Source organism: Pseudofrankia saprophytica (genome assembly GCF_000235425.2).
Lineage (GTDB): Bacteria > Actinomycetota > Actinomycetes > Frankiales > Frankiaceae > Pseudofrankia > Pseudofrankia saprophytica.
In genome coordinates, this window is the sequence record NZ_KI912266.1 from 1071886 (window position 1) to 1126332 (window position 54447).

The window sequence follows — 54447 nt, forward strand, 5'->3', positions numbered from 1 at the left end:
GGCCGCGGGAGCCGCCAAGGCCGGGGCGCCCGCGGCGGCCGGGACACCCGCGGCCAAGCCGCGCTCCAGCCGTTCCAGGCGGACGAGCATGGCGGCCTGGTCCGTCGCCGCGCCCGGCAGCAACGCCCTGGCCAGGACGAGCTCGAGGAGCAGCCGGGGACTCGCCGTCCCGCGCATCTCCGCCAGGCCGGCGTGCAGCACGTCGGCGGTCCGCGACAGCTCCGCCGGGCCGACCCTGCCAGCCTGGGCCTTCATCCGGTCGATCTGGTCGGACGAGAAGGCGTCGAGGAGGCCGCGCTCGACCGCGTCGGGCACCGCATTGATCAGAATGAGGTCGCGCAGCCGCTCCAGCAGGTCCGCGGTGAAGCGGCGCGGGTCGTGCCCCGACCCCACGACCTTGTCGACCACGGTGAACAGCGTCGCCCCGTCGCGGGCGGCGAGCGCGTCGACGGCCTCGTCGAGCAGCACCCCGTCGGTCATCCCGAGCAGCGCGACCGCCCGCTCGTAGCGCAGTCCCTCGGGACCGGCGCCCGCCAGCAGCTGATCGAGCACCGACAGCGAGTCGCGCACCGAGCCGGCGCCAGCGCGGACCACCAGCGGGAGCACCGACGGGTCGATCTCGGCGCCTTCCTGGGCGCATATCGAGGCCAGATGATCGCGCAGCACCCCAGGCGGCACCAGCCGGAAGGCGTAGTGATGCGTCCTGGACCGGATGGTGGCGATCACCTTGTCCGGCTCGGTCGTCGCGAAGATGAACTTCAGGTAGGGTGGCGGCTCCTCGACGACCTTGAGCAGCGCGTTGAACGCCGCGGCGGTCACCATGTGCGCCTCGTCCACCACGAAGACCTTGAACCGGGCCGAGGCCGGCGCGAAGAACGCGCGTTCCCGCAGGTCACGAGCGTCGTCCACGAGGCCGTGCGAGGCGGCGTCGATCTCGGTGACGTCCATCGACGAGCCGGTCCGGATGGACACGCACTGGTCGCACACGCCACACGGTTCAGGCGTCGGCCCCTGCTCGCAGTTGAGCGAGGCGGCGAGGATCCGCGCCGACGAGGTCTTCCCGCAGCCGCGCGGGCCGCTGAACAGATAGGCATGGTGCAGCCGGCCGGTCCGCAGCGCCTGCATCAGCGCCGACGTCACATGCTCCTGCCCGACGACCTGGCTGAACATCGCGGGCCGGTACCGGTTGTACAGCGCTGTGCTCACAGTGTCTCGAGCTCACTCCCGGGGTTCCTGCCGGATTGATGAAGCTTGCGTAGTCCGGGGTCCCTGCCGGATCGGCGAAGCCGATCCGGGAGGTCTGCTGGTAGGTCCGGCCGCACTCACTCCACCGCCTTCCTCGTCCCTCGGAAGGCGGCTCCGCGAGCTTGCTCCTGCGCTCGCCAACCCGCCCTCGCAGCCCGCGTCACTACCTGCCCCGATCCGGTGCCTGGACTGCCAGGGGAACGGGGCAGGCCCATTCTCCGCCTCCGCGCGCCCACCGATGCGGGGACCACTCCGCCCCCCAGGATCGCGCGAACCGCGACACCGGGAGTCCCCGGGTCACTCCAAAGCACAGCCCTCGCCAACCCGGGAAGCCATCCCAGGGACGGCGGCGGCGACGAAGACCACCCCGCCCTCGCCGGTCTCCGCCCGCGGAGCGGCGGAGCCGCGCCGCGGAGCCACCGCGTCACGCCTCAGAGTCGCGCGAAGCACGACACCGGGCGTCCGGGGGTCGCCCCCCAGGCAGACATCAGCAGAACCGCGCCTCAAAGTCGCGAAGCACGACATCGGGGGTCCGGGGGTCGCCCCCGGGGCAGACATCACGAGCCCGGGGAAGCCGTCCAAAGGACGGCGAACAAGAGGACCCCTCGCGCACCCGCCAGAGCCCGCTTATCCTTGCTGCCTTCCGGCCCTGGGGAGGTTCACGAGGATGACGCCACACGAGGGGTCTGCTCCGCAGTCTAGCCCCCTGGCGCCGATCTTGGCGCCTGGGGCACCCCGGGCTGAGACACCCCGGAGATCCTCGCTCGGGCCCCGCCCGCCGGCCCCGACACGCCCACGATCCGGTACTCTCGTCGACGGAGGACTCGCCTAGTGGCCTAGGGCGCACGCTTGGAAAGCGTGTTGGGCTTACACCCTCGCGGGTTCGAATCCCGCGTCCTCCGCTCGGCGGGCTGCTCGGTACGCAGCACCTTCGCTATCGCGGAGGACGCCATGCCTGCCGGGGGGCGACCCCCTGGAATCCTCGACGCCAGACTTCGCCCGCCTTCGCGGCTCTGTCGCAACTCTGCGCGAAACACCCCGCCCGCGGATCATCTGGTCTCAGTCTTGGTCTCGCTCAGCGGATTCGCTGGACGTCGGGCCTCCCATAGAAGCTGGTCGAGCCGGCCCGCCGCGTCCTTCAACACGGGATCGGTGAGGTGCTGGTAGCGGCGGCGCATGCCCGTCGACCGTCCCATGATCCTCATGGCAGCCCGGTCGGGCACGTCGCCGGCACCATCGGACTCAAGATCAGTCAGACGTTGCGCGTCACCGGCGGCGCGTAGCGTCTGACTGATCTTGAAAGGATCGTTCCGAAACGGGCGGACGTCCTCGGGAAGCCCCACGCGGTCGGAAGGTGGCGGCACGCCCTCACTGACCGTCGCCCATCGGATGGCCGACGCGCTGTCGTGACGGCCGGTGAGGTCGGCGAGCCCCACCGCCAGGGCTTCCCCGGCCTCCGCACCATCCGCATAGGCGGCGGCCCCTGGTGTGGGCACGGATACTCCTCGCGGCGGACGTAGGATCATGGTCATGTCGAATCCTGGGGAGCCGTTCGGCGGGCTCGGCGGCGACGCGGCCGGTGGCTTCGGGGCGCTCTTCGAGCAGGCGCAGAAGATGCAGGCCGCGATGGTCACCGCGCAGCGGGAGCTGGCGGAGGCCCGTGTCGAGGGCAGCGCGAGTGGCGGGCTGGTCACCGCGACCGTGAACGGCGGCGGCGAGCTGGTCGACCTGAAGATCAGCCCGCAGGCCGTGGACCCGGACGACACCGAGACCCTCGCCGACCTGGTGCTGGCCGCGGTGCGTGACGCCACGACGAACGCGCACAAGCTGGCCGAGCAGAAGATGGCGGCGGCCACCGGCGGCCTGGGCGACGTGCTCGGAGGCCTAGGCGGCCCCGGTGGCGGGCTGCCAGGGATGCCGGGCGGCTTTCCGCAGCTCGGCTGACGGCACAGCTCGGCTCACGACATCGTGGCCTGATGGGTTTCTGGACTGACGGCGCTGACGGCGCGGGACGGTAAGGCAAACGTGTATGAAGGCGTCGTCCAGGACCTGATCGACGAGCTCGGGATGCTTCCCGGGATCGGGCCGAAGAGCGCCCAGCGCATCGCGTTCCACGTTCTCGCCGCCGACCCGGCAGACGTCCGCCGGCTCGCCAAGGCGCTCCTCGAGGTCAAGGACAAGGTCCGGTTCTGCCGGATCTGCTTCAACGTGGCCCAGGCCGAGCTGTGCCGGATCTGCTCCGACCCGCGCCGCGACACGACGGTGATCTGTGTCGTCGAGGAGTCGAAGGACGTCGTCGCGGTCGAGCGCACCCGTGAGTTCCGCGGCCGGTACCACGTGCTGGGCGGGGCGATCAACCCGATCGGCGGCGTTGGCCCCGACGACCTGCACATCCGCGAGCTGATCGCGCGGCTGGCCGACGGCTCGGTGACCGAGCTGATCCTGGCAACCGACCCGAACACCGAGGGTGAGGTCACCGCGAGCTACCTCGCCCGCCAGATCGCCCCGATGGGCCTGACCGTTTCCCGGCTGGCGAGCGGGCTGCCGATGGGCGGCGACCTGGAATGGGCGGACGAGGTAACCCTGGGCCGCGCCTTCGAGGGCCGCCGCACCGTCTCCCCCTGACGGCCGCCGCTCCCCCTGACGGCCGCCAGCGAGGCTAGAAGCCGAGGACTGGCGCGTAGGTGGAGCTGGGAATCGCCGATAGCGTCAGCAGAACAACGCTGATGTCCAGCTCGTCCGCCTCCACGGAGAAGTGCCCGACCATGCCACGGGTCAGGTAGACCGGCTGGCCACCGCGGCTGACCCGCACCCCGAAGACACCCGCCGCTCGCAGCCACCAGACCCTGTCGGCCGCTCTGATGCGCACCTGCCGGTTGTCGCGGCGCAGGTCAGTCACGAGCCTGCGCAATGGCGGGTGGGCGGCCCGCGGTCGGCCAGGCTGATCGACCGTGCCGGCGATCTCCTGGCCGGAGGCGTGCACCACCAGGCGAGCCGACTCCGCTGTCAGCTCGATCAGCGAGCTTTCTCGGGAGATCTCCTGACCGGCGGGCCACATCGTCGCCGGCCAGATTCCCTCCCCGGCGAGGACTCGCGCACCCAGCGGGCCGCCGGTCGGGTGCCCCGGCGGCAGCAACGCGCCGACCACCTGGCCGGCTCCATCGAGCCGCCAGGCGACCGACACGACAGCACCGGGGGCCAGGCCGGGCAACACCGGAGCGCGGGGAGCCGCTCCGGTGAGGCTCGCGCGCACGGGCAGCATGCGGAGCATCCGAGTGGGAGTGACATTGTGGATGAGGATCCACGACTGGGTCAGGCCGATCACGCCCAGCGCCTCCTCCAGCCATCCGCCACCGCGGCCCTGGAACGGGCGATCAGTCCAGCCAGGCGGCCCGGGATGCCCGTGTCCAGCGTGAACCACGCTCCGTTTCCACCGGTGGACAGTCTGCCATCCGCCCCTTACGCATCGCAATACGAGTACATCTCGGGAGCTATCCCGACATTCGATAACCCGTCAGAGCCATGCCGAAACGTCGATCGGATGCCCACCCCCGGTCGTGGTGCGCCGGTGGCCGGATGGCAGCGTGGAACGTGGAACGTGGAACGCGAGCCGGACCCGACCGGTCCTGTCAGGAGCGGGTACACCAGATGATCATAAGTTCGCACGTCGGAGCGGGCGCTCTGGTCGGCATGGCCATCCGCCGGCCGGGGGCGGCGCTTGCCGCGGGCTTCGTGTCCCACCTCGTGATGGACGCGCTGCCGCATTGGGGCACGGGCCCGAACACCGAGTCGGAATGGCTGCCGATCGCGAAGAAGGACGGCGTCGCGGGGCTCGCCGCGATGGCGCTGTTGACCGCGTCGGCGCCGGCGGCCGTCCGGCTCGGCGTGCTTGCCGGGATGACGGGTGCCTGCCTGCCGGACACCGACAAGATCGGCCGCTTCTTCGTCGGCCGCAGCCCTTGGCCGGTTCGATTCGACCGTTTCCACGAGGCGATCCAGAACGAGGCCCGCCACCGCCTCCCCCGCGAGGTCGCCACCGCCGCCGCGCTCACGGCGATCGGCACGCTCACCCTGCGAACCTGGTCCACCCGCGCTCAACGGACCGACTGATGACGGCGACGGGGGCGAGGATCACGTGGGCGAGGATCAGAGGTCGGGGAAGAGGACCGCGGCGCCGGTGACGCGGTCGGCGGCGAGGTCCGCCAGGGCACGGTCGGCGACGGCGAGCGGGTAGGGCGTCACGGTCACCTCCAGCCGGTGACGGGCGGCGATCTCCAGGAACTCGGTGCCGTCGGCCCGGGTGTTCGCGGTGGTGCTGCGCATCGAGCGCTCTTGGAACAGGTGGCGCTGGTAGTTCAACGTCGGGACGTCCGAAAGGTGGATCCCGGCGGTCGACAGGGTGCCGCCGCGGTCGAGCGCCTCGAGCGCGACCGGCACCAGGTCGCCGACCGGCGCGAACAGCACCGCCGCGTCCAGCGGCTCGGGCGGGGCGTCGTAGGCGCCGGTGACGGAAGAGGCACCCAGCGCCACCGCCAGCCGTTGGGCGTCCGCCGAGCGCGTCATCACGTGCACAGTGGCGCCCTCGGCGAGCGCCACCTGGGCGGCAAGATGCGCGGAGGCGCCGAAGCCGTAGATGCCGAGCCGTCCGCCCGGCGGCAGCTCGGCGCGCCGCAACGCCCGGTAGCCGACGATCCCGGCGCACAGCAGGGGCGCGAGCTCACCGTCGTCATAGCCAGCCGGGAGCAGGTAGGCATAGTCAGCGTTCACGACGGCGTACTGCGCATAGCCGCCGTCGACGTCCCAGCCGGTGTAGGTGGACGCCGGGCAGAGGTTCTCCGCGCCACGGCGGCAGTAACCGCAGGTGCCGTCCGTGCCGGCCAGCCAGGCGATGCCCAGCCGCCCGTCCGGCCCCAGCCCCGGCCAGTGGGCCTCGACGTCGACGCCGGGCCCAACCGCGTCCAGCCGGCCGACGACCTCGTGACCCGGGATGGTGAACGGACGGCGAGGTGTCAGGTCACCCTCGGCCAGATGCAGGTCCGTCCGGCACACCCCACAGGCGAGCACGCGCAGCCGGACCTGACCATGGCCAGGCTCGGGCACCGGCAGTTCGACCTGACGCAGCGGCCCCGTGGCCGCCGGCCCCGGCTTCGCCACCTGCCAGCCCACCATCATGTTCGCGCCCGCGGCCATGCCCGAAGACTCCCACCGCCCCCGCTGCCTGTCCCGCCAAGCCTCGGTTCGCCGGTACAGCACCACGACACACCCGGCCGCCACCCAGGCCGACCGCGCGCCGAAACGCCACCGGCCACCAGCGGCGTGATCGCCGTTTGTGCTCTTCGATGGTCGTCAGCCGGCCCCGCGAACGACCGCGGGAGGACGGAAACGACGATCAACGCCTAGCGGCGACGCGGCCCGGGTCGGCCCAATGCCTCTGGACCGACCCGGAACGAGCGCAAAGGACGCCTGGCGCCTGGCGCCCGACGTGCGGCGTTCAAGCGCCGGGCGGCCGGGCGAGGCGACCTCCGAGGGCTACCCCGAGGGGCTCAGACGTTGACCCCGTAGTCGCGCGCGAGACCGGCGAGGTCGTTGTGGCCCTGGCCGACAGCGCGGAACTTCCAGTCGGCGCCGTTGCGGTACACCTCACCGAAGATGACGACCGTCTCGGTCGAGTAGTCCTCGGACAGGTCGTAGCGGACGAGCTCGGTGCCGTTCTGGTCCACGACGCGGATGTAGGCGTTGCGGACCTGGCCGAAGTTCTGGGCCCGGTTGACGGCGTCGTAGATGGACACCGGGACGACGATCTTGGCAGCGTCGGCCGGGACGAGACCGAGGTTGATGACGACCGACTCGTCGTCGCCCTCGCCCTCGCCGGTCCGGTTGTCGCCGGACAGCTCGATCGCGCCATCGGGCGACTTCAGGTTGTTGAAGAAGACGAAATGCCCGTCCGAGACGACCTTGTTGCTCTCGCTGACGGCGATGGCCGACGCGTCGAGGTCGAACTCGGTTCCGGTGGTGGTGCGGGCATCCCAGCCGAGGCCGACGGTGAGCGTCGTGAGCTGCGGGTTGCCGGCGTCAGCCGCCGTCTTCGTCAGGCTGACGTTGCCGCCCTTGGCGAGGCTGATGGCCATGTATGAGTCCTTCCTGGCCGATCTATTCCACAAGCATCGACGGCCATGACAGTGAGCAGCGCTGGTCGCGAACACCTTCGCACAATTCGTCCGACCGATCAGCCGGCCCGTCGCGCGCCGGACACCGCAACCGGCCGTCGGGGCCACCCCTGGGCGTGTTCGACGACGCAACAACACCGAAACAGCACGGACTCGGCAACGAACGCACCATCGCGGGACGAGCGGGGTGCCCGTCCCGCGAGGGCCCACCGAGCAGGCCCAGCGCACAGGCCCTAGCGCGCAGGCCCCAGCGCGCGGCCGATCAGCGAGATGACGGATGTCATGGCGGGGTCGTGACGGTCATGACTGACGCGAGGATCGCCCTGGGCAGCACCCTGCTGGCATGCCCAGATTCAACGCGTCGCGGCCGCCGCGAGACGAGCGCGCCACCCGCCGGGCCCGCGGCACCGGCCCCGCGGCGCCATCCCCCGCGACCACCACCAGGCCATCCGCGAGGTCATCCCCGACGCCGGCCGCGCCGGCCGCGCCCGCCGCGCCGAGGTCTCCCGGCGCAGCGCCGATCGTGCTCGACGGCGTCCACCGGGGCTATGGGGCGACGAAGGCGGTGGCCGGGGTGAGCCTGACCGTCCCCGCCGGCCAGGTCGTCGCGTTGCTCGGCCCGAACGGTGCCGGCAAGTCCACCGCCATCGACATCCTGCTGGGCCTGACCAGGCCCGACCGCGGCACGGTCAGCCTGTTCGGCCAGGAGCCGCGGCAGGCCTGCGCGAACGGGCTGGTCGGCGCGATGCTGCAGAACGGGGGCCTGCTCCCGTACGCGACGGTCGGCGCGGTGCTCGACGCGCTGCGCGGGCTCTACCCGCACCCGCTGCCCACCGCCGAGGTGCTGCGCCGCGCGGGCGCGGCCGACCTGGCCGGTACCCGCACCGAGCGGCTCTCCGGCGGCCAGCGTCAGCGGGTCCGCTTCGCGGCCGCGCTGCTGCCCGATCCCGCCCTGCTGGTGCTGGACGAGCCGACGGCGGCGATGGACGTGGCCGCGCGGCTCGCGTTCTGGGCGGCGACGCGGGAATGGGCCGCCGAGGGGCGCACCGTGCTGTTCGCGACCCATTACCTGGCCGAGGCCGACGACTTCGCCGACCGGATCGTGCTGCTGCGCGCGGGCGAGGTCGTCGTGGACGGTCCCACGACCGAGGTGAAGGCGCAGGTCGGCGGCCGGACGATCCGCGCGACGCTGCCCGGCGCCGAGACGGGCCGGCTCGCGACGTTCGGGCCGCTGCCCGGAGTCACCAGGGCCGAGGCTCGCGGCGAGACGATCGAGCTGGCGTGCGCCGACAGCGACCGGGCACTGCGGGCGCTGCTCGCCGCCGCCCCGGACGTCCGGGACATCGAGATCACCGGCGCCGGCCTGGAGGACGCCTTCGTCGCCCTCACCAGCGCCCCCACGGACCACGCCGCGCCGCCCCAGGCCGCGCCGCCCCAGGCGTCGGCACGTCAGGAATGGGCATCTCAGGAATGGGCCAAGGAGACCTCGCGATGAACCCGGCCCTGCTGACCGCCCGCTACACCCGGTTCGAGATAGGCCGGATCTGGCGCAACCCACGCTTCCTGATCTTCAGCGTGACGTTTCCCTTCATCATGTTCGCCGCCTTCACCTCGAGCGACGCCGGCGACCAGCTCGGCGACATCACCGTTGGCCCGTACGTCATGGTCAGCATGGCGACCTTCGGCGCGATGGTGTCCGTCGTCGGCACCGCCGGGCGGATCGCGCTGGAGCGCACGGGTGGCTGGAGCCGCCAGCTGCGGCTGACCGCGCTCACCGGTGGCCACTATCTGCTCACCAAGGTGCTCACCTCGTTCACGCTGGCGCTGCCCGCGCTGGTCGTGGTGTTCGTCGAGGCGGGCGCGCTCGGCCGCGCCAAGCTGGCAGTGCACACATACTTCGTCGTCGGCCTGTGGGTACTGATCGGCATGGTGCCGTTGGCCGCGTTCGGGATCTGGCTGGGCTACCTGCTGCGCGCCGACAACGCGGCGCAGCTGTCCGGCGCGGTCTCCTCGCTGCTCGCGCTTGCCGGCGGCGTGTGGGTACCGGTCGAGCAGTTCCCGGACTGGATGGCCGGGATCGCGAAGGCGCTGCCGGTGTACTGGACGGCCGACGCCGGCCGCGAGGTGATCGCCGGTAGTTGGCTCGGCTGGCGCGGTCTGGTCATCCTGGCGGTATGGACCGTTGTTTTCGGCCGGCTCGCGGCCCGGGCCTACTCCCGTGACCAGCTGCGAGCCTGACAGCGCAGGACGACGATCGAGGCGACGAGCGTGGTGACGGGTACCAGCATGGCGATGGGCCAGACGGCGGGTGAGCCGTCGCAGGACACGCTCGCGGTGGTCCGGCGGTTCTTCCTGGAGCCGATCCGGGGGGAGAACGCGCTCGGGCGTGAGGCCGGCGTCGGCCGGTGGCGGCGCACCGCGGCGATCTGGCTGGTCTACCTCGGATACTCGGTCGGCGACCTGTTCGCGAATGACCGGCCGCCGCGGATAGCGCTCGGGCTGATCCTGCTGGCCGCGTTCGCCTACCTCTACGTCGGCCCGCTTCCCCGGGCGATGTTCGGCGGGCCGCGGCGCTATCAGGCGACGGTGCTGGTCGGGATGCCCGGTATCACCGTTGTCTACCTGGTCGTGCTGGGCCGCAGCGGGCTGGTGATGCCGGTCTTCGACTCCGTCGCCTTCGCCATGCTGCTGCTCCCGGTGATCGGACTGCCGATCATCCTGGCGATGGCGGCGGCGGTCACCTGGCTGCCGCAGTACGTCCCGAGCTGGGACGTGCACGGCGAGCAGTGGTCGCTCTCCGGGCCGATCATGCTCGTGGTCTTCGCTCTCTACGTGATGCGGACCGGGACGCGGCACCAGATCGAGCTGTTCCAGGCCCGGCGGGAGATCGAGCGGCTGGCCAAGGAGCAGGAGCGGCTGCGGATCAGCCGGGACATGCACGATCTGCTGGGGCACGCGTTGACGACGATCACGGTCAAGGCCGAGCTCGCGTCCCGGATCGTCGGCCGCGACCCGGGCCGGGCGGCGGCCGAGATGGCGCAGGTGGCGGCGCTCGGCCGGGAGGGGCTCGCCGACGTGCGGGCGGCGCTGGCCGGCTACCGGCCGGTGAGCCTGGCCGGCGAGGTGGCCTCCGCGCGGGAGGTGCTGCGCGCCGCGGGCATCGACGCGGAGCTGCCTGCGGCCGTCGAGCAGGTTCCGGCCGAGCTGAGCGAGCTGTTCGGCTGGGTGTTGCGGGAGGGAGTGACCAACGTCGTGCGGCACAGCGGCGCGCGATCCGTCCAGGTGGCGCTGACGGACAGGTCCATCGAGGTCGTCGACGACGGTCGCGGCCCCCTGCCACGGGGCGCCACCGCCGGCCCGGCTGGCGTGGCCGACCCGGCCGGCCTGGCTGCTCCGGCGGCCCTCGTGCCGTCCGCTCGGACGGGGACGGGGACCCGCGCGGAGCGGGGCGCCCCCGGCCATGGGCTCGAGGGGCTCGCCGAGCGGGTCGCCGCGGCGGGCGGGCGGCTGGAGACCGGCCCCGCTCGGCCCACGTCGAACGACGCGGATGCAGACGCGGGCGCCGATGCCGACGTCGCGTCCGGCGCGCCGGCGGCGGGCGCGGCGGGTGACGCGACAGGGGAGGGCGGAGGCTTCCGGCTGCGCGCGGTGGTGCCGGCGTGATCCGCGTGCTGCTCGCCGACGACCAGCACCTGGTCCGCGGGGCGCTGGCCGCGTTGCTGTCGCTGGAGGACGACATCGAGATCGTCGGGCAGGTCGGCCGCGGCGACGAGGTCGTCGCGGCCGTCAGGGAGCTGCTGCCGGACGTCGTGCTGATGGACGTCGAGATGCCCGGAATCGACGGGCTGGCCGCCGCTGGCGCGGTGCGCGCCGCTCGGCCGGCCAGCCGGGTGCTCATCGTGACCACCTTCGGGAGGGCTGGCTACCTGCGCCGGGCGATGGAGGCCGGGGCGCTGGGCTTCGTCGTCAAGGACGCGCCGCCGGACGCGCTCGCGGAGGCGGTGCGCCGGGTCTCCCGGGGCGAGCGGGTCGTCGACCCGACGCTCGCCGCCGCGACGCTCGCCACCGGTCCTAGCCCGCTCACCGCCCGCGAGCGCGACGTCCTCGTCGCGGCGCGCGACGGGGCGACCGTGGCCGACATCGCCGGCCGGCTGTTCCTGTCCGAGGGCACCGTCCGCAACTACCTGTCCGCCGCGATCGCCAAGACCGGAGCCCGCAACCGCATGGAGGCACTCCGGGCCGCCGAGGAGTCCGGCTGGCTCTGACCAGCGCCGATGCGGCTGGCGGCCGTCGGCGCCGCGAGACCGGCGAGGCCACGCCGGGAGCCGGTGACGTGGCGACGGAGGGCGAAAAACGAGTCGGGAACGGTGGCCGCACTCTGTAGCCTGAGGGCATGGCGCTGGTGGTGGCGAAGTTCGGCGGCTCCTCCGTTGCGGACGCCGACAAGATCAAAAGGGTGGCCGAGCGGGTCGTCGAGCAGCGCCGCGAGGGTAACGATGTGTGCGTCGTCGTGAGCGCGATGGGTGACACGACCGACGAGCTGCTCGAGCTCGCCGAGCAGGTGTCCCCGCTGCCGCCGCCCCGTGAGCTGGACATGCTGCTGACCTCGGGCGAGCGCATCTCGATGGCGCTGCTGGCGATGGCGATCTCCAACCTGGGTGCCGAGGCGCGCTCGTTCACCGGCTCGCAGGCCGGAGTGATCACGACGGGCACGCACGGCAAGGCGCGGATCATCGACGTCACCCCCGGCCGGATCCGCACCGCGCTCGACGAGGGCGCGATCGCGATCGTCGCCGGTTTCCAGGGCGTCAGCCAGGACACCAAGGACATCACGACGCTCGGCCGCGGCGGCTCGGACACCACCGCGGTCGCGCTGGCCGCCGCGCTGCACGCCGACGTCTGCGAGATCTACACCGACGTGGACGGCGTCTTCACCGCCGACCCGCGGATCGTGCCGAACGCGCGGAAGATCGACACGCTCTCCTACGAGGAGATGCTCGAGCTCGCCGCCAGCGGCGCCAAGGTCCTCATGCTGCGCTGCGTCGAGTACGCCCGCCGCTACAGCGTTCCCGTCCATGTCCGCTCGTCGTTCGCGACGAAGCCGGGAACCTGGGTCATCGACATTCCGGAGGCTGAACTCGTGGAACAGGCCATCATCCGCGGCGTCGCGCACGACAACAGCGAGGCGAAGGTGACGGTCGTCGGCTGCCCGGACAAGCCCGGGGTCGCGGCGGCTGTGTTCCGCGCCGTCGCGAACTCGGACGTCAACCTCGACATGATCGTCCAGGTCGGCTCGGTCGCCGGCAGCGGCCGCACGGACATCTCGTTCACGCTGCCGAAGACGGACGGCCGCATCGCGCTGGCCGCGCTCGACAAGGTGCGCGAGGAGATCGGCTTCGAGAAGACCCTGTACGACGACCACATCGGCAAGCTGTCGCTGATCGGCGCGGGGATGAAGTCGCATCCCGGTGTGTCCGCCCGGTTCTTCGGCGCGCTCGCGGACTCGGGTGTGAACGTCGAGATCATCTCGACCTCCGAGATCCGGATCTCGGTCGTCGTCCGCGACACCGACCTGCCGGGCGCCGTCCGGGCGGTCCACGACGCCTTCGAGCTCGGCGACCCCGACAACCAGGCCATCGTCTACGCCGGCACCGGCCGCTAGCTTCCCACCGATCTGCCCATGCACGGGTGAACGCATACCGGACGCTCGGCGTTGATCACGGGTAGGCAGGCAGATCGCAGACCTCCCAGATCGCTTCGCGATCCGGCAGGGACCCCGGGGCCCCTCGCCTGACTTCAGCAAGAGCAAGCCCATATGGAGAGGAACTTCGGCCGTGGCCGACGAGATTGTGCGCCGTCCTACCCTTGCCATCGTTGGCGCGACCGGAGCCGTGGGCACCGTCATGCTGTCGCTGCTGGACGAGCGCCCGGACATCTGGGGTGAGATTCGCCTGATCGCCTCCGCCCGCTCGGCGGGGCGGACGCTGCGGGTACGCGGCGAGGACGTGGTCGTCCAGGCGCTCGCGCCCGAGGTCTTCGACGGTGTCGACATCGCGATGTTCGACGTGCCCGACGAGGTCTCCGCCCAGTGGGCACCGGTCGCCGCCGAGCGCGGAGCGATCGCCGTCGACAACTCCGGCGCGTTCCGGATGGACGCGGACGTGCCGCTGATCGTCCCGGAGGTCAACGCCGACGCGCTCGCGGACACGCCACGCGGGATCATCGCCAACCCGAACTGCACGACGCTGTCGATGATCGTCGCCGTCGGCGCGCTGCACCGCGAGTTCGGCCTCGAGTCGCTGTTCGCCACGTCCTACCAGGCGGCCAGCGGCGCCGGGCAGGCCGGCATCGACGCGCTCTATGACCAGCTGGCCGTCGTCGGCGGCCGCCGCGACCTCGGCCAGGCCGCCGGCGACGTGCGCAAGGCCCTCGGTGAGGACGCCCTCGGGCCGTTCCCGGCTCCGCTCGCGCTCAACGTGGTCCCCTGGGCCGGCTCACTCAAGGACGGCGGCTGGTCGTCCGAGGAGATGAAGATCCGCAACGAGTCGCGCAAGATCCTCGGACTGCCGAGCCTGCGCGTCTCGACGACCTGCGTGCGGGTTCCGGTCATCACCACCCACGCGGTGGCGGTGCACGCCCGGTTCACCCGCCCGGTCAGCGCCGCCGAGGCCCGCGCCGTGCTCACCAGCGCCCCCGGGGTGGCCGTCGTCGACGACCCAGCGAACGGCGAGTTCCCGACGCCGGCGGACGTCGTCGGCACCGACCCCACCTGGGTGGGCCGAATCCGCCAGTCGCCGGACGACCCGAACGAGGTAGCGCTTTTCGTGTGTGGCGACAACCTCCGCAAGGGCGCAGCCCTGAACACCTTGCAGATCGCCGAGACCCTCGTCGCCCGCGGCTTGAGCTAACTCCCGCCTGGCGCGGCGGCTTACCGGACAACGGTTGCGAATACAAATACCGGGGGCCCTTCTGCGCGCCCGGGCGGCGCAAGCGCCGAAGCCACCGCGAAATGCGATCAGCCCGCCTCCCCGGGGGAAGGCGGGCTGATCGTGGTCAAAGACTGAGCCCTAGGTCGAGCAAAGCCCGACGGTGGGGTCCGGGGTCACCCCCGAAGCGATATGCAGAGCGGGCCACCGGGAGGCTGCCGAAGGCGGCGACCGTGGTGGCCCGTGTCAAGGTCTGCGTGGCTCAGATGGCGTGGACAGCGTCGGCCTGCGGCCCCTTCTGACCCTGGGTCACCTGGAACTCGACCCGCTGGCCCTCCTCGAGGGACTTGTAGCCGTCCATGTCGATCGCGCTGTAGTGGACGAAGACGTCGGAGCCGCCGCCGTCCACAGAGATGAAGCCGAAGCCCTTTTCCGAGTTGAACCACTTGACCGTGCCCTGAGCCACGTGCCGTTCTCCCTGCTGGTGCAGTCAGGGCCCGCACCGCGCGGACCCCGGGCCAATTGCCGGCGACACATTCATCACCGGCTCAGTTCCGCGGCGTCTCGGTTGAGACACAACCGAACTGTAGCCAGCCTCGACGGTACACGTCGACGGGCGCGCGCGGGAGGCCTCCAGCCCAGGAAGTCCCACTTCATCCGTCGGTAACAAGCCGACGCCCACGCGCGCGCGGATGCCCATATCGCATCCGCCCCAATCGGTCGAGACCGCGCGCCGGCATGACGAAACGACACGCCGCGACACAAACCAGCCACCGACCGAAAGGTGATATAGGTCACCCATTATAGTCCAGTGTGCGCGCATGGCGCCATTGGTCTCCACAGCCGTGTGGCACTTCGTTCCGCCGGCACTTCGTCGGGACACCGGGCGAGGGGCCGAAAGCCAGCCCTGGCAGCTACTGGCCGGGCAGCGCCCGCGCGAGATCGGCGATCAGATCGGCGGGTTCCTCCAGCCCGATGGACAGGCGCAGTAGGCCAAGATCGACGCCGGCCGCCGCGATCTCGTCAGGGGTCTGGTGGGAGAACACCAGGGTCGCCGGGTGCGTGATCAGGCTCTCGACGCCCCCGAGGCTGACCGCGTTGACGAACAGGTCGACCCCGCGCAGCACGCCCTGGGCCGCCTCGAACCCGCCCCGCACGACGAAGCTGAGCATGCCGCCGAACCCGGTCATCTGCCGGCGGGCGAGCTCGTGCTGCGGATGGTCGACCAGCCCCGGGTAGTGCACCGCCTCGACGGCGGGGTGGCCGGCGAGGAACTCGGCGACGACCTGCGCGGACGAGTTCTGCCGCGCCAGCCGCAGCGGGAAGGTACGCAGGCCGCGGGCCAGCAGCCAGGCTTCGAAGGGATGGCAGACCGGGCCGAAGACCCGGGCGGTCTGCCAGGCCGCCTCCATCAGGTCGGCGCGGCCCGTCACCACGCCCGCGGTGACGTCGCTGTGCCCCCCGAGGTACTTCGTCGCCGACTGGACGACGAGGTCGGCGCCGAGCTCGATCGGGCGGGTGTTGAAGGGCGACGCGAACGTGTTGTCCGTGATCATCAATGCGCCGTGGTCGTGGGCCGCGCGGGCCGCCGCGGCGAGATCGGTGAGGACCAGGCTCGGGTTGCTCGGCGTCTCGGTGTAGACGACCCTGGTCCGGTCGGTGACCGCCGCCGCGAGCGCCGCCGGGTCCGACTGCTCGACCAGGCTCACCTCGACGCCGAAGCGCGGCAGCACGTCCGTCAGCAGGGTGAGCGACGCGGTGTAGTGCTGGGTCTGGGCCACGACGTGGTCGCCCTGGGAGACGTTCGACAGCAGTGCGGCGCTGACCGCCGCCATCCCGCTGCCGACGAGGAGCGCGGCCTCGGCGCCGTCGAGTTCGCGCAGCATCTCCTCGCAGGCCCGGGCGTTGGGCGAGCCGTAGCGGGTGTAGAACCGCGCCGGGCTGACGGCGCTCGCGACCTCGGCGGCCCGCTCGTCCGCTGGCAGCCGGTAGGTGCTGGTCTGGAAGATCGGCGGGTTGAGCGGCTCGCCGATCGGGTCGTCGTGCCAGTCCGGGTGGATCAGCCGGGTGATGTCCGCCCAGTTCCTGGCCGCGGCCGGTTCGGGGTTCCGCCGCCGGGGGTTGCGCTGTTCGGAATTCCGTTGTTCGCCGGTCATGGCCACAGCCTGCCCGGCCCGTCGGCCAGGCCGCGACCCGATTTCGGTGCCATCCTGCCCAGGGCGGCAGAACTCACCGGGAAGCTACCCCTTCAGCCAGCGGCGGTGGCGGCTGTCCGAGAGAGACGGCCAGGCGTCGAAGAAGTCCCGCTCGGCGAGGCGCGCCCGCAACTCCTCCAGGCCGAGCAGCAGGCCGTAGGTGAACGCCGTCGGCTCGCCGGCCTCCTGGGCCGAAATCCCCCAGGACCGCAGCAGCCCGGCGGCCACGGTGGCGTCCTGGTGGGTGCCGAGCAGCTCCTGCGCCTCCGAGGAGATCCGGGCGAGTGTCTTGGCGTCCGCGCCGAAGACCGGCGTGATCGCCTCACCGGCGTAACGCAGCCGCTTGGCCTGCTTGCGCGCGGAGTGGAGCAGCACATCGCGGTCATGGCCGGCCGGAGTGGCCGCCGCCTTCGCGATCTTGCGGACGAGCCTGTGGTCGGCTGCCCGGACCAGCTCGCGCAGCTCGGTCGCCGCCGGCCGCCGTGCTCGCCCCGCCAGCGGCGCGCGCACCAGGTCGGCGAGGTCGACCAGCAGCACGAGGTAACGCTCGCCGCGCAGCGCGGCGAGCGCCTCGTCCCTGCCCTGGGACATGCCGGCCTTGAGATGCCGGGCCAGGCTCTCCTCGACGGGGCCGCGGACGAGGTCGGGCGGCAGTGCCGCGAGCCGGCCGTCGAAGTACTCCAGCTGAACCTCGCTGTCGCGGGCGCCGGACAGGGCCGCCGCGAGGTCGCCGAGCTCGCGGTCGAGATGACCCACCAGGTCGGCCGGGAACAGCGGCGCGAACGTGCGCAGCGTGCTGCGCATCCGGCGGGTGGCCACTCGCATCTTGTGCACCGCGTCCGGCTCGTCCATCCGCACCCGCGGGTCGGCGGCGAGCAGCGCGTCCACCTGCTCGGACAGGTAGGCGCGCAGCACCTCGCCGGCGGCGAGGTGGGCTCGCCGCCGGCGGCGAGCCGGCAACGCCGTCGACGGGCTCGGGGCCGGCGCGGGCGGCGCGGTGTTGGCCAGGCTGAGCACATGGGCGAGCTTGGAGCCGTGCGGCGCGTCCGTCGCCCCGGCCGCGCGCAGGGCCGCCTCCACCTCGTCGAGCAGCCGCGCCCCGGCGGCGCCGCCGAGCGGCGCCTTCGCGCCGGCCGATTTGGCCCCCGAGGTGCCGGCAGTCGGGCCCGCCCCGTTGGGAATCTGGGCGAGCAGCTCGACCTCGATCTCGCGCCACTGGGTCAGGACGGCTCGCTCGCCCAGCGTCTGGGCATGGACGCGGTCGTCGACGACCTCCGCCAACGGCTCGCCGGCCGCGTCCAGCAGCCGGGTGGCACCGCGGGTGGTGACCAGTCGGGCGACCGGGTTGACCCGCGCGCCGCGCAGCTGCAGGAACACGATGTCGAGCAGGTCGGCCGGTGGCACGCAGTGCGCCATGCCTCGCTCGTCCGGCTCGCTGGCCGACAGCGGACGGTGGATCTCCTCGCGCGCGCCAGCGCCGGCCGGCAGCTTCAGGTGCCAGCCGTCGTCGGTACCCCCGGTCCGGCGGCGCAACGTCACCTTGGCCTGGGCGAGCCGCAGGTCCTCGGAGTCGTAGTAGATGGCTTCCTGGGTGAACGTCTCCGGCTCCGTCACCGCCGCGACGCCGACATCGCGGGCCGCCTCTTCCAGGGAGGGCAGCACGAAGTCCGCCCCGACGGCGAACTTGCGCTCGATCTCCAGCTGACCGCCCACGCCGTCCCCTTTCCGAGCGCCTGCCCACGGCCAACGACCGGCAGGACCGCCCAGTCGTCGAACCGCACGTAGGGCAACAACCTCAGTTTGCCGTTTGTTCCCCTATTGTTATCCAGGAGTTGGCAGCCAGGAGACGGATCCCGCCAACGCCACATACCCGACGAACGCCACCGAATCGATCAGCGTGTGTGCCACGATCAGCGGCACTACTCGACCGCGTCGCTGGAAGATCCGGCCGAACAGCACGCCCATCGCGACGTTGCCGAAGAAGCCGCCGAGGCCCTGGTAGAGATGGTATGAGCCGCGCAGCAGGGCACTGGCGGCGAGCGAGCGCCGGTCGCCCCAGCCGAGCTCGCGCAGCCGGACCAGCAGGTATCCAGCGACGATGACCTCCTCGGTCACCGCGTTCTGCAGCGCGGAGGCCAGCAGCACCGGGATCCGCCACCACACGTCCGGCAGCCCCGAGGGCGCGACGGTCAGGTTCGCCCCGCTGTGCCAGGCCAGAAGGTAGAAGCCCAGGCCCGTACCGCCGACGGCGGCGGCGAGGGCTGCGCCGAACGCCAGGTCGCGGCCCGGGCGGCGGCGGTCCAGCCCGATCGCCCGGGCGCCGCCGCCATGGCGGACCAACAGGTGGATGGCCAGGAACGCCGGGACGATGGCATTGAGCAGCCCGGCGAGCTGGAGCGCCAGGTCCAGCCACGGCCGGCCCGGCGCCGCGGACCCGTTGAGGAGCGCCACCTGGCCGCGGACCGGGCCGCTCGTCACCGACCCGATGTAGCGGATGAAGGCGAACAGCCCCGACATCCCGAGCGATACCCCGAGCAGCAGCCAGATCTCGACCACCAGCCCACGCCGACCGAGGGCCTCCTCACCGGCCGGGCCGGCCGGTGAGGCATCCGCGCGGTCGGTGCTGGTGTCGGCGTCGGTGCCGGTGACGATGGCCACGGCCCCGGGGGCATTCGTAACCGACGGAACCGACGGTGTGCCGGTAGCCACCGGTGCGCCCGCCCGAGGACGTATCCCTGGCCGCATTCCCGGACCGTAGCCCACCCGCCTGAGGCGGGGCTTAGCGCGCGGGCACGGGGCTCAGCTCACCCCACGCCCCGCCAACCGCCGGCGCCGGCGGCGCTGTCGGCCGGTTGCCACGAGATCCCGCCGGCCAGCCTCCCGGTTCGGCGGCACCCAATCTTCTACACGGCGTAAAATTGGGATCATGGCGCGCCTGGGAGACCTAGAACGCTCGGTCATGGATGTGTTGTGGGACTCCGAGGGCTGGCTGACGGCGCGAGAGGTCGCGGCCCGGCTGCAGCACGAGCGAGACCTCGCGTACACGACCGTCCTCACGGTCCTCGAGCGGCTCGAGAAGAAGGGCTTCGTGCGCCGCCAGCGGGCCGCCCGCGCGCACCGCTACCGGGCGTCCGACGCCCGCGAGGCGGTCGTCGCCGAGGCGATGCTCGAGGCGCTGGGCACGGCCGACGACCGTGGCTCGGCGCTGGTCCGCTTCGTCGGGGCGGTCTCGGCCGAGGAGGCGGAGATCCTGCGCCGGGCGCTCGCGCTACCGGCCGACGCGGAGGTGCCCACGCTGGTCGATGCCGGTGACGGCGCGTACTCCGACAGAGCGACGTTCCGTGATGGAGCCTCCGGCGCGGTCACCGACACTCGGACAGGCGAACTCGATTCGTCATCGTCGCCCGATAAGGCAGGCGGCGGTAACGTTGCGTCGACATGACGACGGCGGCCGCTCTCGCGCTGTTCGCCGCGGTGCTGGCATGGCCGGTGCCGCGGCTGCTCGCGGGTGCCCGCTGGACGCACGGCTGCCCCAGGGCGGCGATCGTGCTGTGGCAGGCCGTCGGGCTTGCCGGCGGTGTGTCGGCGCTGCTGGCGGCCGTCGCGTTCACGGTCGCGCCGTTGTCCGGGTCGACGCCGCGGGCGATCGCCAACCACGCGCGTAACATCGCGGCCGGTCGCCCGCTGTCCGGGCTCGACTGGCTGAGCATCGTCGGCCTGGTGACCGTCGCGGCGCTGGCCGGCCGGTTGTTCGGCGTGCTCGCCTCGTCCACCTACGCCACCCTGCGCCACCGGCACCGCCACCGGCACCTCGTCGATCTCACCGGCCGGGAGCATCCCCCGACGTCCTGCCGGGCGCGGTCGCACGGCCACCTCGGCGCTCCGGCCCAGGCCCGCGCCGGCCGTTCCCGCCGGATCCACGACTGGACCCCGCTCGCCGTGGTCCGCCCGCAGCCATCCCGACCCGAGCCGGCCCGCGCGGGCGCCGACGAGCAGGCTCAGTGCGAGCTGTGCGGCCATGTGGGGCTGCGCATTCTCGATCACCCGGTGGCGGTCGCCTACTGCGTCCCCGGTGTCCGGCAGGCCCGGGTGGTGGTGTCCCGCGGGCTGCTCACCACGCTTGAGCCGCGTGAGCTGAAGGCCGTGCTCGCGCACGAGGACGCGCATGTCACCGGCCGCCACGACCTGGTCATCCAGCCGTTCATCGCCTGGCAGCAGACCTTCCCGTTCCTTCGTCCGGCCTGGGAGGCGACGGCGGCGGTCTCGCTGCTCGTCGAGATGCTCGCCGACGACGCCGCCGCCCGCCGCACGAACGGGAAGGTGCTCGCCCGAGCGCTCGCCCAGCTGGGCGTGACCCGGGGCCTGGTTCCCGCCGGCACCCTCGGGATCCGCGGGGGGCACTCCGCCGACAGCGGCGCGGGGGTTCCCAGTCGTGGCGGCGCCGCGCGTCAGACGGCCGACGGCACCACCGTGGCCGCATCTTCGGCGTCTGCGGCCTCCGCGGCGACCGCCGCGCCGCCGGACCGGCAGTCCCCCGACGCCACGACGCTCGCGGGCGCCGGGAGCGCGCATCCGCCGTCACGGTCGCCGGTGATCGCGCGCATCGTCCGGCAGCTGGAACCACCGGCCGTCCCCTGGTGGCAGCCGGCCGCCGCCTACGCCGCGGCGGTCACCATCCTCGCGACGCCGATCCTGCTGCTGCTCACACTCTGACGCTCCGCCCCGCCCGCCTCGCCCCAGCCCAGCGCTGGCGCACGGGCGCGGCACGGCCAGTGGTTGTGGCCATTCCCCGCCCGCCCGACCCTGCCCGGTCTCGGCCGGCGATGACCGCTGCCCGCAGCGCGCGGCGGCAGCGCCCGACGGAGGACGTCATCGGCTGGTACCGGGGTCTTAATGAGTCGGAGCTGTCACGTTTCCTAGCCGTGGAGGCCGGGCGGGGGGACGATCCCGACACGGTGACTGCTCGGTGGCGGCACCGCGAGCACCTCACCGCGAGCACGGCGAAGCCTCGCCCCGACGGGAGGTGGACGGAGGAGCATGACGACGATGGCGGTCGGCCCAGGCTCGGTCGGACACGGCGTCGGCGACCACGAGGAGGGCGGCCACGGAGACGGCGGCGGCCACCCCAGGGCGATCATCGTCGTTCATGACGTCAGCGGCGCCGCGGCCACGGGCGAGCTCGGCACGATCGCCGACAGGATGACGCAGCACGGCATCCGGTTCGATGTGATCACCGCCGGCGACCAGCCGTTTCCCGCCCCGGCGACGCTCGACCTCATCGTCATCATGGGCTCCGACAAGTCGGCCTACGACGACACGATCCCATGGCTGGCCGCCGAGCTGACCTACCTGCGCGCGGCGGTTCAGGTCGGCACGCCCATCCTCGGCATCTGCTTCGGCGGGCAGCTCCTCGCCCGCGCGCTCGGCGGTACCGTACGCCGGGCCGAGCGGCACGAGCTGGGCTGGCTGGCGGTCACCACGGCCGACCAGAACGCGATCCCCACCGGCCCCTGGATGGAGTCGCACTGGGACACGTTCACCGTGCCGCCGGGCGCCCGACGGCTCGCCTGGACGCAGGACGCCGAGCAGGCGTTCCGGTTCGGCCAGCATCTCGGGGTGCAGTTCCACCCCGAGATCACCCCGACGGTGTTCGAGACCTGGGCCGCCATCTGGCAGGCAAAGGGCCGTGATCGGGAGCTCGCCGCGATGGGCGTCGACATCGCCGGGCTACGCGCGGAGATCGCGCGCCGGTCCGACGCCTCGCGTACCGCCTCCTACACCCTCTTCGACGACTTCTGGGCCCGCGCCCGAGCCTTCAGCCGCTCCTGACCAGCGGCGCCGTCGGTTCCTCGCGGCCCGGCTGGGTGGCGAACAACGCCGCCGTGCGGGCGGCGGTGCCGCGGGCCCGGCGACCGGTGGTCAGGACACCGAGCACCCCGATCGCGACCCCGCAGCCAACCATGATCCACCAGGCCGTCGCACTGGTCGGGTCGATCGCGGCCCGACCGTCCTGACCGGCGACGTGGCTGGCCGCGACGGAACCGAAGATCGCGACACCCAGCGCCATGCCGATCTGCCGGCTGGTCGAGGCGACCGCCGCGGCGACCCCCGCCTGGGCGACAGGCATCCCGGAGACGGCCGTGTTGGTGATCGGCGCGTTCACCATGCCGAAGCCCAGCCCGAACAGCACGTACGCGCAGACGAGCACCGTGAGGCTGGTGTGCGGGCCCATGAACGACAGCACGACGCCGCTGGCGGGCAGCGCCGTCCCGGCGATGATCAGCGGGGGTCGTGGGCCGAAGTTGCCGACGAGACGGCCCGAGATCGGCGCGCACACCGCGGTCACCCCCGCCATCGGCAGGGTCAGCAGGCCCGCGTGCAGCGCCGAGTAGCCGCGCACGTTCTGCAGGTAGAGCGTGTTGAGGAACAGGAAGCCACCCATCGCCGCGAACGCGCAGACGGCGATGGCGGTGGCGCCGGAGAACGGCGCGCTGCGGAAGAACCGCATGTCGAGCAGCGCCTCGTCGCGGTGCGTCTCGCAGACGATCAGCCCGACGAGCGCGCCGGCGGCGATAACGAACAGGGCGATCGTCTGCGCCGACGTCCAGCCAGCGGACGGCGCCTCGATGATCGCGTAAGTGAGCGTGCCGAGGGTCACGGCGACGAGCAGCTGGCCCAGCGGGTCGAACCGGCGGGCCCTGGGGGCCTTCGACTCGGGCACGTACCGCCCGGTGAGCACCATCGCGACCAGGCCGATCGGCACATTGATCCAGAAGATCGCCCGCCAGCCGACCCCATCGACCAGCAGCCCGCCGAGCACCGGGCCCAACGCCATGGACAGGCCGATCACGCCGCCCCAGACGCCGATGGCACGAGCACGCTCCCGGCGGTCGGTGAAGGTGTTCGTGATGATCGCCATCGCCACCGGGTTGAGCATGGAGCCGCCGACGGCCTGGACCATCCGGAACACGATCAGCCAGCCGAGGCCCGGCGCGAGGCTGCACAGCAGCGACCCCGCGGAGAACAGCGCGAGCCCCGTCCGAAAGATCCGCCTGCGGCCGAGCCGGTCGCCCATCGAGCCGGAGAACAACAGCAGGCTCGCGATCACGAGCCCGTAGGCGTCGATCGTCCACTGCAGGCCGGAGTCAGGGGCATGCAGATCCTGCTTCAGCGACGGCAGACCGACGTTGAGGATCGTGGTGTCCATCCCGACGATGAACAGGCTGGAACAGCAGATCGCCAGCACCAGATAGCGCCTGTTCCGGCTCAGCGGCTCACCCGCCGCCACTCCACCAGCCCCCGCCGCCGGCGTCGGTGCCGTCGTCATCGGTTCTCCGATCTTTGAGCTGGTCACCACAGATCATCGAAATCGTTGCGAAAGTCTAATATTTAGCAGACTACAACTAACTCTCCGGCGAGCCGCCTCGCTCGCCTGTGACGTATCCGCCGCCGCGGCGCGGCCGGCACCGAACAGCGGTCTAACGACCGACAGGAACGGACAAACGGGGCACCGTCGGTGCTTACCTGGGGGTAGCTACCGAGGGAGAAGGGGTCACGGGACTGATGACCGGGCCAGAGCTCGCAAACCCGCCCCTGCCACGTGAGCTCCCACCAGACGAGCCGACGCCAGCGCCGCCGGCGGCGACAGCGGCGACAGCGGCGACAGCGGCAGCCACGCTGGCGCCAGCACCGGTGGCCTGGCCGGTTCAGGTGCTCGTCGTCTGGCCGGCGCGCGTGGTCGCCTTCGCGGTCTTCCTCCCGCTGCGGATGCTCTACGAGCTGGTCGCGTTGGTACTGCGCTGGGTGGTGCGGGCCACCTGGGAATGGCTGCTGTACCCGGCGCTGCGTCTCCTGTTCGGGACATTGCGGATCTTCTTCAAGGCGCTGTGGGTCGTGCTGTCCGCGCTGTGGGACTGGGTGCTGCGCCCTGCCGGACGAGCGCTGGCCTGGCTCTGGACGCGGGTCGGCCGGCCGCTGCTCCGGCTGGTCTGGCTGGGGCTGAGCTGGCTGACCGCAAAGGTCGCAAGCGCGTTGCGGGTGTTCTTCCGGGTGCTGCTCGAGGTGTCGTTGTGGGCGATCGAGGCGGTCGTGCGCCGCCTGATCCGTCCTGTGCGCTGGCTCGTCCGGGTGGTGCTCGCCCCGGCGGCGCGCGCGGCGGCGTGGGTGCTGATCCACGCCGGGCGCGCGATCCGGGTGGGCCTGTACGCGCTCGGCCGGCTACTGGCGTGGTCGGCCCGGCACCTCGTCGCGCGGCCCGGCCGCTGGTTTGGCCGAGCGGTGCTGGCGCCGGGCTGGCGGGTGACGGTGGCGGCACTGGCCTGGGCCGCGCGCGCGACCACAGTCGTCCTGCGTCTGCTCGTGGCCGTGCCGCTGATCTGGTGCTGGCGGACAGTGGTGGTCCCGGTCGGCCGGGCGAGCGGAAAGGCGCTGCGCATCCTGATCGCCGTCCCCGTCGCCTGGGGCTGGCGGACACTCGTCGTGCCCACCGCCCGGGCGGTTCGCGTCGCGTCACGGGTGCTGGTCGTCCGGCCGTCGCGCTGGGTCCGCCACGCCGTCTGGCAGCCGATCCGCGAGACCACCTCCAGCGTCGCCCGGGCGCTCACCGGCCGGCCCGCCCGACCCCGGCGGGCCAAGCCCTGAACGCGGCCCGAGCCAGGAGACGAGCCGCGGCGACGCAGGGGCGCTGACCCAGGTCCGGGAACGGGAACGGAAACGTCGCGGGAACAGGCCTAATCGAACAGCGTCGGTGGTGGGGCGGGCAGGGCGCCTTCGATCTGGAGCATGCGGCGCTTGGTCACCGCCCCACCAGGAGCCGAGAAACCGCCGAGTGCGCCGCCGGCGGCCACGACCCGGTGACAGGGCACCACGACCGGGACCGGGTTGCGACCCAGCGCCTGACCGACCGCCCGGACGGCGCCCGGCATCCCCAGCCGCGCGGCGACCTCGCCGTAAGTAAGCGTCGAGCCAGGCGGGATCGCGCGGGTCACCTCATAGACGCGGCGGTAGAAGTCCGGCACCCCGTTCAGGTCCACCCGGACCTCGCCGAGATCCACCGGCTCGCCCGCGAGCAACGCGACCATCCCGTCGATCGCCACCCGCACCGCCTCGGGCGCCGGGCCTTCCACCGCCTCCGGATAGGCCGCCACCAGGTCCGCGCGGGTGGCGGACGGTTCGCCCTGGTCGGACGGCAACGCGATGCCGACGATCCCGTCGTCACCCCAGACGACGCCGCAGGAACCCACCGCGGTGTCGAAGAGCGTCATCCCATGGCTGGCGGACATGTCTTCCATCCTGCTCCCGGCCACCGACACTCCATCCCCACCCACATCCCCATCCGCCGGGTGGACAGGAGCGGGAGCCGAGTCTCGGCGCTACTCGTGCTCGCCGGTCACGGTCTGCTGGGGCTGGACGCCGTCGGGCCGGAAGGTCCGAGAGGCGCCGGACGGGTCGGTCCCGAGGCTGTTGCCACACTTGGTGGAGAACCAGCGCGACTGGCCCGCCTTCGGCCGCCAGCTCTCGACGTCGAACGTCTCGCCGGTCGCATACCCCTGACCGCCCGACGCGGGGACCAAGGCCAGGTACTCGTGGCAGCGCAGCTGGTCCTGGAGGCTGTCGCCGACCGGGCCGTCGAGACCGGTGAACCCGGCGGACGGCGTCAGGCAGCGGCGGATCGCCTGCCACATCACCGCTGTCGCCTCGTTGCGGTCGCTCGCGTGCCGCGCGTCGCTGGTCGGGCGCAGCGAGACCCGGAAGTCCCCGTTCGACCACCGCTGCACGGTGATCTCCTCGACGTACTGACTGGCACCGCAGAACGGCGGCCCGGCGGCGGCGACACCAGCGGGGCTGGCCGTCGCGCTCGGGACGGCGGCGGCGCCGGCGGCGCTCGGAGAGGAGGGGGCGCCTGACCCGTCGGCGGAACGCACGGCCGCGTCGGAACGGGCGGTGCTCTCAGCCTGGCAGGCCACCGTCACCGCACTCATAAGCACCACACCAGCCGCCACCACACCAGCCGCCACAGCTCTACCCACCGCCCGCCTCATCACCGTTCGAGCCTAGGCCGAGCGTGCCTGTCCGGCCTGGCAGCGTCGCCCGCCGGACCCACGCGCCCCAGCCGATGCCTGCAACCACGCCGACCGCAAGCGGCAGCCGCGGATCACCACCGGCCCTTGGCCACTCGGCCACCGGGCTACTCGACGGGTCCGACCGTCCAGCGGGCCCGACCACCGCGCAACCGGGACCACCGTGCCACCACGCCACCGGGCGACCGGGCGACCGGGCCGCCGCCGGGCCGAGCTCCGTACCTCGCGGTCGTTATGACTCGTCGACCTAAACGCGATTTGTCGACCTTGAAGGGATTCAGCAGGCGATCGACGGGTAGCAACGGATCATGCTTGCTCTCGTTGCCGCCCTCTGTTTCCTGCTTGCCGCCTTCGGAGTCGACTCGGACGACATCAACCTCGTCTGGCTCGGCCTGGCCTTCCTCGCCGGTCATTTCGCCTTCCCCATCAGCTCCCCGCGGTTCAACCGCACCCGACGGTAGGAACAGGAAGAGCCGCCCGGCACCGACAGGCTCCTGTGGATCTTCGCGGTCGGGCGCGAAGTCCAGTTTCCATACCCGGGCCGATGGTCCTCGCTGGGTCGGATAGCCAAAAGCGGCGATGATCGCCAACAGCCGTTCCGCGCCGTGTTGTGGCGCGGCGTGGTGCCAAAGAGGCGCGGTACCAGGGATCAGCTCAACTCAGCCCGCGGTGGCCTTGGCGGCAGCCTTCACGGCTTTTTTGAAATCGCGCACCTGGATACGGGTTTCAGCGTTGGTGATGTCAGCGACGGAGCGCAGACTGCCCTCCTCTCCGAAGGGCGCGCATGCCGCGCGCCATCCAGGCGGAGTAACGCCAAGCTGCTTACCGAGCAACGCGACGAAGATCTTCGTCTTCTGCTCACCGAAGCCAGGAAGCGCGCCGATCTGTCGAAGCAGATGTTTGCCGTCGGCCGCCGACGTCCAGACCGCCGCCGCGTTACCGTCGTACCTCTCGACGATCAGCTGACACAGCGCCTGTACCCGCTTGGCCATCGAGCCGGGAAACCGGTGTAGGGCGGGCTGCTGGGAGAAGACCGCCACCAGCTCGTCCGGGTCGAGGCCCGCGAGCTCGGCGACGTCGAGCGAACGCCCGAGCCGCTTCGTCAGCTCGTACGGCGCCGCGAACGCCCGCTCCAGCGGGATCTGCTGGTCGAGAACCATTCCGATCAGTAGCGCCAACGGGTCGTTCGTCAGCAGCTCGTCGGCCTCGTCGATCTGGCTCAGGTGCAGTCCCACGACGTCACCGTAGCGGATGCACCGACGGGCAGCGTCACATCGCTGGCAGCCGTCTTCCATAGTTGGACGGGTGGCGGGCCCGGCCCCCGCCGCCGAGCTGGCACCGCGTCACCCCGGATCCCGGAGCTGGTCTTGCACGCAACTCCTGCACCGGCATTCTCCCCACTCGGCATCCTCCATGTCGTGAGGAGGGTAAGTTCCCTCGTCCAACACCTTGACCATGATCGCGTCTGCCCGCAGGTTGAGTTCGATCATTGCATGCTCTTCGGGGGTGTGCTTGTACGGCTCCATACATTCATAGTGACTTCGGGGTCGCCGAAAAAGTCCAAAATCTGGAAAGATCCAGGTCGTCGCGGGTCCTGCCGGCACCGCGGGTGCCGCCGCTTAATGGCAGGCGACGAAAGCGCGGTCACAGTCACAACGGACAGCACAGGGCGTCGAGGAGAACTCCCCTGCATGGAATCCCATCGGTGCTGGGGGCCGTACACCGCCCGAGACCGAGGCGGACTCCACCCGCCCGTGAGGAAGCGTCCCGGCGGGGCGGACCATCCCACTCCATCCTTCCGAAACCTGCTGGTCCAGCACCATCCCGATCAAGAGCGCCAACGGGTCGTTGGTCAGCAGGTCGTCAGCCTCGTCGATCTGGCTCAGGTGAAGTCCCACGACCTCACCGTATTCGACCGCGTCGCCGGGCCGTAGCCGCGGCACTCCAAGGCATTCGTGTAGCGGCGGGTGGAGCGGTAGGTCACCGCTGTAGGACCACTCGTCCCGGGCCCCGTCAGCCGCGTAGGTAGCTCAGGACGGCGAGCACCCGGCGGTGGCCGTCCTCGCTGGGCAGGTCGAGCTTGGTGAAGATGTTGCCGATGTGCTTGGCGACCGCGGCCTCGCTGACCAGGAGGATGCGGGCGATCGACGGGTTGGAGTGGCCTTCGGCCATCCGGGCGAGGACCTCGCGCTCTCGCGGCGTCAGCCGGTCGAGCGGGTTGGTGGCGCGCTGCCGGTTCAGGAGATGGCGGACCACCTCGGGGTCGATGACGGTCTCGCCGGCGGCGACCCGTGCGACCGCGTCGGCGAAGTCGGCGACGGCGCCGACCCGGTCCTTGAGGAGGTAGCCGACGCCGGCCCGGCCGGTCGGTCCGAGCAGCTCCGCGGCGTAGGCGGTGGCGGCGTACTGGGAGAGCACCAGCACGGCCGCGCCGGGGTCGCGGGCGCGCAGGGCCACCGCGGCGCGCAGCCCCTCGTCGGTGAGCGTGGGAGGCATGCGCACGTCGGTGATGACCAGGTCGGGCCGGTGCTCACCAGCGACTCGCAGCAGCGCCTCGCCGTCGCCGACGGCATCCACCACCGTGTGGCCGAGGCCGTCCAGCAGGCTGACGAGGCCGGCGCGCATGAGTGTCGCGTCCTCGGCGAGCACTATCCGAAGTGACATGGCAGCTCGATCCGCACCGTGGTGGGTCCTCCGCCCGGGCTGGTGATCTCCAGCGTGCCATCCATGACGGCGACCCGGTCGGCCAGGCCGCGCAGGCCACTGCCCCGCGCCGGGTCGGCTCCGCCCCGCCCGTCGTCGGTGACCGCCAGCAGCAGGCGCTCACCGCCGGCGGCCGCGCCGACCTGGATGCGCGTCGCCTCGGCGTGCCGGACCACGTTCGTCAGCGCCTCCGAGATGACGAAGTAGGCCGTCGACTCGACCGGCGCCGGCGGGCGCCCCGGCAGCGCGACGTCGACCTCGACCGGGATCGGGCAGCGCTCCGCGAGCTCCCGCACCGCCTCGGCCAGCCCGAAGTCGGTGAGCACCCGCGGGTGGATGCCGCGGATCTGTTCGCGGATCGCGGCGAGCGCCTGCCGGGCCTGGTCCTGAGCCTCGCTGACCAGGTCTCCGGCCCGCCCGGCGGTGCCGGCGAGCTCCACCTCGGCCAGGCCCAGGTTCATGGTCAGCAGCGTCAGATGCTGCTGCGCACCGTCGTGCAGGTCACGCTCGATGCGGCGCCGTTCGGCCTCGAAGGCGTTCACCAGCCGGCTGCGCGACTCAACGAGGTCGTCCACCTGCCGGCTGCGTTCCCTGCCGGAGGGCGCCAGCAGCAGCTGCGCGAGTTCCTGCTGCGCGCCGGCGAGGACGCCGAGGCCGTAGAGCGCAAGCACCGTCAACGGCAGGCCGCCCACCACGGCGACCAGCAATGACTGCCCGACGGTCTCGACCGACCACGCCCCGACCTGGACCATGACCACGTCCGCGCCGGCCGTCGCGACGACCATCGGCAGGGCCAGCAGCAGGGCGCAGCCGAACAGCGCGAGCATCTCCCCCGCACCGGCGACGAGAAGCACGGACAGCAGGCAGGCGGCGTAGCCGAGCTCCCGCCACGTCGCGGCCTCGCCGAGCCGGCGCCGCACCCAGGCGAGTGTGCCCCCGGTGACGGGTGCGTGCGGGCTGCCGGGCGGCACCACGCCCATGAGGCGCAGCCGCTGGCGTTCGAGCGACCCGATCGGCAGCCCGGCCAGCGGGATCAGCGGGAAGACCAGCAACGACGGGAGCACCGCCGCCCAGGCCGCCAGGCTGACCGCCACGGTGCTGCCGACGTAGGCCAGGCTCCGCCACGGCCACCGGGACAGCAGGAAACGGTGCGGGCTGCCCGCCATCGCCCGCCACACGGAGGCGGCCACGTTCATGAACCTATACCGCAGTTCACGTCGCGGTTCGGCAAAGCGCCGTCCACCAGATACCGGTTCACCGTGGTGTCGACGCAGGAATTGCCGGCGGCGATGTATTCGGTATGCGCGAAGCCGCCGCGCAACGTCAGCAGGCGCGAGCCCTTCAGCGCCCTGTGCATCGCGAGCTGTCCGGGATACGGCGCGACCGGGTCGCCGTCCGCGCCGACCATCAGCGCCGGCACGTCGTTGTCGATGGTCGTCGGCTTTTCCGCCGGCGCCACCGGCCAGAAGGCGCAGGGCGTGATGTTGTGGGTCAGCGGCCCGAACAGCGGCTCGTCGCCGCGGTGCGCTTCGATGGCGCGCAGATACGTACCGGGGTCACGGTCCACGGCCCGGTCGGCGCACAGCACGGCGGTCCCGGCCCGGTCGGCGGCGTATCCGGCGCCGGTGAGCAGCCCGGCAAGGAACGTGTCCAGCGCGGGGGTAGGCGTCGCCGGCTCGTCGCGGGCGGCGGCGGCGAGGATCTTCACCTGCCCGGCGAGCTCTCCGTAGCTGTCGTCGCTGTCATCGTAAAGATGGACGAACAGGAAGTACGGCACGACATGCTCGTCCAGCGCGTAGCTGCCGACTCGCAGGGGATGGCGCTGGCTCGCCTGGTTGACGCGGTCGACGGTGGCCAACACCGCGCCGGTGGTGCTGCCAAGGCCGTACTCGCCGTCGTGGCCGGCCGCCCAGGCCGCCCAGTGCGCGAGCGCGGCCTGCGCCGCCGGCGCGTCACGGGAGATGAGGTCGGGGCCATAGACGTCGGGATCGGGAGCGCTGTCGAGCACCACCCGGTCGGCGTGCGCGCCGAACATCTGCAGGTAGACGGCGCCGAGATAGGAGCCATAGGAGTAGCCGAGATAGGAGATCTTCTGCTCACCCAGGTCGCGCCGGATCAGGTCCATGTCGCGGGCGGTGTTCCTGGTCGAAGCGTGCGGAAGCAGGTCGAGGTTTCCCTGCGTGCAGCCGGCGGCAAGGTCCTTCGCCAGGGCCACGCTTTCGCCGTAGGAGCCGCGGTCCGGGCCGGCGGACCGCAGGAACGTGTCGGTCTTCCACCGGCACGCGATCGGGCTGCTGCGACCTACGAACCGCGGGTCCATCCCGACGAGGTCGTAGCGCGCGGCGACATCCGGCATCTGCGCGCCGACGAGCGTCAGCTCCATGGCGCTGCCGCCCGGCCCGCCCGGGTCGAGCATCAGGACGCCGCGCCGGTGGGCCGGGTCGGTCGCCCTGACCCGGGCGAGCGCGACGCTGATCGTCCGGCCGTGCGGGCGGGCGTAGTCGACGGGGACGGTCACCTCGCCGCACCGGGCGCCCGCGGCGTCCAAGGCCTTGCCCAGGTCGTCGTCCGGTCCCGTGTGGCAGCCATGCCAATGGATGGCCTGAGGTCGGACGCTTTCCGGCGGCGAGCCGGTCGTCGCCGACACCGCCACAGCCGTCAGCACACCCGCCAGCGCGGTCGCGCCGATTCCATGAATTCCCATGTGTCGACCGTAGAAATCACCGGCTCGGCGCGCGATGGCGCAAGCGTGAGTTCCGTCGGTAGGGCGCACCGGACCGGCGGGGTATGCCTGGCTATACCGTCCAAGGGTACCTGTTCAGTCCAGCGGCCAGCCGAGCTACGAGGAGCTCGCGCGTCTGGTCGCGGACCAGGCCGCCGCGATCGCGGAGCGGGACGCGGTGATCGCGGCGCCGAGACGATTGACGGCGGCGGGCTCTGGCCCGGGTTCACCGGCGCCACTTCGGCACGCTTGCCCGCGGCGACACCGCCACCATTCCGACGACACCGCAAACCATAAGCCGAGCAATCGATGTGGTGATCGCCGGGCTGAGCGCACAATATTGTGAAGCGCGGTTACAGCGACACGGTCACGATTTCGTTCCTTGTTTGTCCGATTTGCTGGTCCAGCACCATCCCGATCAACAGCGCCAACGGGTCGTTCGTCAGCAGCTCGTCGGCCTCGTCGATCTGGCTCAGGTGAAGTCCCACGCCAGTCACGGTAGCCGACCGCCTCACAACCGCCGCACGACTGTCGATCAGGCCGCCGTGTAGTCGGTGTGATCCCGACAGCCTGCGTAGTCGTCGGCGTCCAGGTAGTGGCACCAGGGAAGCTGCGAGTCCGGGAAGCGGAGGCGACTGGTGCCCTTCCAGCTCGCGCCCTCCACGTGACGACCAAGATCCTTAACGGTCTCCAACGCCGGTACGAGGTCTGTGTCGCGGCTGAACAGGACGCCGACGTCGTAGGCGCCCTCGCAAGCCAGACGCACGAGGTCCACGGCGAGGGCGACGTCGATGCCCTTCTCCTGCGCGGGCTCGGCAGGCCATGCCTTCGGGTAGCGGAGCTGTCGGCGGACGACCGCGACGCGCGACGCGCGGATCGCGGGACCAGCGGTCAGCCTGCCGGTCGCTGGCCCCCGCGGCCGCCGGCTGATGATCAGGGCTCGGGCGCCCGCGGTAGACGCGGACGGCCGCAAGCTCACCCTCGAGTCGTCGCTCCCGGACGATCCGCTGCGCCACCCGCATGGGATCGACATGTCCATGTCGGCCAGGAGTGCCCGATGGCAAGAACGTGCTGCGAGCCGAGAGATGGACGTTTTGGTAGTCGATGAAGACGGTGACTCGTGGGGTCATGACGTAGCCGATCTAGAAAAAAAGCCCCGCCAGTGCCGGGCGATGGGGCGGGCGCTATGCGCACCGGACGCAGGTCCGCGCCGCCGGCCGGGCCTCCAGGCGGCCCGCCCCGACCGGCTGACCGCATACGGTGCACGTCCCGTAGGTACCGGCGGCCAAGCGAGCGAACGCCACGTCGATCTCCTCCGCCTCGCCCGCCGCCTGGCGCAGTGTCGCCCTCAGCTGCTCACGCTCGAACGGCATCGACGCCCCCTCGATGTCGTGCTCGTCGTCCGCGCCAACGTCGGCGGAGTCCTCGAGGAACCGGGCGAACTCGAGCCGGAGCGCCTTCAGCCGTTCCGCCACGCGAGCCCGCTCAACCACGAGCCGCTCGAACGCGGCAGATCCGGAGGTGGACGGCCCAGGCGTGGAGAGCCCGGACGACATGGCCCTATCGAACCACGTGTGCGCGAGCCGCGGGAGCGCCCGACGACCGCCGAGGGTCGGGCCAACCTGACGCTGTACCGCAAGTGGAGGCGACATCGCCGAGCATCGACAGCTCACCGCCGAGTCCGCGCCGCTCGACGGTCCTCCGCGCCACGCGCGCAGCGTCGCCGCCCTGGACCGGCGACGGGTCCAGCCGGGCGATGCCCACCTGCCGCTCGTAAGGGAAGTGTGGATAAGGAGCGGTGCGGCCGCTGGCCGCGTCCAGCCGTGCCCGCTGGGCCACGGTCAGGCCCGCCCGCCGCGCTCTCGCTCGCGGCGGCCGGCTGTGGGCCGCGGCGTCCAGGGACAGCCGCGGAACACGGCGTCGCATTTCTGCCAGCACTCGTTGGAATGACTGCTTTATGTTTGGAGAAAGACCTCGGACACGACAACGGAGACAAGGTTGCCAAGCATTGCGCTCATCACCGGAGGAAACCGCGGCCTGGGATTTTCGGCGGCCAAGGCCCTGGCTCGGTCCGGTGCCGTCGTCATTATCGGCGCACGCGGCGAAGCCGCCGCACGCAAAGCCATTGAGATACTGGAAGATGAGGGGCTCACCGCGGACTGGGTTGAGCTCGATGTTACCAGCCCAGAGAGTGTGCGAGCCGCCGCGAAGATCATCCGGGAACGTTACCGCCGACTCGACGTGCTGGTAAACAACGCGGGCATCCTACCCGAGGCGACGGATATCGTGGAGCACGAGTTCGCCGACACGAACATCTTCCGCCAAACGTTCGAGACCAATACGTTTGGGCCGGTCACCGTGACGGAGGTTTTTCTGCCGCTGCTACGCGAGAGCGTCGCTGGTCGGATCGTCAACGTCTCGTCGACCATGGGCTCGCTCACCGACCAGAACAACCCTCTTTCGCCGTACTACTCGATGCTCCTGCCGGCGTACCGAAGCTCGAAGGCCGCCCTGAACAGCATCGCCGTCGAGCTGGCGAAAAGCCTGAAGGGCACCCCGATCAAGGTCACGTCAGTGTGTCCCGGCTTCGTTCAGACGGATTTGACACCGATCAACAGACAGCAGGCGCCATTGACCGCCGACGAAGCGGCGCAGATCGTGGTCACGGCCGCGATGCTGCCCGCCGACGCGGAATCAGGAACCTTCATCGACGCCAACGGCCCGGTGACCTGGTAACCACGCCGGAGACCATGCCAGTCGCGGAGAGGCAGCGCCACCGCTCTGCCTTTCCGCGATGCGCCGCTTCAGCACCATCCCGATCAACAACGCCGTCACAGCGGCGCTCGCCATCACCGTAGCCGGACACGCCACGACCATCCCTACACCGGTCAGGTTCCGATGTGACAGGTGGCCGGACCCGCACGGCGTACCTAGCCTCGACCTTGCCGCCGGCGAGCCTGGCGACGGCGACGCCGATGGCCGTGCTCCGCGAGAGAGTCTGGGTCCGGGTGCCGGTTAGGGCGCCCCCTGGCCGTCGACCTGTGCCGAGGCTCGGTGCGCCGCGACCCAGGTCCTAGAGCAGCCGCAGCGCGCGACTGTGAAGTCGCCGAGGCCGTTCCTGGGCTAAGCTGGGGGCAGGGCGTGATCCACGCCTGACCTCGGAGGGTCGTCCCAGCGCGACCACGGTGAGAGGCAAAGGGGCTCAGGCCTCGGATCGTCGTCATAGGTCCGCTCGTCTCGAACGTCGACGGCCGCTGGGTGCTCGACGTCGGGACGCGGGAGAGCCGATGACGGCGAACAAGGCGTTCAAGCAGCGCGTGCGCGAACGAGCGCGCAGGACGGGCGAGTCCTACACGGCCGCGCTTCGGCACTTCCGCCAGCCCTCCGAGGGAACCACCATGCCGAACACCAATCCCTTCCGAATCTCGGTCGCCCAGCTCGACGCGCCGACGGATCCGCGTGATGCCGAAGCGTTTCAACGGGTGGGCCACGACGTACGTCGTCTGATGACCGAGGCCCGCGATCAAGGCGCTCGCCTCATTCATTTCTGCGAGGGAGCACTCTGCTCGCCAAATAAGCGGATCCTGTCCAGCGATCCGACCACCATGGCCGACGCCGACTGGAGCCGCTTCGACTGGGCGGCCCAGCGCGGCCAGCTTGAGGCGATCAGGAAACACGCCGCGGCATTGCGGCTGTGGACAGTCGTCGGAGCCGTGCACCGACTCACCGAGCCACATCGTCCACACAACAGCCTTTACGTGATCGACGACCACGGCCATATCATCACCCGCTACGACGAACGGATGCTGTCCAACACCAAGGTCAGCTATTTGTACACACCCGGCATCAGTCCGATCACCTTCGACGTCGACGAGGTGCGGTTCGGGTGCGCGCTCGGCATGGAAAGCGTGTATCCGGAGCTGTTCGCCGAGTACGAGCGAGCCGACGTTCACTGCGTGTTGCTTTCCACCATGGACAATGGCACCACCTTCGGCCTGCAGACACAGGCGCATGCCAGCACCAACAGCTACTGGATCAGCTATGCCACGGTCGCCGTCGACGCGGCCGCCGCGCCGTCCGGAATCGCTGGGCCTGACGGTCACTGGGCGACCCGATGCGGACCGCACGCCACCTCGGCCATCGCCACCGTCGATATCGACCGCGAACATGAAAGCCTCGCGCGCCCCTGGCGCCGAACGGCCCGCGCCGGCAGGTACGCAACCGCGGTCGTCGACGACGATCCTCGAGCACAACGAAGCTCGCTCTAACACGAAGGTCTCGACGGGCGTGCCCGAAGCGTTTCGCCCATCCCGGGTAGACGCTTCGGGCGGGCGGCGCCGCCGCGGTGCGTGCCCTGACGCACCGGCGGCATCCTCCGCGCAGCCAGACGAAAGGCGAGGTCGCAGAAGCCCGTCGGCGAGTCCGGCCGTACTCCGGGCGCCGCCACGTTTCATTGTCGCCGATGCACGGATCGGGAGACGAGGCCCCAGCCGTTCCTTGTTTGTCCGACTTGCCGGTCGAGAACCATGCCGATCAGCAGCGCGAGCGGGTCATTGGTCAGCAGTTCGTCCGCCGCGTCGTTCTGGCTCAGGTGAAGTCCCACGTGAGTACGGTAGCCGGCCCTTGCGCGGCGGTCGCCTCGCCGCTGGCCAGATCACGGTGTTGTCGGTCAGCCACGTCCGTGAAAGGGCCACAGCAGGCCGCGACGGTGTCCGTCATCCGCCTTTCCCGCCGAGGACGGCCGCGGGCTGACGTGTGGCTGCTACATTTGCGCATGGCCGCTACTGGCGCGGGTGGATGACCACCGGGGAACGGCCGGAAGACCGTCGACGCCGACCGCCTGGGCCCGCGACGCGCAGATGACTCCGCGCGACGTGAGGACGGCCGATGGACCTGCGGTATGGCATGAACCCCCACCAGCAGCCGGCGACGGCCAACCCGGTCGACGACGCCAGCCCGCCGGTGCGGGTCCTGCACGGCCAGCCTTCCTACATCAACATGCTGGACGCGTTGGAGGCCTGGCAACTCGTCAGGGAGGCGGCCGATGCCCTGGGCCGGCCCGCGGCCGCCTCCTTCAAACATCTCTCACCCGCCGGTGCCGCACTCGCCGGGCCGCTCGACGAGACGATGACCGAGACCTACGGGCTCGGCGCGTCGCCGGTGGGGATGTTGACGAGCGCCTACGTGCGGGCCCGCGACACTGACCCGAAAAGCTCCTACGGCGACTTCGCCGCGGTTTCCGCCCCGGTCGACGCGGAGCTGGCCGTACTGCTGCGCCGACTGGTCTGCGACGGAATCGTCGCGCCCGGTTATGAGCCCGGGACCGTGGCGACCCTGTCCGCGAAGAAGAACGGCACGTTCCTGGTCCTGGAAGCCGACCCTGCCCACCGGCCGCCCGCCCGAGAGATCCGTGAGGTGCACGGGATGCGCTTCACCCAGACCTGGGACGACGCCGTGCCCAACCGGCAGACGCTGGCTGATGTCCGCGTCGGCACGGTGCCCGACCACGCCCTCGACGACCTGCTCCTTGGCCTGATCGTGGCCCGTCACACGCAGTCGAACTCGGTCGCCTACGTCCGAGGCGGGATGACGCTTGGCGTCGGCGCGGGCCAACAATCCCGGGTGGACTGCGTCCGCCTCGCCGGAGCGAAATCCGACACCTGGTGGCTACGCCGCCACCCCCGCGTCCGAGCGCTGCACATCGGCCAGAACCCGAAGATCCAAGATAGCATCAACGACGAGATTCAGTACCTCGACACTGGCGCCGCCGGTTCCGGCCTCCCACCCAGGCCTGGAGGGGCCCCGCCGTTGACCGCCCTGGAGCGCGCCCAGTGGCTGAGCCGGCTCGACGAGGTCAGCCTAGCTTCCGATGGCGCTCTGCCCTTCCCGGAAAACATCGTTCACGCCCGCCGTCACGGGGTGCGCTACGTGGCCGAACCCGGCGGATCAATCCGCTCCGCGGAGGTCATCGCCGCCTGTCACGATCAGGAGGTCGCCCTCGTCCACACCGGACTGCGCCTGTTCCGACACTGACGTTCTTTCGGTTTCCTCCAGCACCGAGTTCATGTCCCGACGGGACCGGTGCGAGCGCCCCACAGTTCCGCGATCCGTCCGTCGGCGACACGGATGACTTCGATGAGTTCTCCAGTGTTGTCGGTCAGCCGGGAGCGGATCATGGCGCGGTCGTCCTCGGCGACCAGGTCAACGACCTCCGTGCGCAGATCCGGTGCGGCTGTGCGCATGGCGAGCCACCGTTCCTTGACCATGCCGGGTCCACGGGACTGGAGCGGGTGACTGTAGAAGTCAGCGGTGAAGATCTCGTCGACCGCCGGTAGGTCGAGCGCGTTGAACGCCGCGTGCATGCGATGCGCCAGGCCCCGACTTGTCTGGGCCTTCGTCGGCCCGGCGGGTGCGCGGCCGGTGTCGTCCACGAGCGCCCGCGCCAGCGGCTCCAGCCGGCCGAAGGCTCGGGCCAGGCCGATGTGGTCGGCATAGTCGCGGGATTCGACGATCTGCCCGTCACGGACACGGACCACGAACACGCACGGCAGGGCGAACTCGCCGCGGTCGGCCATCCCGGTGTAGGTGAACTCCACGACGACCACCTCCGGATCCGCCGTCCGATGCACGGCCATCTCCGTCGGTGCGAACGACCGAACACCGGCTACTCGCCCGGCTGACCCGGCGAAGTGCTGGCGCAGCTCGGCACGAGTACGCAGCGGTTGATCACCCAACGGCGCAAACGGGTGCCGGACGTCGGTCCGCTCCCCGTACAGGCCGGCGAGCGCGTCGAGCTGACGCTCCCGCTCGTCCGGTGCGAGATCACCAGAAACCAGCCGGCTCACGCCGGCGGTGACCATGCGAACGATGTCGGCCGGGGCAGGTGTCGGTACCATCGAGCCTCCAAACGAAGTCGCGACTCCGCCAACAGTAGCGGAGTCTGGACTTCGTTTACAAGGGCGGCAGGGCCGGACCGGAGGTAGGTGAGAGCCGTGCGGAAGAACGCCGTCGCCAACCGCGAGCGCATCCTGGCCGCCGCCGAAGCGGTGTTCGGCGAGCACGGCGCGGCCGGCTCCACCGAGGACGTCGCACGCCGCGCCGAGGTCGGCATCGCGACCGTGTTCCGCCATTTCCCCACGAAGGCCGCGCTGGTGGAGGCGGCCCTGGTCCGCCACTTCGATCTGCTCAACGAGCGGGCATCCACCCTGGCTGCCCAATCCGACCCCGGACAGGCCTTCCGAGACCTGCTGCGAACCATGGTCGAGGGCGGGTCGACGAAGTTGACGCTCGCGTCCCAGATGCCGGATGGACAGTTCCCACCGAGCGTCCGCCAAGGGGCGGACAAGCTGCGCGCGACCGTCGAGGACCTCTTGGACCGCGCGGCGCGGTCAGGGGCGATCCGCCGGGACGTCGGGGCCGACGAGGTCTATCTCCTGGTCCGTGGACTCGCCCAGGCATCCGCCACCACGCCGACCGCACCGCAAACCGTAAGCCGAGCCATCGAGGTGGTGATTGCTGGATTGAGCGCGTGAGGGGCCGTCCATCGTCAACGCCGCGCCGGCAACAGGCGCGGGAACTGGCTGCACCGCACCGTGGACTGGCCGGCCAACCACGCGACACCTCACGCCGTCGACCGGTCAGCTCGGTGATTGGTCGGTCAGAAGCCGGCACATGACCACGCCAGTGCGCAGCTACGACTTGACCGTCAGGTTTTTCCGCCCGACTCTGCACACCGGAGGCGGTGTCCATGCCCCGCGCAGAACGGTTGCGTCGGGTCCGTAGAGCCGCATCGTGACGCCCAGCGGGCCAGGTTGAGCCGGCAACCAGTTCGATTCCCGGTCGGATCCCGGACTGACATGCTGAAGTCCGCCTCTGTCATGGCGTTCACCGATTACCCACCCGCCGATCCTTGTTTACCGAATCCACTGGTCCAGCACCATCCCGACCAGGAGCGCCAGCGGGTCGTTCGTCAGCAGCTCATCCGCCGCGTCGATCCGGCTCAGATGCGGTCCCACGTCGCCACGCTAGCGCCACGTCGCATGCCCCGAAGATCAGATCTCACCGGAGGGCGGCGTCGAGGGCACGCCGGTGACCGGGATCCGGCTCGGGTGTCCTTCATGACGGCTGGCCACAGGCGCCGTGCTCGAGCGGGAGGAAGCCGTAGTCGGCGATCGCGTGTCGAGCCGCCGGGCTCGTGCACAGCCAGCTGTCCGGGTCCGCGAACAATCTGCCAAGCGCGGGTGGAAGAACGCCGGCCTGGTCGCGCAGCGCGACCACGTATTCGATGATCCGGAACGATTCGGGTATGCCCGGGACGCCGCGAACCTGGCCGAGGTTGATTTCGACCCGTCCGGCCGTCGGATTGAACAGCGTCGCCGGGATGCCGTTGATGGCGCCGAGGACCAGGTTGCCGTGCTCGTCACTGTGGCCGTACTCGGCCTGGCCGATGTATTTACCGACGGAGTACAGGACCAGTGCGTTGCGGTTGCCGACCAACACCGGGTCCGTGCCCTGGTCCTGCTGCACCGTTCGCACGCACGAGCCAATGGCGCTCGCCCCGCTCAACTGCCGCAGCAGGGCCGCCAGAGCCGGTCCGATCGCCGGCAGGAAGACCTGAATCGATTCGCTGCTGGCACCGCCGACCTGATCCCACCGGGTGGCGCGACATTCGATGATCGCATTCAGCTGGGCGACGGTGAGTCGAGCCGGAACGTTCGACGTCCTGTTGTGTGCGTAGGTGAGCGCGTCGCGGGCGATGGGCAGGAACACCGAGTTCTCCGGCGCGCCGGCGGTTCGGGGTGCCAACGAGCGCGCGAAGTCGATGCACGGCCGGCCGTCCGGAAGGACCTGGCGGGTCGCGAGCGCCGTAATTCCAGGCAACGAACCGTTGGGCCTTGCGATCGGTTCGCAGCCGGCTTTGGGGACGATCGTTGACGATCCTGTCGCCCGCCAGCTTCCCAGCGGCGCGGCTCGACCGTGGGCGAGGTTGTACGCGGCGGCGAGACGTTCGAACAGCGTCTCCGTGGTGTCGCTGCCGACACCGATGATCGCCTGACTGTCGGCGACGACCCGGGCCGACGGGTCCGGCGGAGGGTCGGACGCGGACGCGGCGCTGCTGGGCCGCACGGTCGCTACCAGGGTGACGAGGATCGTGGCGAGGACTGCGGCGGACGGGAGTAGACGTCGCATGCGCCTAGGTTTCCAAAGTAAATGTACGCTGTCAACATATGTGGTCGGTACGATCCGCCAGTGAGCGCCAAGGGCCAGTCACGCAACCCTCGCGGCGAGGGAGAGCGACTGCGTGAGGCGCTCCTCGCCGCCGCCGCCGGGTTGCTGACGGAGGACCCGGATCTTCAGCACCTGTCGGTACGCGCGGTCACCTCCCGCGCCGGGGTCACGCACACGGCGATGTACCTGCACTTCGCGGACAAGCAGGCGCTGATCGAGGCAGTGAAGGTGCGGTGCTTCGACGATCTGGCCGAGGTGCTGGCCGACGCGGTCCGGGAGGCTCCGGACGACCCCGCCGCCAGGCTGCGGAAGGTGGGCGAGGCTTACCTGCGCTTTGCCACGGCTCGGCCTGGTCACTACGCGGTGATGTTCCACGCCGGCCATCCGGCCCAGGTCACCCCTGCGCCCGAGCACGTTCGCGCCGCCGGGCTGCGGGCGTTCGACTCACTCGTCGCCCTGACCGCGGACGTGACCGGCGGGCGGGACGCTCGCGACGCCGCGGCCGCTCTCTGGCTCTCTCTGCACGGCTGGGCGAGCATCCGGCAAAGCATGCCCTGGTTCCCGCTGCCCGACGAGCTCAGCTATGTCGCAAGCCAGGTCCACGCGCTCGCGCGAGGCACGCAGGTCCCCGGAGCGTAGCCGGGACCCAGCGGCGACCACCCGTGTTACCTCGAAGCGGATTGCCAGAACCCGGAGAACGGCCGGGGTTCGCGCGCCGCGGCAACGGCGCGCGAACCCCGGCGCTGGGTCAGCTCCCGCTGTTGGTGGTTGTGAAGCTAATGCTCGACTGCACGCCCTCCTGGACGTAGTTGCCCCCGTCGCCGGCGGGAAAGAACGTGGCGGTCAGGAAGTACTGGTCGATGACAAGGCCGTTGGTGACGAACGTCAGTACCGGCAGGTTCGCGCTCGGGTTGAGGGCCGCGGCCGATGGGCACGGACTACCGCCCTGCGTATCGCAGGTCCAGACGACGGTTCCGGTCGGCGCGGGGGCGGCCGGGTTGGCGGCGTTGGCGAAGGACGCCGTAAAGGTCATGGTGCCGGGTGCGGAGATGTCGACGTTGTTGGGCGGGGGGTTGTTCGGGTCAGGGGTGATGACGATGGCGACCGGTGCCGGCTGGGACGTCGCGGTGGCCGAGGCGGTGTTGTTGGCCGACGCCGGGTCAGCCGTGGCCGAGGAGACCGTGGCGGTCACGGTCTGGGCGCCCAACGCGATATCCCCGGCGAGGGCGGAGACGGTGAGGGTGGCGTGGGCGCCCGGCGCCAGATCACCGATCGTCCAGACACCGGTCGACAAGGAGAACGTCCCCACCGACGGGCTCGCCGTCGGCGACACGAGCCCGGCCGGTATCGCGACCGTCGCGGTCACGCCCTGCGCCGTCGTCGAGGCACTCGTGTTCGTCACCGTCGTCGTGAAGCTCACGGTGCCGTAGTAGAACGGCGCATTGCCGCTCACCGCCTGCGCGACCGCGAGGTCGGCCCCAGCCGGAGCCACGCTCACGGTCAGTGTCGCCGTCGTGGCGATGCCCTTGTTTTTCACGGTGACGGTGTGCGCGCCCGGGGTGGTCGCCGTGCACGTCGCGCCGGTGCAGCTTCCGTTGGGGCTGATGCTGTACCTGGTGCCGGCCGGGTCGAGGGCGACCGGGTTTCCGAAGGCGTCGGATCCCTGCGCGGTGTATGCCTGGGTCGCGCCGGGAGCGATCGTCGAGTTGGCCGGGCTGATCGTCAGGCTGGCCAGCGGTGCGGCGTCGACGGTGAAGGTGTTCGCGTCCGCGAACGGAATCGCCGCCGCGCCGGCCGGGGTGAAGGTGGCCGGGAAGGCGAAGGTGCCCGGCGTGGTCGGCACGGTGACATTGCCGTAGGACAAGGTGGCGACCTGCCCGTCCGCGCAGTCCGTCGCGACGGTGATCACGTTCGATCCGTCGGGCTGGGCGGCGGTCCCGGCCACCTGGAACTGGGCGCACGGCGAGGTGGCGCTGAGATAGCCCGGCGCCGACGGCGTGCCGGTCTGCGGCGCGGAGAAGCCGGCCGGCACGGTGATGGTGATCGTGGCGGGAGCCGTGGGCTTCTGGGCCCGGTAGGTCCAGCCGAGACCGACGCCCTGAGTTCCGGCGTCGGCCTTCTTGGTGAGGAGTTTCAGGCTCCCGGGATTGACCGTCGCGGCCTGGGCGGCGTCCGCCGCGACAAATGACGTCGCCAGCGTGATGGCGGCCACAGCGGCCCCCAGTCCCGCCCGGCCGGGTCTCCCCGGCCAGGGAAACGCAGTACGTACACCCATCATCTACCCCCCGTGTTGGTCCGAAATAAAATCTGGATTTGAGACCGTACCCGAAATTCAGCGGATCCGGGCGCCTGCGGCACGAATTCAGTGTGCGAAACCCGTTAGCACACCAACGCTAGGCGCGGAATGTTCGGCGGTAGACGTTCAGCGAGACCGCTATCGCGTCACGCAGGTGTTGGCGTAGTTAGGCGGCCGTTCCCAGCCCCGAACGCTCGGCGAGGCGGCCGATCGGTGGCTCGGTGGCTCGGTGGCTCGGTGGCTCGGTGGCTCGGTGGCTCGGTGGGTCGGTGGGTCGGTGGGTTCCAGCCTCGGATTCCTCGGGAGCTCCCGCTGGTCCCTCGGCTGGGACGTGTCCGGCGCGGTCGCTCCGGACGCTCCGCCCTGGCGGCATCCCCGTGTCACTTATGCTCCCGAACAGGCGGCCATGCCAGAGGACGCCGCGAAACTCGGCGTCCAGCACCGACTGATGTTGGTCCAGGCCGACCAAGACGGGATGCTCGCGGTAGCCGACCTGGCAGGGACCAGTCAGCGGCGACCCGACGGAGAGGAACTAGGTGTGGTCAGCCTGCCACCCGCATTGAGGGACCTGATCGAGTCCGGCCCCATGGCTCACCTGAGCACGATCAACCCCGACGGAAGCCCGCAGGTGACAGTCATCTGGATCGGCCTGGACGGCGACGATCTGCTCAGCGGCCACATGTCGTGGCACACGAAGCTACGCAACATCGAGCAGGATCCGCGGGTCGTGTTGTCCTTCGACGCGCCACGGACCCCCGGCGTCCTCATGAACCAGTACGCCGTGTTGCATGCGCGGGCCACCATTCAGCCGAGCGACGACGCCTGGAACTTGCTCAACCGCCTGACGAAGGTCTACCTCGCCCCCGACGCCGAGTTCCCGGCGCCAAAGGGACCCGGTTTCATCGTGCGCTACTCCGTCCAGCGCATCGGCGGCGTCGGCCCCTGGGCATCGGCCTCGCGGTAGGCCAGCGGGCGATCACCTCGGTGGTGGCGGCGGGCCGTCCGGGCACGGATGGCGGGGTTCACCAACGCCACCGCAGACGCGGAGCCACGGCGGCTGATCCGTCAGGTGGGCCTACGGTCCGCCACTTGCGCAGAAACCCGTTGAGCCGGCGGTGACGAACCAACCAGGATGGGCCCGCGAGGTGATGCAGGGTGCCAGTGCTGACCCACGACCAGGTCCAGCGGTTCATAGCCGACGGCTTCGTCCACCTGCCTGGGGCGTTCCCGCGGCCGGTGGCGGACGAGGGCCGTGAAACCCTCTGGCGGATGACCGGTCTCGATCGCACCGACCCGGCGACCTGGACCCGACCTGTCGTGCGTATCCAGGGTTCCGCGGCGGAACCGTTCCGGCAGGCCGTCAGCACCGCCCGGCTGCGCGGCGCGTGGGACCAGCTTGTCGGTCCCGGACGGTGGCTGCCCCGCGACGGACTGGGCACCTTCCCGATCCGATTCCCCCACTCAGACGACCCCGGCGACGCGGGGTGGCACATGGATGGCAGCTACCTGCCCGACGGCGAGTCCTCGTTCTGGCTGAACCTGCGGTCACGCGATCGGGCGTTGCTGATGCTGTTCCTGTTTTCCGATGTCGGTCCTGACGACGCGCCCACCCGGATCAAGGTTGGTTCGCACCTCGACGTGCCGCCGTTCCTGGAGCCGGCCGGGGACGCCGGCCGCAACGTCTTTGAGCTGTGTGAAGAGCTGGGCGCCGCCGGGAAGCTCGACCCATCGGACCGGCCGCTGGCCCTGGCCACCGGCGAGGCCGGCGACGTCTACCTGTGCCACCCGTTCCTCATCCACGCGGCCCAGCCCCACCGCGGCACGGTTCCACGTTTCCTCGCCCAACCGCCGCTGCCCCCGGCCGGGCTCCTCGAGCTTGACCGCCCCGACGGGGCCCACTCCGCGGTCGAGATCGCGGTCCGCCGAGCGCTGGGGCGATCCGACCCGTGACGACGACCACGGACCTCATGACCGAACGCCTGGTACTGCGTCTCTGGAGCGCCGAGGAGAGGACGGCCGTGCTCGCGGTCGCCGCCGCTGACGACGACGATGACCATGACGATGACGACGGTGTCCCCGCGGGCCGGCCAGCGCACTGGGCCGACGACTTCCCGGATGAGGGCGACCGGATCATTGCCGACGGGCTCGGGCGGTACCCCGACTGGATGGGCCCCTTCGGTCACCGTCAGGTCATCGAACAGGACAGCGGCCTGGTCATCGGCGGAATCGGGCTCTTCTGGCCGCCGACCGACGGCCGGGTCGAGATCGGCTACGGCATCGTGCCGTCCCGCCAAGGCCGTGGTTACGCCACCGAGGCGGTCATCGCGCTGACGGAATTCGCCTTCACACTTCCCAGCGTGCGGACCGTGTTCGCCAACGTAGAACGGCCAAACCCCGCCTCGATCCGCGTCCTGGTCAAGTCCGGCTTCCGTCACCACCACACCGAGGGCGACACGGTCCGCTTCCACCGCGGCCGCCCGTAAAGCCGCCGGGCTCGACACGCCCGTCAGTCGGCCGTCCTCGCCGAACCGGCCGACAGACGGATGGGAGAGCGCCGCTCAGTCCGAGAGCAGTTCCCGGCGGGCGGCGAGCTCGTCGAACAGTGCGGCGTCCTTGTCCGGCAGTGCGGCGTCCGCGTCCGGCGCGGCGGAGCCGAGCCCAAGGCACATGTTGGCTTCTTCGGTGATGACGAGGTACTCACGGACAGCCCAGACGCGGCCGGCGTCGTGCCGAGCACAGTCGATCCGGGCACCTGAACGGCGGGCGACCGCGGTCTCCTCGATCCGGAAGTCCACGAAGCCGGCGCCGGTCAACGACTCCCGGATCGACTCCGCGGGCTCCAGCGCGGAGCGCCGCCGGAAGACTGGGTTGCGGAAGACAATCACGGTATGCCGGCGGTCGCCCGGCTCCGCGAAGCGCGCCGGCTCCCATGGGCTGTTCTTCAGGTTCGGCGGCCGTTCCTCCCAGCTTTCGGGAATCGACAGGAAATAGCCGAACTCGGGCTTGACGACCTGACGCCACCCGATCTCGGGGCTCGCTGGTCCCTCGGGAATGACTGACTCGGACATCACCGCCGTCGACAGCCCGAGACCCACACCCGTGGACTCGTCCGTGTCACCCGCCTAGGCGCTGACCACGAATGGCCGTCCCGCGTGGTCTGGACCGTGGCATGCGGGCGTGCCCATGGGCACTCCCATCCGACACGCTTCCGTTGTCCTCTGGGGATCTGTGTCATTTGGGCGTGCCTATGGAGGGGTTCATCTGCCACGATTCGCAGTTGCCGGAGCTGTCCGGCGGGAGGGCACCGCTGTGCGGGCCGCGTCGGGGGTAGCCCGGGACACCGGCGGCCGGATGCAGCGCCGCCAGGGCCGACTCAGCCGCACACGCCCGACTACTGTCGGCTACCACGCTCGGTGCGGCGCTCGCGTGGTGCCTGGGGATCGCGGTGCTGGTGTGGATGTCTGCCGAAGCCTGGCACCAGGTGGGCAGGCTCGGCGTTGCTGCTTCCGGGTGCCGCTGCGGCGTCGTTCGCTCAGGTGACCGCCGAGCACGTGTCGCCGTCGTCGCAGATTCGGCCCTATCACGGCATCGGCGACACGTTGGCGACGATCAAGGCTGGTCCACGGCCGGGGCGAACGACTGCGGACACGGCACGAGCCGCCCCGCGAAGACTTGCGGGCCTTCGTGCGGACCAGCCGGCAAAGGTCATGGGGCCGTGTAGTCGGTGTCGTCGCGACAGGCCTCGTAGTCCTCGGCGCTAAGATAGTGACACCAGGGCAGCTGCGAGTCCGGAAAGCGCAGTCGGCTGGAGCCCTTCCAGGTTGCCACTTCAACATGCGTCTTGCCGGCCTCAAGGTCGCGAACGGCCTCCAACGCGGGAATCAAGTCGCTGTCTCGGCTGAAGAGGATCCCTACGTCGTAGTCGTCGGTGCATGCCAACCGCACGAAATCCACGGCCAGCGCGACGTCGATTCCTTTCTCCTGCGCAGGGTCTACCGGCCATCCCTTCGGGTACCGAAGCTGTCGGCGAATGACGGTCACCCGCGGATCACGACCCCAGTGACTCGCCTGACGGTCACCGGCTCGTGCTGCGCCGGGCTGGTGATCGGGGCTTGGACGGCCTCGGTACACCCGGATGGCCGTAAGATCGCCCTTGAACTTCCGTCTGGCGGCTATTCGCTCAGCGAGCCGTACCGGATCGACATGACCGTGCCAAGGCACTACGTCCGCAGCCAGGAAGACTTTTCGCGCGGAAGAATGCACGTTCTGGTAGTCGATGAAGATCGCAATACGTGGGGTCATGACGCCTCGATAGAGAACGGCGTCGGAACGGAGCCAGCCCGGAACCTGCCGGTTCGAGTTGATCAGATTGGGTTCTTAGAACCGTAGCCGATGGGAAACAATGCGTCAAACCCGAATATACGGAAGTCTCTCCAAAGAAAAAAGCCCCGCCAGTCCCGTAGGACGGCGGGGAGGAAGTGATTTTCACGATAGGCCCCCTCGGGGTACCTGTCAAACAGGGGTGCCACGTGCTTGGTCTCGAGAGGTGGGCTCCCGGGGCGGGGCAGCCGGTGACCGCGTGCGGCCGCCATCAAGATATGGCGAGGATGCCGGGCCAGGGCCAGGGACGAGGACGCGTGCGGTGAGGTAGGCGGAGGCGGCCGCGATGAGGGCGGCGTCCAGGTAGTGGCAGGCCATGGCACCGAGGTAACTGGGGCCACCCCAGGCGTTGGCGGTGAAGTTCGGGTCGAGACCCCCGAGGACCTGGATGCCGGCGCGGAACAGGCTGTAGGCCAGCGGAATCGCCACGACCCCAGCCGTGACCAGCCGGGCGAGGCCACCCGGCGAGCGCCGTGCGCCCCGCAGCGTCCGCCGGATCCGCCGGCCGGCCGGCTTGCCGAGCGGAGCCAGCAGGAGTAGCTCGACGGGCTGGTCCCGAACATCCGACGGCGCCCCGCCGGCCACACGGACCCGGTGCCGGTATCGACGGTGCTGACGACGTCGTAGCCGGATCCGCGCCATCGCCAGCAGTGCGATGGCCACGAGGAACAGCGCGAGATGCGGCCACCACGCGGCGGTGCCGGGCTGCTGGACATCCCGGACCGGCGATCGCCGCAGGTAGATCATGCCACCCGCGGCGACCCCGGCCGCGAACAGAAGCGCGAACACCAAGGTCAGCGGTGGCGAAAGCTCGGCGGCGACCCTGCTCAGGCGGCGAACAGGCTGGGGAAAGACGATCTTACGTCGAGGCATGTGACCAACCTCGTCCGACGGTCACCGGATGTCGTCAGACCTGCGGCCCCGACTTCGGTGGCACCGTGGCGGGACCCGCCGCCGGGGCTCCCCCTCGGGTAGGAGCGCGGCCATCCTCCCAAGGATGGACGGCAGGGCCCGGTCGGACGACCACACTTGAGGACATGCCGACGTCAGCGGCCAGCGCGCAACCACCAGCCCTCGCGACGCCACCATCGCTACAGGCGCTACAGGCGCTACAGGCGCCGACGAGGACGACGCCGCCGTGGTTCGACCGCGTCTGGCTCGGGCTCGGGCGTCGTTGGCCGTCCGCGGGCACCCGGCCAAGATGGGCCCTCGTCGCCGACCTCGCCGTCGCCGCCGGTTCGTTCGCTGCGTTCACCCTGCCGGAACTGGTGACCGCCTGGGTATCGGCCGATGGCCGCGGCGCCGGATACGGATCGCCGGCGGCGGTTGCCCTATGCGGAGCACTGGCCGTCGTACCGCTCATGGCACGACGGCGCTGGCCGATCGCGGCCTTGGCGGGCGTCGCCGCGGTGCTGTGCGCCACGTCGCTCGTCGGGGTCCGTTTCACGCCGTTCGTCAGCAATGCCGGGCCCGCGCTCGCCATCGCCGTCGTGGCCGTCGCGAGCCGTCGTTCCCGCCGGACGTCCCTGGCCGGTTGCGCCGCGGCCGCCGTCGCGACCAGCGTCGCCGGGCTTGTGGGACTGTGGCTGCATCCGGAGCAGGACCAGGACGCGGTGCAGCTCGCGCTCGTCGCGGTTGGCTGGCTGGTCGGTGACGCGCTGCGTACCCGCCGCGAGTACCGCCAGGGGCTCGACCTCGCGCTCCTGCGGCAGCGGGCGGAGCAGGAGCAGCGGGTGCGGGCGGAGGAGCGGCTCCGCCTGTCCCGCGACGTGCACGACATCGTCTCGCACACCCTTAGCATGATCACGATTCGAGCCGGCGTGGCGCGGCTCCTACTGCCCGAAGGGCCGGACCAGACCGCGCGGGCGACCGAGGCACGGGAGGCGCTCGCGGTGATCGAGACGGCCAGTCGGTCGGCGCTCGACGAACTGCGGCGAATCCTGCGACAGACCCGGACCGCCAGGTCGGACGAGACGGTGGCCGCGCCGACGCTGGCGGACCTGGGGACGCTCGTCGAGACGGCCCGTGGCCAGGGCCTGCACGTGACCTTCCATGTCCTCGATCCGGAGCGTACGGCGGGCACGGCGGACGCGAAAGGCGCGGAAGGCGCCGGCGCGAAAGGCGCGGGCGTGAAAGGCGCGGGCGTGAAAGGCGCGGGCGTGAAAGGCGCGGGCGTGAAAGGCGCGGGCGTGAAAGGCGCGGGCGTGAAAGGCGCGGGCGCGGAGACCGGCGAGGAGCCGGGACGGGCGAGATACCCGCTGGTCCTCGAGACCTCCGCCTACCGCATCGTCCAGGAGGCGCTGACGAACGTGGCGCGGCACGCGGCGGCGGAACACGCCCAGGTCGAGATAGATCATCGCCGCGGCGAACTGGTCGTCAGCGTCGTCGACGATGGCCGTGGGTACCACCCCGGCGCCGCACCCGGCATCGGCCTCGCCGGAATGCGCGAACGGGCCGAGCTCTTTGGCGGCACACTCGACGCCGGCCCGCGCCCTGGCGGTGGATTCGCCGTCGTCGTTCGCTTTCCGGTGGCCTCTCGTGAGCAGTGACCGCGTACCGGCCGGCCGGCCCATCCGGGTGCTGATCGCGGATGACGAGGCGCTGGTCCGGGCCGGGTTCCGCCTGCTCGTCGACGCGACGCCTGACCTGACCGTCGTCGCGGAGGCGGGCGACGGCGTCGCGGCGGTTCGCGCGTGTCGCCGGCTGCGGCCGGACGTGGTGCTGATGGACATCCGGATGCCGGTCATGGATGGCCTGGAGGCAACCCGGGTGATCGCCGCCGACACGGCAACCGCCGCGGCTCCCTCGCGCAGCGTCGCGGTTCCGGCCGGGACCACGACGCAGGACACGGGAGCCGTCGAGCAGGTAGACAGGCCTCGGATCCTCATCGTGACGACGTTCGATGACGACGAGTATGTCTTCGGCGCGCTAAGAGCAGGCGCCGCCGGATTCATCTTGAAGGACACCCAACCCGAGAATCTGGTGGCCGCGATCAGGACGGTCGCGGCCGGGGACTCGCTCCTCGCGCCCGGCATCACTCGGCGGCTGATCGCCGAGTTCGTCCGCCGACCCGGACCGACGGCGGGGCGTGACCCCGACCCCGCCGGGCTGCTGCCGACGCTGACCGAACGGGAGCGTGCGGTGCTCTTCCACGTCGCGAGCGGATACTCCAACGCGGAGATCGCCCAGGCGCTCTACGTCGGCACGTCCACGGTGAAGACCCACATCGGCCACCTGCTGACGAAGCTCGCCGTCCGCGACCGGGTCCAGCTTGTCATCGCCGCCTATGAGTCCGGCCTCATCACGCCGGGCAAGCCGATCGGGTGAACGCCGACCACCGGGTGACGGCCGCCCATCGTGCCGGTCAGGACGCCCAGGCGTGGGTGCGCAGCGGGACGACCCGAGGGTGACGCTCCTCGATGCAGTAGCCGTACTCGACCCGGCGGCGCCAGACCGTGAGCCGGCAGCTGCCGCCCTCGACCGTCCAGGTACGCCGGCCGGCGCGGTCCTCGATCTGCACCGGCTGCGGAGTCAGTGGCTCGGTCGAGCGTCGGTGAGCCCAGACGTGCGCGGCCTCCCAGTCCGGGAAACTGCCGACCAGTTCGCCGTCTCCGTCGAACACCAGGTAAGGGCGGGTCATCGTCGTCACGCCTTTCGGGATGGCGGTGCTGGCCTGAGGTGTCACCCGGGCGCGGCCACCGTCGCTGGAGCCCGCGAACCCCGACGAGCAGGGGGAACCCGAGAACTCCAGGTACGGACAGCCGTCGACCGCCACGTTGCGGTCAGCGCCCGGACGCAAGGACCAGCACCGGAAATGGACACGGCCGGCGGCGCCCGCCGGCCGTACGTCAGAGCCAGGTGATGTCAGGTCAGTGGTACGCCGGTCGGGGTGAGAAATGACAGCGGCGCGACCAGGTAGTCCGGCAGTTGGTGCTCGGCCGCATACGCCGCCGCCTGCAGCGGAGTGTCGAACGCGAGGACCACCCGACGCGCCTGCCACGGCCCGCCCTCGAAGACGATCACTCCGAATCGGTCGGACGAGTCCTGGCCCGTCACCGCCTCCATCGGGAGCTGCTGGTCGCTGGGCGCGGTGGCGGACCGCCCGATGGGCCTGGGGCGGATCCGACGGGTGAAGGTGCCACAGGTCCTGGCACGAAGCCGCGAGGTCATCGGTACTCCAGGAGACGTAGGACGCCGCCGCGTTGGCGGCTACGCGCCGCGCACGCCGGCGCGGGCCTCGGTGGCGCGCAGCGCCTTCTCGGCGGACGGGCTGGCGGCGTTCCTCGGCGTGGTACGCGACGCCGCCGACCTGGCCGGCTAGCCGCCTCGCGGTTGCGTTCACCGCCACGCTCCCCCCACGCATCCATCCGCCGCCAACTTCTCACGCTGAGGCGCTTTCTTGCCACTCAAAGTGAGGACAGACCGGAAGCATGGCGCCCGCCAGACGCATATGCAAGAGCTTCTGTAAGGGTTTTGCTACGGGATGCTCAGAAGCGCTCGAGGACGGTGGCGGAGCGGTGGCCAGACGCAGCGATGAGTCAGGACTGATCGACCCAGTACAGACGAACCCGGGACCTGCGCCGGGACAGCAGCCGACGACGGCGGGCCCCGGCCGGGCGAGGCCGTCGCCCCGGCCGACGACACCCGGACCGCCCGGCGGCCCGGCCGCCACCGGAGAGCCAGAGACCACGAGTGGACCTGGCCCGACCGGCGAGCCGGCGGCAACAGAATGGGTACAGGCAGCCACGATGCCGCCAAAGCCGAATCGACCGGCGAAACTGGGCCGGTCAAGCGCGACCGGCGCGTCGTCCGTCGCCTCGAAGACGACGACGCCGCCACGGGCCACGGCGCCAGGAACTGGGGCGCCGGCTACACCGGGACCGGCCGCGCCGGGACCGGCCGCGCCCACGAGGGCGGCCACCGGGTCAGCCACGCCGCCGGTGGTTCCAGGCTCCGCCGCGACCGAGCCCGACGAGGGCGCGCACGGGACGGTACCGACCGGAGGGAAGAGCACGATGGCGACAAGCGGCGGTCCGACGGTACGGCGCAGGCGTCTGGGCGCCGAGCTGCGGCGGCTGCGCGAGGCGGCCGGCGTCTCCGTCGAGGAGGTCTGCGACCTGCTGCGATGCTCGGTCTCGAAGGTCAGCCGGCTGGAGAACGGGCGGGTTCCCGTCCGAACCCGCGACGTGCAGGACCTGCTGACCCTGTATGGGATACACGACGACAAGCACCGCGAAGCCCTGCTGGCACTGGCCAGGGAGTCCCGGCGACACGGCTGGTGGCACGACTACCACGACGTGGTGCCAGCCTGGTTCGAGATCTACATCGGCCTGGAGGGCGACGCCGCCTCGATCAGTGTCTACGAGTCGCAACTGGTGCACGGGCTCCTGCAGACGGCGGACTACGCCAGGCACGTCATCCGCGCGGAGGCGCCGGAAAGCCCGGACGGCGAGGTCGACCGCATGGTCTCGCTGCGCCTGGACCGGCAGCGCCGGCTGACCGGCGACAACCCGCCACGACTGTGGGTCATCCTCGACGAGGCCGTGCTGCGCCGCACGATCGGCGGCCCGGCAGTCATGCGCGGCCAGCTGCAATGGCTGCGCAAACAGTCCGAACTTCCCAATGTCACGGTCCAGGCGCTTCCGTTCTCAGTCGGCGCACATGCCGGACTAGGTAGCACATTCTCTATCTTGGGGTTTCCGAACTCTAGCGACCACGATGTGGTCTATATAGAAGAGGCGGCCGGAAGCCTCTACCTCGAACGTCCTTCGGAAATTCGGCGCTATAGAGTGAAGCTCGACTACCTGATGGCCTCTGCACTGAGTCCGGAGGAGTCGATGCAGATGATTTCATCCATAGCGGAGGATATGAAGTGACCAAATACGCGAAGCCGTCGCTCACCGACGTCGACGTGGCCGAACTCAGCTGGCGCACCAGCAGCTACAGCAACGGCGCCGGCGGGATGTGCGTCGAGGTGGCCCCGCTCGCGGGCGGCATGGTGGTGCGGGACTCGAAGAACCCGGCCGGCCCGGTGCTGGCGTTCTCCGCCGCCGAGTGGGACGCATTCCTCGCGGGCGCGCGCGACGGCGAGTTCAACCTGCGCCTGTCAGCCCGCTGAGGCGACGCTGCCCGACCTCGGCCGAGAGGCGAGGAAGGGCAGGCAGGGGAGGGACATCGCCGTGCCCGTCATGGCCAACGGATGTACACACGCCCCAGCAACCGACCGATGCGGCTGGGTGGGTCCGACTGCCGGGCCCGCCCAGCCGCACGGTCGTCGAGCGAACCTGGCGTGAGCACGCCGGGCTGCCGCACCGCCGGCCAACGGGATGCATTCGCCGGATGCACCGTCAGATGCCAGGCCGGATGCACACCTCGAACCAGGGTGCGAGACTCTTAGCTGGCTCCGTTGCCTGAACCGCGGACGCCGGCCCGCAAGCGCCGCTCGCGAGGCCGCGCGGCGGCGGCCGGCCGGGCAGGGAAGACCCGTTGTCGGAACGGCGTGGTAG

The 54447-nt window shown here is 70.9% G+C and carries 54 protein-coding genes, 1 tRNA gene, 1 other RNA gene, 2 pseudogenes and 1 riboswitch; of the genes and pseudogenes, 28 read left to right on the forward strand and 30 right to left on the reverse strand.

Annotation, left to right across the window (positions count from 1 at the left end; all coding sequences use genetic code 11):
- A partial coding sequence (locus FRCN3DRAFT_RS42655; RefSeq protein WP_007513177.1) for a DNA polymerase III subunit gamma and tau occupies positions 1–1206 on the reverse strand: 1206 nt, incomplete at its 3' end.
- Positions 1207–1838: 632 nt separating this feature from the next.
- Positions 1839–1935: signal recognition particle sRNA small type (ffs, locus tag FRCN3DRAFT_RS50530), an RNA gene on the reverse strand.
- 127 nt (positions 1936–2062) lie between these two features.
- On the opposite strand from ffs, the gene FRCN3DRAFT_RS0204675 reads away from it, so the two are divergent.
- Positions 2063–2147: transfer RNA gene (locus FRCN3DRAFT_RS0204675), tRNA-Ser, on the forward strand.
- Positions 2148–2294: 147 nt separating this feature from the next.
- Here the strand turns inward: FRCN3DRAFT_RS0204675 and FRCN3DRAFT_RS0204680 are convergent.
- Positions 2295–2681, reverse strand: a complete 387-nt coding sequence (locus FRCN3DRAFT_RS0204680; protein WP_027140259.1) for a hypothetical protein — start codon at positions 2679–2681, stop codon at positions 2295–2297.
- A gap of 94 nt (positions 2682–2775) precedes the next feature.
- On the opposite strand from FRCN3DRAFT_RS0204680, the gene FRCN3DRAFT_RS0204685 reads away from it, so the two are divergent.
- Together FRCN3DRAFT_RS0204685 and recR are read left to right on the forward strand one after the other, a co-directional pair.
- The gene (locus FRCN3DRAFT_RS0204685; protein ID WP_007513174.1) at positions 2776–3189 is read left to right on the forward strand and encodes a YbaB/EbfC family nucleoid-associated protein; all 414 of its coding nucleotides are present in this window, start codon (positions 2776–2778) and stop codon (positions 3187–3189) included.
- An 81-nt stretch (positions 3190–3270) separates the two neighbouring features.
- Complete coding sequence (recR, locus tag FRCN3DRAFT_RS0204690; protein ID WP_007513172.1) at positions 3271–3870, forward strand: recombination mediator RecR; 600 nt, start codon at positions 3271–3273, stop codon at positions 3868–3870.
- A gap of 34 nt (positions 3871–3904) precedes the next feature.
- On the opposite strand, the gene FRCN3DRAFT_RS0204695 is transcribed toward recR, so the two are convergent.
- A complete protein-coding gene (locus FRCN3DRAFT_RS0204695; protein WP_007513170.1) occupies positions 3905–4570 on the reverse strand; it encodes a hypothetical protein in 666 nt (221 codons plus the stop codon).
- A gap of 323 nt (positions 4571–4893) precedes the next feature.
- Between FRCN3DRAFT_RS0204695 and FRCN3DRAFT_RS0204700 the strand changes: the two genes are divergently transcribed.
- Complete coding sequence (locus FRCN3DRAFT_RS0204700) at positions 4894–5355, forward strand: hypothetical protein (RefSeq protein WP_007513168.1); 462 nt, start codon at positions 4894–4896, stop codon at positions 5353–5355.
- A 36-nt stretch (positions 5356–5391) separates the two neighbouring features.
- Here FRCN3DRAFT_RS0204700 and FRCN3DRAFT_RS0204705 read toward each other — a convergent pair whose 3' ends face one another.
- Positions 5392–6414, reverse strand: coding sequence for a zinc-binding alcohol dehydrogenase family protein (locus tag FRCN3DRAFT_RS0204705; protein WP_027140262.1), 1023 nt, complete (start codon positions 6412–6414; stop codon positions 5392–5394).
- A 374-nt stretch (positions 6415–6788) separates the two neighbouring features.
- On the reverse strand, positions 6789–7373 hold the full coding sequence (locus FRCN3DRAFT_RS0204710; RefSeq protein WP_007513165.1) for a TerD family protein: 585 nt from the start codon (positions 7371–7373) through the stop codon (positions 6789–6791).
- Positions 7374–7755: 382 nt separating this feature from the next.
- Between FRCN3DRAFT_RS0204710 and FRCN3DRAFT_RS42660 the strand changes: the two genes are divergently transcribed.
- The 6 genes from FRCN3DRAFT_RS42660 (at position 7756) to FRCN3DRAFT_RS0204740 (ending at position 14320) form a co-directional block, all read left to right on the forward strand.
- Complete coding sequence (locus FRCN3DRAFT_RS42660; RefSeq protein WP_007513163.1) at positions 7756–8907, forward strand: ABC transporter ATP-binding protein; 1152 nt, start codon at positions 7756–7758, stop codon at positions 8905–8907.
- Entirely contained in the window at positions 8904–9650 is a 747-nt protein-coding gene (locus FRCN3DRAFT_RS0204720; protein WP_007513162.1) for an ABC transporter permease, read from the forward strand. The genes FRCN3DRAFT_RS42660 and FRCN3DRAFT_RS0204720 overlap by 4 nt, the downstream gene beginning before the upstream one ends.
- 30 nt (positions 9651–9680) lie before the next feature.
- Positions 9681–11075, forward strand: coding sequence for a sensor histidine kinase (locus FRCN3DRAFT_RS0204725; RefSeq protein WP_007513160.1), 1395 nt, complete (start codon positions 9681–9683; stop codon positions 11073–11075).
- Positions 11072–11677: a response regulator transcription factor gene (locus FRCN3DRAFT_RS0204730; RefSeq protein ID WP_007513158.1), complete on the forward strand. Its 606-nt coding sequence runs from the start codon at positions 11072–11074 to the stop codon at positions 11675–11677. The genes FRCN3DRAFT_RS0204725 and FRCN3DRAFT_RS0204730 overlap by 4 nt, the downstream gene beginning before the upstream one ends.
- A gap of 128 nt (positions 11678–11805) precedes the next feature.
- Complete coding sequence (locus tag FRCN3DRAFT_RS0204735) at positions 11806–13074, forward strand: aspartate kinase (protein WP_007513156.1); 1269 nt, start codon at positions 11806–11808, stop codon at positions 13072–13074.
- A gap of 172 nt (positions 13075–13246) precedes the next feature.
- Positions 13247–14320, forward strand: a complete 1074-nt coding sequence (locus FRCN3DRAFT_RS0204740) for an aspartate-semialdehyde dehydrogenase (protein WP_007513154.1) — start codon at positions 13247–13249, stop codon at positions 14318–14320.
- 280 nt (positions 14321–14600) lie between these two features.
- Here the strand turns inward: FRCN3DRAFT_RS0204740 and FRCN3DRAFT_RS0204745 are convergent, their stop codons facing one another.
- From FRCN3DRAFT_RS0204745 to FRCN3DRAFT_RS0204760, 4 genes are all read right to left on the reverse strand, one after another.
- The gene (locus FRCN3DRAFT_RS0204745) at positions 14601–14804 is read right to left on the reverse strand and encodes a cold-shock protein (RefSeq protein ID WP_007513152.1); all 204 of its coding nucleotides are present in this window, start codon (positions 14802–14804) and stop codon (positions 14601–14603) included.
- 448 nt (positions 14805–15252) lie between these two features.
- Complete coding sequence (locus tag FRCN3DRAFT_RS0204750; RefSeq protein WP_007513150.1) at positions 15253–16494, reverse strand: trans-sulfuration enzyme family protein; 1242 nt, start codon at positions 16492–16494, stop codon at positions 15253–15255.
- A gap of 84 nt (positions 16495–16578) precedes the next feature.
- Entirely contained in the window at positions 16579–18246 is a 1668-nt protein-coding gene (locus tag FRCN3DRAFT_RS0204755) for a CYTH and CHAD domain-containing protein (protein WP_007513148.1), read from the reverse strand.
- Between the two features lie 108 nt (positions 18247–18354).
- Positions 18355–19242 carry a CPBP family intramembrane glutamic endopeptidase gene (locus FRCN3DRAFT_RS0204760; RefSeq protein ID WP_007513146.1) on the reverse strand — a complete coding sequence of 296 codons (888 nt, stop codon included), beginning with the start codon at positions 19240–19242 and terminating at the stop codon, positions 18355–18357.
- Positions 19243–19459: 217 nt separating this feature from the next.
- Between FRCN3DRAFT_RS0204760 and FRCN3DRAFT_RS42665 the strand changes: the two genes are divergently transcribed.
- The 3 genes from FRCN3DRAFT_RS42665 (at position 19460) to FRCN3DRAFT_RS0204775 (ending at position 22362) form a co-directional block, all read left to right on the forward strand.
- On the forward strand, positions 19460–19975 hold the full coding sequence (locus FRCN3DRAFT_RS42665; RefSeq protein WP_007513145.1) for a BlaI/MecI/CopY family transcriptional regulator: 516 nt from the start codon (positions 19460–19462) through the stop codon (positions 19973–19975).
- Entirely contained in the window at positions 19972–21246 is a 1275-nt protein-coding gene (locus tag FRCN3DRAFT_RS0204770; protein WP_007513143.1) for a M56 family metallopeptidase, read from the forward strand. Before FRCN3DRAFT_RS42665 ends, FRCN3DRAFT_RS0204770 begins: the two co-directional genes overlap by 4 nt.
- A 324-nt stretch (positions 21247–21570) precedes the next feature.
- A complete protein-coding gene (locus FRCN3DRAFT_RS0204775; RefSeq protein WP_027140263.1) occupies positions 21571–22362 on the forward strand; it encodes a type 1 glutamine amidotransferase in 792 nt (263 codons plus the stop codon).
- Here the strand turns inward: FRCN3DRAFT_RS0204775 and FRCN3DRAFT_RS0204780 are convergent.
- Positions 22349–23860: an MFS transporter gene (locus FRCN3DRAFT_RS0204780; RefSeq protein ID WP_007513139.1), complete on the reverse strand. Its 1512-nt coding sequence runs from the start codon at positions 23858–23860 to the stop codon at positions 22349–22351. The genes FRCN3DRAFT_RS0204775 and FRCN3DRAFT_RS0204780 overlap by 14 nt on opposite strands.
- 365 nt (positions 23861–24225) lie before the next feature.
- Here FRCN3DRAFT_RS0204780 and FRCN3DRAFT_RS0204785 point away from each other — a divergent pair, with 365 nt between their 5' ends.
- Positions 24226–25173, forward strand: a complete 948-nt coding sequence (locus FRCN3DRAFT_RS0204785) for a hypothetical protein (RefSeq protein WP_027140264.1) — start codon at positions 24226–24228, stop codon at positions 25171–25173.
- Between the two features lie 89 nt (positions 25174–25262).
- Here the strand turns inward: FRCN3DRAFT_RS0204785 and FRCN3DRAFT_RS0204790 are convergent, their stop codons facing one another.
- Positions 25263–25814 (reverse strand): methylated-DNA--[protein]-cysteine S-methyltransferase, encoded by a 552-nt coding sequence (locus FRCN3DRAFT_RS0204790; protein ID WP_007513135.1) that lies wholly within the window; start codon positions 25812–25814, stop codon positions 25263–25265.
- Between the two features lie 90 nt (positions 25815–25904).
- Complete coding sequence (locus FRCN3DRAFT_RS0204795) at positions 25905–26513, reverse strand: DUF2599 domain-containing protein (RefSeq protein ID WP_232793923.1); 609 nt, start codon at positions 26511–26513, stop codon at positions 25905–25907.
- A 407-nt stretch (positions 26514–26920) separates the two neighbouring features.
- On the opposite strand from FRCN3DRAFT_RS0204795, the gene FRCN3DRAFT_RS54815 reads away from it, so the two are divergent.
- Positions 26921–27073, forward strand: coding sequence for a hypothetical protein (locus FRCN3DRAFT_RS54815; protein ID WP_007513131.1), 153 nt, complete (start codon positions 26921–26923; stop codon positions 27071–27073).
- Between the two features lie 198 nt (positions 27074–27271).
- Here FRCN3DRAFT_RS54815 and FRCN3DRAFT_RS0204805 read toward each other — a convergent pair whose 3' ends face one another.
- From FRCN3DRAFT_RS0204805 to FRCN3DRAFT_RS0204845, 7 genes are all read right to left on the reverse strand, one after another.
- A complete protein-coding gene (locus FRCN3DRAFT_RS0204805) occupies positions 27272–27847 on the reverse strand; it encodes an HhH-GPD-type base excision DNA repair protein (RefSeq protein WP_027140266.1) in 576 nt (191 codons plus the stop codon).
- 778 nt (positions 27848–28625) lie between these two features.
- Positions 28626–29276, reverse strand: a complete 651-nt coding sequence (locus tag FRCN3DRAFT_RS0204820; RefSeq protein ID WP_007513125.1) for a response regulator transcription factor — start codon at positions 29274–29276, stop codon at positions 28626–28628.
- On the reverse strand, positions 29261–30511 hold the full coding sequence (locus FRCN3DRAFT_RS0204825) for a sensor histidine kinase (RefSeq protein WP_007513124.1): 1251 nt from the start codon (positions 30509–30511) through the stop codon (positions 29261–29263). The genes FRCN3DRAFT_RS0204820 and FRCN3DRAFT_RS0204825 overlap by 16 nt, the downstream gene beginning before the upstream one ends.
- On the reverse strand, positions 30508–32019 hold the full coding sequence (locus FRCN3DRAFT_RS0204830; protein WP_007513122.1) for an alpha/beta hydrolase: 1512 nt from the start codon (positions 32017–32019) through the stop codon (positions 30508–30510). The genes FRCN3DRAFT_RS0204825 and FRCN3DRAFT_RS0204830 overlap by 4 nt, the downstream gene beginning before the upstream one ends.
- A gap of 371 nt (positions 32020–32390) precedes the next feature.
- Positions 32391–32525 carry a hypothetical protein gene (locus FRCN3DRAFT_RS55900; RefSeq protein WP_275451421.1) on the reverse strand — a complete coding sequence of 45 codons (135 nt, stop codon included), beginning with the start codon at positions 32523–32525 and terminating at the stop codon, positions 32391–32393.
- 47 nt (positions 32526–32572) lie between these two features.
- Entirely contained in the window at positions 32573–33016 is a 444-nt protein-coding gene (locus tag FRCN3DRAFT_RS0204840) for an NYN domain-containing protein (RefSeq protein ID WP_232793924.1), read from the reverse strand.
- Positions 33017–33221: 205 nt separating this feature from the next.
- Positions 33222–33512 (reverse strand): TraR/DksA family transcriptional regulator, encoded by a 291-nt coding sequence (locus tag FRCN3DRAFT_RS0204845; protein ID WP_007513116.1) that lies wholly within the window; start codon positions 33510–33512, stop codon positions 33222–33224.
- Between the two features lie 523 nt (positions 33513–34035).
- On the opposite strand from FRCN3DRAFT_RS0204845, the gene FRCN3DRAFT_RS0204850 reads away from it, so the two are divergent.
- Positions 34036–34773, forward strand: coding sequence for an SDR family oxidoreductase (locus FRCN3DRAFT_RS0204850; protein WP_007513114.1), 738 nt, complete (start codon positions 34036–34038; stop codon positions 34771–34773).
- 551 nt (positions 34774–35324) lie between these two features.
- Entirely contained in the window at positions 35325–36305 is a 981-nt protein-coding gene (locus FRCN3DRAFT_RS0204855; protein ID WP_007513111.1) for a carbon-nitrogen hydrolase family protein, read from the forward strand.
- Positions 36306–36544: 239 nt separating this feature from the next.
- On the opposite strand, the pseudogene FRCN3DRAFT_RS57360 reads toward FRCN3DRAFT_RS0204855, so the two are convergent.
- Positions 36545–36640, reverse strand: a pseudogene (locus tag FRCN3DRAFT_RS57360) (HhH-GPD-type base excision DNA repair protein); the annotation flags it as partial.
- A 167-nt stretch (positions 36641–36807) separates the two neighbouring features.
- Positions 36808–36890, forward strand: a riboswitch (ZMP/ZTP riboswitch).
- Between the two features lie 34 nt (positions 36891–36924).
- On the opposite strand from FRCN3DRAFT_RS57360, the gene FRCN3DRAFT_RS0204860 reads away from it, so the two are divergent.
- Positions 36925–38070 (forward strand): phosphoribosylaminoimidazolecarboxamide formyltransferase, encoded by a 1146-nt coding sequence (locus FRCN3DRAFT_RS0204860; RefSeq protein ID WP_007513110.1) that lies wholly within the window; start codon positions 36925–36927, stop codon positions 38068–38070.
- Between the two features lie 29 nt (positions 38071–38099).
- On the opposite strand, the gene FRCN3DRAFT_RS0204865 is transcribed toward FRCN3DRAFT_RS0204860, so the two are convergent.
- Positions 38100–38933, reverse strand: a complete 834-nt coding sequence (locus FRCN3DRAFT_RS0204865; RefSeq protein WP_007513108.1) for a nuclear transport factor 2 family protein — start codon at positions 38931–38933, stop codon at positions 38100–38102.
- Between the two features lie 96 nt (positions 38934–39029).
- Between FRCN3DRAFT_RS0204865 and FRCN3DRAFT_RS0204870 the strand changes: the two genes are divergently transcribed.
- Positions 39030–39569, forward strand: coding sequence for a TetR/AcrR family transcriptional regulator (locus tag FRCN3DRAFT_RS0204870; RefSeq protein WP_007513106.1), 540 nt, complete (start codon positions 39030–39032; stop codon positions 39567–39569).
- Between the two features lie 387 nt (positions 39570–39956).
- Here FRCN3DRAFT_RS0204870 and FRCN3DRAFT_RS55910 read toward each other — a convergent pair.
- Positions 39957–40052: pseudogene (locus tag FRCN3DRAFT_RS55910) on the reverse strand (HhH-GPD-type base excision DNA repair protein); the annotation flags it as partial.
- A gap of 100 nt (positions 40053–40152) precedes the next feature.
- Positions 40153–40806: a type 2 periplasmic-binding domain-containing protein gene (locus FRCN3DRAFT_RS57365; RefSeq protein WP_335341700.1), complete on the reverse strand. Its 654-nt coding sequence runs from the start codon at positions 40804–40806 to the stop codon at positions 40153–40155.
- A gap of 480 nt (positions 40807–41286) precedes the next feature.
- Between FRCN3DRAFT_RS57365 and FRCN3DRAFT_RS42675 the strand changes: the two genes are divergently transcribed.
- The gene (locus FRCN3DRAFT_RS42675) at positions 41287–41904 is read left to right on the forward strand and encodes a TetR/AcrR family transcriptional regulator (RefSeq protein WP_051466140.1); all 618 of its coding nucleotides are present in this window, start codon (positions 41287–41289) and stop codon (positions 41902–41904) included.
- A gap of 109 nt (positions 41905–42013) precedes the next feature.
- Here the strand turns inward: FRCN3DRAFT_RS42675 and FRCN3DRAFT_RS42680 are convergent, their stop codons facing one another.
- Entirely contained in the window at positions 42014–43477 is a 1464-nt protein-coding gene (locus FRCN3DRAFT_RS42680; RefSeq protein ID WP_232793925.1) for a DUF11 domain-containing protein, read from the reverse strand.
- Positions 43478–43967: 490 nt separating this feature from the next.
- Here FRCN3DRAFT_RS42680 and FRCN3DRAFT_RS0204895 point away from each other — a divergent pair, with 490 nt between their 5' ends.
- From FRCN3DRAFT_RS0204895 to FRCN3DRAFT_RS0204905, 3 genes are all read left to right on the forward strand, one after another.
- Complete coding sequence (locus FRCN3DRAFT_RS0204895; RefSeq protein ID WP_232793926.1) at positions 43968–44525, forward strand: PPOX class F420-dependent oxidoreductase; 558 nt, start codon at positions 43968–43970, stop codon at positions 44523–44525.
- 191 nt (positions 44526–44716) lie between these two features.
- A complete protein-coding gene (locus tag FRCN3DRAFT_RS0204900; RefSeq protein WP_007513097.1) occupies positions 44717–45511 on the forward strand; it encodes a phytanoyl-CoA dioxygenase family protein in 795 nt (264 codons plus the stop codon).
- Positions 45508–46044 carry a GNAT family N-acetyltransferase gene (locus tag FRCN3DRAFT_RS0204905; protein ID WP_007513095.1) on the forward strand — a complete coding sequence of 179 codons (537 nt, stop codon included), beginning with the start codon at positions 45508–45510 and terminating at the stop codon, positions 46042–46044. Before FRCN3DRAFT_RS0204900 ends, FRCN3DRAFT_RS0204905 begins: the two co-directional genes overlap by 4 nt.
- A gap of 75 nt (positions 46045–46119) precedes the next feature.
- On the opposite strand, the gene FRCN3DRAFT_RS0204910 is transcribed toward FRCN3DRAFT_RS0204905, so the two are convergent.
- The 3 genes from FRCN3DRAFT_RS0204910 to FRCN3DRAFT_RS0204920 all read right to left on the reverse strand — a co-directional run bounded on the left by FRCN3DRAFT_RS0204910 (position 46120) and on the right by FRCN3DRAFT_RS0204920 (position 48814).
- On the reverse strand, positions 46120–46629 hold the full coding sequence (locus FRCN3DRAFT_RS0204910; protein WP_051466627.1) for a hypothetical protein: 510 nt from the start codon (positions 46627–46629) through the stop codon (positions 46120–46122).
- A gap of 637 nt (positions 46630–47266) precedes the next feature.
- Positions 47267–47863: an NYN domain-containing protein gene (locus FRCN3DRAFT_RS51040; protein ID WP_007513091.1), complete on the reverse strand. Its 597-nt coding sequence runs from the start codon at positions 47861–47863 to the stop codon at positions 47267–47269.
- A 210-nt stretch (positions 47864–48073) separates the two neighbouring features.
- A complete protein-coding gene (locus FRCN3DRAFT_RS0204920) occupies positions 48074–48814 on the reverse strand; it encodes a hypothetical protein (protein WP_007513087.1) in 741 nt (246 codons plus the stop codon).
- Positions 48815–48978: 164 nt separating this feature from the next.
- Between FRCN3DRAFT_RS0204920 and FRCN3DRAFT_RS0204925 the strand changes: the two genes are divergently transcribed.
- Both FRCN3DRAFT_RS0204925 and FRCN3DRAFT_RS0204930 read left to right on the forward strand, forming a co-directional pair.
- The gene (locus FRCN3DRAFT_RS0204925; RefSeq protein WP_007513086.1) at positions 48979–50490 is read left to right on the forward strand and encodes a sensor histidine kinase; all 1512 of its coding nucleotides are present in this window, start codon (positions 48979–48981) and stop codon (positions 50488–50490) included.
- Positions 50480–51268, forward strand: coding sequence for a response regulator (locus FRCN3DRAFT_RS0204930; protein WP_007513083.1), 789 nt, complete (start codon positions 50480–50482; stop codon positions 51266–51268). The genes FRCN3DRAFT_RS0204925 and FRCN3DRAFT_RS0204930 overlap by 11 nt, the downstream gene beginning before the upstream one ends.
- A gap of 37 nt (positions 51269–51305) precedes the next feature.
- Here the strand turns inward: FRCN3DRAFT_RS0204930 and FRCN3DRAFT_RS0204935 are convergent, their stop codons facing one another.
- Entirely contained in the window at positions 51306–51716 is a 411-nt protein-coding gene (locus tag FRCN3DRAFT_RS0204935) for a hypothetical protein (RefSeq protein ID WP_007513081.1), read from the reverse strand.
- Between the two features lie 89 nt (positions 51717–51805).
- On the reverse strand, positions 51806–52006 hold the full coding sequence (locus FRCN3DRAFT_RS0204940; protein ID WP_051466143.1) for a hypothetical protein: 201 nt from the start codon (positions 52004–52006) through the stop codon (positions 51806–51808).
- 64 nt (positions 52007–52070) lie between these two features.
- On the opposite strand from FRCN3DRAFT_RS0204940, the gene FRCN3DRAFT_RS52710 reads away from it, so the two are divergent.
- The 3 genes from FRCN3DRAFT_RS52710 (at position 52071) to FRCN3DRAFT_RS0204955 (ending at position 54059) form a co-directional block, all read left to right on the forward strand.
- The gene (locus FRCN3DRAFT_RS52710; protein WP_131803515.1) at positions 52071–52262 is read left to right on the forward strand and encodes a hypothetical protein; all 192 of its coding nucleotides are present in this window, start codon (positions 52071–52073) and stop codon (positions 52260–52262) included.
- Positions 52263–52956: 694 nt separating this feature from the next.
- The gene (locus FRCN3DRAFT_RS0204950; protein WP_007513077.1) at positions 52957–53817 is read left to right on the forward strand and encodes a helix-turn-helix domain-containing protein; all 861 of its coding nucleotides are present in this window, start codon (positions 52957–52959) and stop codon (positions 53815–53817) included.
- Positions 53814–54059 carry a DUF397 domain-containing protein gene (locus FRCN3DRAFT_RS0204955; protein WP_007513075.1) on the forward strand — a complete coding sequence of 82 codons (246 nt, stop codon included), beginning with the start codon at positions 53814–53816 and terminating at the stop codon, positions 54057–54059. The genes FRCN3DRAFT_RS0204950 and FRCN3DRAFT_RS0204955 overlap by 4 nt, the downstream gene beginning before the upstream one ends.
- The last annotated feature ends 388 nt before the right edge of the window (positions 54060–54447 follow it).

Excerpts from the sequence above, each read along its gene's own strand:
- FRCN3DRAFT_RS0204685 (WP_007513174.1), top strand. The coding sequence starts at position 2,776 with ATGTCGAATCCTGGGGAGCCGTTCGGCGGGCTCGGCGGCGACGCGGCC.
- FRCN3DRAFT_RS0204700 (WP_007513168.1), top strand. The coding sequence starts at position 4,894 with ATGATCATAAGTTCGCACGTCGGAGCGGGCGCTCTGGTCGGCATGGCC.
- FRCN3DRAFT_RS0204705 (WP_027140262.1), bottom strand. The coding sequence starts at position 6,414 with ATGGTGGGCTGGCAGGTGGCGAAGCCGGGGCCGGCGGCCACGGGGCCG.
- FRCN3DRAFT_RS0204710 (WP_007513165.1), bottom strand. The coding sequence starts at position 7,373 with ATGGCCATCAGCCTCGCCAAGGGCGGCAACGTCAGCCTGACGAAGACG.
- FRCN3DRAFT_RS42660 (WP_007513163.1), top strand. The coding sequence starts at position 7,756 with ATGCCCAGATTCAACGCGTCGCGGCCGCCGCGAGACGAGCGCGCCACC.
- FRCN3DRAFT_RS0204720 (WP_007513162.1), top strand. The coding sequence starts at position 8,904 with ATGAACCCGGCCCTGCTGACCGCCCGCTACACCCGGTTCGAGATAGGC.
- FRCN3DRAFT_RS0204735 (WP_007513156.1), top strand. The coding sequence starts at position 11,806 with ATGGCGCTGGTGGTGGCGAAGTTCGGCGGCTCCTCCGTTGCGGACGCC.
- FRCN3DRAFT_RS0204750 (WP_007513150.1), bottom strand. The coding sequence starts at position 16,494 with ATGACCGGCGAACAACGGAATTCCGAACAGCGCAACCCCCGGCGGCGG.
- FRCN3DRAFT_RS42665 (WP_007513145.1), top strand. The coding sequence starts at position 19,460 with ATGGCGCGCCTGGGAGACCTAGAACGCTCGGTCATGGATGTGTTGTGG.
- FRCN3DRAFT_RS0204770 (WP_007513143.1), top strand. The coding sequence starts at position 19,972 with ATGACGACGGCGGCCGCTCTCGCGCTGTTCGCCGCGGTGCTGGCATGG.
- FRCN3DRAFT_RS0204775 (WP_027140263.1), top strand. The coding sequence starts at position 21,571 with ATGACGACGATGGCGGTCGGCCCAGGCTCGGTCGGACACGGCGTCGGC.
- FRCN3DRAFT_RS0204780 (WP_007513139.1), bottom strand. The coding sequence starts at position 23,860 with ATGACGACGGCACCGACGCCGGCGGCGGGGGCTGGTGGAGTGGCGGCG.
- FRCN3DRAFT_RS0204790 (WP_007513135.1), bottom strand. The coding sequence starts at position 25,814 with ATGTCCGCCAGCCATGGGATGACGCTCTTCGACACCGCGGTGGGTTCC.
- FRCN3DRAFT_RS0204795 (WP_232793923.1), bottom strand. The coding sequence starts at position 26,513 with ATGAGTGCGGTGACGGTGGCCTGCCAGGCTGAGAGCACCGCCCGTTCC.
- FRCN3DRAFT_RS54815 (WP_007513131.1), top strand. The coding sequence starts at position 26,921 with ATGCTTGCTCTCGTTGCCGCCCTCTGTTTCCTGCTTGCCGCCTTCGGA.
- FRCN3DRAFT_RS0204820 (WP_007513125.1), bottom strand. The coding sequence starts at position 29,276 with ATGTCACTTCGGATAGTGCTCGCCGAGGACGCGACACTCATGCGCGCC.
- FRCN3DRAFT_RS0204825 (WP_007513124.1), bottom strand. The coding sequence starts at position 30,511 with ATGAACGTGGCCGCCTCCGTGTGGCGGGCGATGGCGGGCAGCCCGCAC.
- FRCN3DRAFT_RS0204830 (WP_007513122.1), bottom strand. The coding sequence starts at position 32,019 with ATGGGAATTCATGGAATCGGCGCGACCGCGCTGGCGGGTGTGCTGACG.
- FRCN3DRAFT_RS0204855 (WP_007513111.1), top strand. The coding sequence starts at position 35,325 with ATGACGGCGAACAAGGCGTTCAAGCAGCGCGTGCGCGAACGAGCGCGC.
- FRCN3DRAFT_RS0204860 (WP_007513110.1), top strand. The coding sequence starts at position 36,925 with ATGGACCTGCGGTATGGCATGAACCCCCACCAGCAGCCGGCGACGGCC.
- FRCN3DRAFT_RS0204865 (WP_007513108.1), bottom strand. The coding sequence starts at position 38,933 with ATGGTACCGACACCTGCCCCGGCCGACATCGTTCGCATGGTCACCGCC.
- FRCN3DRAFT_RS0204895 (WP_232793926.1), top strand. The coding sequence starts at position 43,968 with ATGCCAGAGGACGCCGCGAAACTCGGCGTCCAGCACCGACTGATGTTG.
- FRCN3DRAFT_RS0204910 (WP_051466627.1), bottom strand. The coding sequence starts at position 46,629 with ATGTCCGAGTCAGTCATTCCCGAGGGACCAGCGAGCCCCGAGATCGGG.
- FRCN3DRAFT_RS51040 (WP_007513091.1), bottom strand. The coding sequence starts at position 47,863 with ATGACCCCACGTATTGCGATCTTCATCGACTACCAGAACGTGCATTCT.
- FRCN3DRAFT_RS0204920 (WP_007513087.1), bottom strand. The coding sequence starts at position 48,814 with ATGCCTCGACGTAAGATCGTCTTTCCCCAGCCTGTTCGCCGCCTGAGC.
- FRCN3DRAFT_RS0204925 (WP_007513086.1), top strand. The coding sequence starts at position 48,979 with ATGCCGACGTCAGCGGCCAGCGCGCAACCACCAGCCCTCGCGACGCCA.
- FRCN3DRAFT_RS0204940 (WP_051466143.1), bottom strand. The coding sequence starts at position 52,006 with ATGGAGGCGGTGACGGGCCAGGACTCGTCCGACCGATTCGGAGTGATC.
- FRCN3DRAFT_RS0204950 (WP_007513077.1), top strand. The coding sequence starts at position 52,957 with ATGGCGACAAGCGGCGGTCCGACGGTACGGCGCAGGCGTCTGGGCGCC.